The sequence below is a fragment of the Evansella halocellulosilytica genome, assembly GCF_002335745.1.
In the GTDB taxonomy this organism is placed as follows: domain Bacteria; phylum Bacillota; class Bacilli; order Bacillales; family Salisediminibacteriaceae; genus Bacillus_CA; species Bacillus_CA halocellulosilytica.
On sequence record NZ_NIST01000001.1, the window covers coordinates 1,748,395 to 1,806,065 of the forward strand.

The 57,671-nt window shown below is 35.6% G+C and carries 52 protein-coding genes (1 of these 52 running past the window's edge); 34 read left to right on the forward strand and 18 right to left on the reverse strand.

Features of this window, described 5'->3' with window-relative positions:
• The 4 genes from CD001_RS08330 to CD001_RS26350 all read right to left on the reverse strand — a co-directional run.
• Positions 1-562, reverse strand: the beginning of a protein-coding gene (locus tag CD001_RS08330) for a recombinase family protein (protein WP_096187057.1). The gene continues 962 nt to the left of window position 1, outside the view; only the first 562 of its 1,524 coding nucleotides appear in the window; it begins with the start codon at positions 560-562; the stop codon falls past the left edge of the window.
• Entirely contained in the window at positions 559-1,941 is a 1,383-nt protein-coding gene (locus tag CD001_RS08335) for a recombinase family protein (RefSeq protein WP_179298664.1), read from the reverse strand. The genes CD001_RS08330 and CD001_RS08335 overlap by 4 nt, the downstream gene beginning before the upstream one ends.
• A 2-nt stretch (positions 1,942-1,943) precedes the next feature.
• Positions 1,944-2,114: a hypothetical protein gene (locus CD001_RS26345; RefSeq protein ID WP_179298665.1), complete on the reverse strand. Its 171-nt coding sequence runs from the start codon at positions 2,112-2,114 to the stop codon at positions 1,944-1,946.
• A gap of 171 nt (positions 2,115-2,285) precedes the next feature.
• Positions 2,286-2,435 (reverse strand): hypothetical protein, encoded by a 150-nt coding sequence (locus CD001_RS26350; protein ID WP_179298666.1) that lies wholly within the window; start codon positions 2,433-2,435, stop codon positions 2,286-2,288.
• 318 nt (positions 2,436-2,753) lie between these two features.
• Here CD001_RS26350 and CD001_RS08340 point away from each other — a divergent pair, with 318 nt between their 5' ends.
• The 15 genes from CD001_RS08340 to cls all read left to right on the forward strand — a co-directional run bounded on the left by CD001_RS08340 (position 2,754) and on the right by cls (position 23,606).
• The gene (locus tag CD001_RS08340; protein WP_096187059.1) at positions 2,754-4,325 is read left to right on the forward strand and encodes a type I restriction-modification system subunit M; all 1,572 of its coding nucleotides are present in this window, start codon (positions 2,754-2,756) and stop codon (positions 4,323-4,325) included.
• Positions 4,309-5,559, forward strand: a complete 1,251-nt coding sequence (locus tag CD001_RS08345) for a restriction endonuclease subunit S (RefSeq protein ID WP_096187060.1) — start codon at positions 4,309-4,311, stop codon at positions 5,557-5,559. The genes CD001_RS08340 and CD001_RS08345 overlap by 17 nt, the downstream gene beginning before the upstream one ends.
• Complete coding sequence (locus CD001_RS08350; protein WP_096187061.1) at positions 5,556-8,702, forward strand: type I restriction endonuclease subunit R; 3,147 nt, start codon at positions 5,556-5,558, stop codon at positions 8,700-8,702. Before CD001_RS08345 ends, CD001_RS08350 begins: the two co-directional genes overlap by 4 nt.
• A gap of 312 nt (positions 8,703-9,014) precedes the next feature.
• Positions 9,015-10,619 carry an ATP-dependent nuclease gene (locus CD001_RS08355; protein ID WP_096187062.1) on the forward strand — a complete coding sequence of 535 codons (1,605 nt, stop codon included), beginning with the start codon at positions 9,015-9,017 and terminating at the stop codon, positions 10,617-10,619.
• On the forward strand, positions 10,603-11,727 hold the full coding sequence (locus tag CD001_RS08360; protein WP_096187063.1) for a UvrD-helicase domain-containing protein: 1,125 nt from the start codon (positions 10,603-10,605) through the stop codon (positions 11,725-11,727). The genes CD001_RS08355 and CD001_RS08360 overlap by 17 nt, the downstream gene beginning before the upstream one ends.
• Positions 11,728-11,776: 49 nt before the next feature.
• Complete coding sequence (locus CD001_RS08365; RefSeq protein WP_096187064.1) at positions 11,777-12,037, forward strand: hypothetical protein; 261 nt, start codon at positions 11,777-11,779, stop codon at positions 12,035-12,037.
• Positions 12,038-12,247: 210 nt separating this feature from the next.
• A complete protein-coding gene (locus CD001_RS08370) occupies positions 12,248-14,239 on the forward strand; it encodes a retron Eco8 family effector endonuclease (RefSeq protein WP_096187065.1) in 1,992 nt (663 codons plus the stop codon).
• 243 nt (positions 14,240-14,482) lie between these two features.
• Positions 14,483-15,487, forward strand: a complete 1,005-nt coding sequence (locus CD001_RS08375; RefSeq protein WP_096187066.1) for a reverse transcriptase family protein — start codon at positions 14,483-14,485, stop codon at positions 15,485-15,487.
• Between the two features lie 528 nt (positions 15,488-16,015).
• The gene (locus tag CD001_RS08380; RefSeq protein ID WP_096187067.1) at positions 16,016-16,720 is read left to right on the forward strand and encodes a DUF5986 family protein; all 705 of its coding nucleotides are present in this window, start codon (positions 16,016-16,018) and stop codon (positions 16,718-16,720) included.
• A 25-nt stretch (positions 16,721-16,745) separates the two neighbouring features.
• Positions 16,746-17,909 carry an XRE family transcriptional regulator gene (locus tag CD001_RS08385; protein ID WP_096187068.1) on the forward strand — a complete coding sequence of 388 codons (1,164 nt, stop codon included), beginning with the start codon at positions 16,746-16,748 and terminating at the stop codon, positions 17,907-17,909.
• Between the two features lie 228 nt (positions 17,910-18,137).
• A complete protein-coding gene (locus tag CD001_RS08390; RefSeq protein WP_096187069.1) occupies positions 18,138-19,319 on the forward strand; it encodes a hypothetical protein in 1,182 nt (393 codons plus the stop codon).
• Positions 19,320-19,743: 424 nt separating this feature from the next.
• Positions 19,744-20,364, forward strand: a complete 621-nt coding sequence (locus CD001_RS08395; RefSeq protein ID WP_096187070.1) for a GNAT family N-acetyltransferase — start codon at positions 19,744-19,746, stop codon at positions 20,362-20,364.
• 33 nt (positions 20,365-20,397) lie between these two features.
• On the forward strand, positions 20,398-21,009 hold the full coding sequence (locus CD001_RS08400) for a TetR/AcrR family transcriptional regulator (protein WP_096187071.1): 612 nt from the start codon (positions 20,398-20,400) through the stop codon (positions 21,007-21,009).
• Positions 21,010-21,297: 288 nt separating this feature from the next.
• Positions 21,298-21,945 (forward strand): type A chloramphenicol O-acetyltransferase, encoded by a 648-nt coding sequence (gene catA, locus CD001_RS08405; RefSeq protein ID WP_096187072.1) that lies wholly within the window; start codon positions 21,298-21,300, stop codon positions 21,943-21,945.
• A gap of 206 nt (positions 21,946-22,151) precedes the next feature.
• Positions 22,152-23,606: a cardiolipin synthase gene (cls, locus tag CD001_RS08410; RefSeq protein WP_096187073.1), complete on the forward strand. Its 1,455-nt coding sequence runs from the start codon at positions 22,152-22,154 to the stop codon at positions 23,604-23,606.
• Between the two features lie 144 nt (positions 23,607-23,750).
• Here the strand turns inward: cls and katG are convergent, their stop codons facing one another.
• Positions 23,751-25,970: a catalase/peroxidase HPI gene (katG, locus tag CD001_RS08415; RefSeq protein ID WP_096187074.1), complete on the reverse strand. Its 2,220-nt coding sequence runs from the start codon at positions 25,968-25,970 to the stop codon at positions 23,751-23,753.
• Between the two features lie 307 nt (positions 25,971-26,277).
• Between katG and CD001_RS26355 the strand changes: the two genes are divergently transcribed.
• From CD001_RS26355 to CD001_RS08450, 8 genes are all read left to right on the forward strand, one after another.
• On the forward strand, positions 26,278-26,451 hold the full coding sequence (locus CD001_RS26355; protein ID WP_179298667.1) for a hypothetical protein: 174 nt from the start codon (positions 26,278-26,280) through the stop codon (positions 26,449-26,451).
• Between the two features lie 164 nt (positions 26,452-26,615).
• A complete protein-coding gene (locus CD001_RS08420) occupies positions 26,616-27,239 on the forward strand; it encodes a TetR/AcrR family transcriptional regulator (RefSeq protein ID WP_096187075.1) in 624 nt (207 codons plus the stop codon).
• A gap of 204 nt (positions 27,240-27,443) precedes the next feature.
• Entirely contained in the window at positions 27,444-28,364 is a 921-nt protein-coding gene (locus CD001_RS08425; RefSeq protein ID WP_096187076.1) for an ABC transporter ATP-binding protein, read from the forward strand.
• 7 nt (positions 28,365-28,371) lie between these two features.
• Complete coding sequence (locus tag CD001_RS08430) at positions 28,372-29,208, forward strand: ABC transporter permease (protein WP_096187077.1); 837 nt, start codon at positions 28,372-28,374, stop codon at positions 29,206-29,208.
• A gap of 27 nt (positions 29,209-29,235) precedes the next feature.
• A complete protein-coding gene (locus CD001_RS08435; protein WP_096187078.1) occupies positions 29,236-31,575 on the forward strand; it encodes an FtsX-like permease family protein in 2,340 nt (779 codons plus the stop codon).
• 15 nt (positions 31,576-31,590) lie between these two features.
• Positions 31,591-32,346 (forward strand): ABC transporter ATP-binding protein, encoded by a 756-nt coding sequence (locus CD001_RS08440; RefSeq protein ID WP_096187079.1) that lies wholly within the window; start codon positions 31,591-31,593, stop codon positions 32,344-32,346.
• Between the two features lie 94 nt (positions 32,347-32,440).
• The gene (locus CD001_RS08445; RefSeq protein ID WP_257009750.1) at positions 32,441-32,797 is read left to right on the forward strand and encodes an MmcQ/YjbR family DNA-binding protein; all 357 of its coding nucleotides are present in this window, start codon (positions 32,441-32,443) and stop codon (positions 32,795-32,797) included.
• 284 nt (positions 32,798-33,081) lie between these two features.
• On the forward strand, positions 33,082-33,915 hold the full coding sequence (locus CD001_RS08450; protein ID WP_096187081.1) for a nucleotidyltransferase domain-containing protein: 834 nt from the start codon (positions 33,082-33,084) through the stop codon (positions 33,913-33,915).
• Between the two features lie 349 nt (positions 33,916-34,264).
• Here CD001_RS08450 and CD001_RS08455 read toward each other — a convergent pair whose 3' ends face one another.
• Together CD001_RS08455 and CD001_RS08460 are read right to left on the reverse strand one after the other, a co-directional pair.
• A complete protein-coding gene (locus CD001_RS08455; RefSeq protein ID WP_096187082.1) occupies positions 34,265-36,001 on the reverse strand; it encodes an ABC transporter ATP-binding protein in 1,737 nt (578 codons plus the stop codon).
• Positions 36,002-36,028: 27 nt separating this feature from the next.
• Complete coding sequence (locus CD001_RS08460) at positions 36,029-36,793, reverse strand: MerR family transcriptional regulator (RefSeq protein ID WP_096187083.1); 765 nt, start codon at positions 36,791-36,793, stop codon at positions 36,029-36,031.
• Positions 36,794-36,974: 181 nt separating this feature from the next.
• Here CD001_RS08460 and CD001_RS08465 point away from each other — a divergent pair, with 181 nt between their 5' ends.
• Entirely contained in the window at positions 36,975-37,499 is a 525-nt protein-coding gene (locus tag CD001_RS08465) for an RNA polymerase sigma factor (protein WP_179298668.1), read from the forward strand.
• A complete protein-coding gene (locus CD001_RS08470) occupies positions 37,486-38,061 on the forward strand; it encodes a hypothetical protein (protein WP_096187084.1) in 576 nt (191 codons plus the stop codon). The genes CD001_RS08465 and CD001_RS08470 overlap by 14 nt, the downstream gene beginning before the upstream one ends.
• Positions 38,062-38,112: 51 nt before the next feature.
• Here the strand turns inward: CD001_RS08470 and CD001_RS08475 are convergent, their stop codons facing one another.
• The 5 genes from CD001_RS08475 to CD001_RS08495 all read right to left on the reverse strand — a co-directional run bounded on the left by CD001_RS08475 (position 38,113) and on the right by CD001_RS08495 (position 41,285).
• Positions 38,113-38,601 carry a CBO0543 family protein gene (locus tag CD001_RS08475; protein ID WP_096187085.1) on the reverse strand — a complete coding sequence of 163 codons (489 nt, stop codon included), beginning with the start codon at positions 38,599-38,601 and terminating at the stop codon, positions 38,113-38,115.
• A 109-nt stretch (positions 38,602-38,710) separates the two neighbouring features.
• Positions 38,711-39,148 (reverse strand): hypothetical protein, encoded by a 438-nt coding sequence (locus CD001_RS08480; protein WP_096187086.1) that lies wholly within the window; start codon positions 39,146-39,148, stop codon positions 38,711-38,713.
• Between the two features lie 242 nt (positions 39,149-39,390).
• A complete protein-coding gene (locus tag CD001_RS08485; RefSeq protein ID WP_096187087.1) occupies positions 39,391-39,849 on the reverse strand; it encodes a hypothetical protein in 459 nt (152 codons plus the stop codon).
• 10 nt (positions 39,850-39,859) lie between these two features.
• Positions 39,860-40,639 (reverse strand): hypothetical protein, encoded by a 780-nt coding sequence (locus CD001_RS08490; RefSeq protein ID WP_096187088.1) that lies wholly within the window; start codon positions 40,637-40,639, stop codon positions 39,860-39,862.
• A 115-nt stretch (positions 40,640-40,754) separates the two neighbouring features.
• Positions 40,755-41,285 carry a CBO0543 family protein gene (locus CD001_RS08495; RefSeq protein WP_096187089.1) on the reverse strand — a complete coding sequence of 177 codons (531 nt, stop codon included), beginning with the start codon at positions 41,283-41,285 and terminating at the stop codon, positions 40,755-40,757.
• A gap of 272 nt (positions 41,286-41,557) precedes the next feature.
• Here CD001_RS08495 and CD001_RS08500 point away from each other — a divergent pair, with 272 nt between their 5' ends.
• From CD001_RS08500 to CD001_RS08515, 4 genes are read left to right on the forward strand one after another with little or no spacing between them, the layout of a single operon-like run.
• The gene (locus CD001_RS08500; RefSeq protein ID WP_096187090.1) at positions 41,558-41,785 is read left to right on the forward strand and encodes a hypothetical protein; all 228 of its coding nucleotides are present in this window, start codon (positions 41,558-41,560) and stop codon (positions 41,783-41,785) included.
• The gene (locus CD001_RS08505) at positions 41,782-42,918 is read left to right on the forward strand and encodes a GerAB/ArcD/ProY family transporter (RefSeq protein WP_096187091.1); all 1,137 of its coding nucleotides are present in this window, start codon (positions 41,782-41,784) and stop codon (positions 42,916-42,918) included. The genes CD001_RS08500 and CD001_RS08505 overlap by 4 nt, the downstream gene beginning before the upstream one ends.
• Positions 42,915-44,069, forward strand: coding sequence for a Ger(x)C family spore germination protein (locus tag CD001_RS08510; protein WP_096187092.1), 1,155 nt, complete (start codon positions 42,915-42,917; stop codon positions 44,067-44,069). The genes CD001_RS08505 and CD001_RS08510 overlap by 4 nt, the downstream gene beginning before the upstream one ends.
• Positions 44,070-44,100: 31 nt before the next feature.
• Complete coding sequence (locus CD001_RS08515; RefSeq protein ID WP_096187093.1) at positions 44,101-45,630, forward strand: spore germination protein; 1,530 nt, start codon at positions 44,101-44,103, stop codon at positions 45,628-45,630.
• A 443-nt stretch (positions 45,631-46,073) separates the two neighbouring features.
• On the opposite strand, the gene CD001_RS08520 is transcribed toward CD001_RS08515, so the two are convergent.
• Positions 46,074-47,219, reverse strand: coding sequence for a glycosyltransferase family 4 protein (locus CD001_RS08520; protein ID WP_096187094.1), 1,146 nt, complete (start codon positions 47,217-47,219; stop codon positions 46,074-46,076).
• Positions 47,220-47,494: 275 nt separating this feature from the next.
• On the opposite strand from CD001_RS08520, the gene CD001_RS08525 reads away from it, so the two are divergent.
• From CD001_RS08525 to CD001_RS08540, 4 genes are all read left to right on the forward strand, one after another.
• Entirely contained in the window at positions 47,495-48,031 is a 537-nt protein-coding gene (locus CD001_RS08525) for a phosphatase PAP2 family protein (RefSeq protein ID WP_096187095.1), read from the forward strand.
• 283 nt (positions 48,032-48,314) lie between these two features.
• Positions 48,315-49,214: a transporter substrate-binding domain-containing protein gene (locus CD001_RS08530; protein WP_096187096.1), complete on the forward strand. Its 900-nt coding sequence runs from the start codon at positions 48,315-48,317 to the stop codon at positions 49,212-49,214.
• A 125-nt stretch (positions 49,215-49,339) separates the two neighbouring features.
• The gene (locus CD001_RS08535; RefSeq protein ID WP_096187097.1) at positions 49,340-50,038 is read left to right on the forward strand and encodes an amino acid ABC transporter permease; all 699 of its coding nucleotides are present in this window, start codon (positions 49,340-49,342) and stop codon (positions 50,036-50,038) included.
• A gap of 18 nt (positions 50,039-50,056) precedes the next feature.
• On the forward strand, positions 50,057-50,797 hold the full coding sequence (locus tag CD001_RS08540) for an amino acid ABC transporter ATP-binding protein (protein WP_096187098.1): 741 nt from the start codon (positions 50,057-50,059) through the stop codon (positions 50,795-50,797).
• Positions 50,798-51,271: 474 nt separating this feature from the next.
• Here CD001_RS08540 and CD001_RS08550 read toward each other — a convergent pair whose 3' ends face one another.
• From CD001_RS08550 to CD001_RS08570, 5 genes are all read right to left on the reverse strand, one after another.
• Positions 51,272-52,699: an amidohydrolase family protein gene (locus CD001_RS08550; RefSeq protein WP_096187100.1), complete on the reverse strand. Its 1,428-nt coding sequence runs from the start codon at positions 52,697-52,699 to the stop codon at positions 51,272-51,274.
• Positions 52,700-52,727: 28 nt separating this feature from the next.
• Positions 52,728-54,278, reverse strand: a complete 1,551-nt coding sequence (locus CD001_RS08555; RefSeq protein WP_096187101.1) for a Na+/H+ antiporter NhaC family protein — start codon at positions 54,276-54,278, stop codon at positions 52,728-52,730.
• Positions 54,279-54,643: 365 nt separating this feature from the next.
• Positions 54,644-55,423 (reverse strand): FadR/GntR family transcriptional regulator, encoded by a 780-nt coding sequence (locus CD001_RS08560; protein WP_096187102.1) that lies wholly within the window; start codon positions 55,421-55,423, stop codon positions 54,644-54,646.
• Between the two features lie 381 nt (positions 55,424-55,804).
• Positions 55,805-56,677 (reverse strand): IS3 family transposase, encoded by an 873-nt coding sequence (locus CD001_RS08565; protein ID WP_096186060.1) that lies wholly within the window; start codon positions 56,675-56,677, stop codon positions 55,805-55,807.
• Positions 56,674-56,997 carry a transposase gene (locus CD001_RS08570; RefSeq protein ID WP_096186059.1) on the reverse strand — a complete coding sequence of 108 codons (324 nt, stop codon included), beginning with the start codon at positions 56,995-56,997 and terminating at the stop codon, positions 56,674-56,676. The genes CD001_RS08565 and CD001_RS08570 overlap by 4 nt, the downstream gene beginning before the upstream one ends.
• A 304-nt stretch (positions 56,998-57,301) precedes the next feature.
• On the opposite strand from CD001_RS08570, the gene CD001_RS08575 reads away from it, so the two are divergent.
• Positions 57,302-57,640 (forward strand): nuclear transport factor 2 family protein, encoded by a 339-nt coding sequence (locus CD001_RS08575; RefSeq protein WP_096187103.1) that lies wholly within the window; start codon positions 57,302-57,304, stop codon positions 57,638-57,640.
• Positions 57,641-57,671: the final 31 nt, after the last annotated feature.

Here is a 57,671-nt window from a genome sequence, read left to right on the forward strand (position 1 = left end):
ATATTAATTCTACAACTGGGGCATCTTTATTAGGATATAGAACTCCATTTTCCATATCATACCCTAGAGGGGTTTTGGAACCGGGACGTTTTGGTTGTCCATTTTGCTTTAACAAGACTTCTTGTGCATCCTTTGCACGTGTTGATTTAATTTCTGATTCTTCTGCAGCAAAAACAAGTTTAGCTTGTATTAGGGCGTTGTCAGGATCCCATTCTCCTTCATATTGTGTGCTGAAAAATTTAGTGTTGGGATATTGATATTTAATATGAAGATAGAATTCATTGTAAAAGTCGGTAATACTTCTAGTTATCCTTGATTCCTCATAAAAGCAAATAGCTTCTGCACCTGCTTCAATATCTTCAAATACTTTTTGGATACCTTTTCGTTTTAGAACATTGTTATGAAACGCACTTGTAGCCTTGTCTGTTCGCCAATTTATTATTTCAATGTTTTCTTTATCTGCTAACAATTGTATTTGTTTTTTTTGTATTTCTAAGGAGTGATTACCATCTTGTCTTTTATCCGAATAGCGAAGGTATGCAATCCCCTTTATTTTTTTCATGATCCGCTCACATCTTTCATGAATTTTGAAAGAAATAAATCAACGCTTACATAGTTTTCATGAATAGTAACCTTATCAACTAATAGCTCCACCAATTTAATAAAATCTTGTTCAGAAAAAGTAACATCCATTTTAGATAACAAACTATTAACTTCCTTAGTATCATGTTTAAGTGCTTCTAGTCTCGACTGATCATGGCTTAATTGTTTATACTTGTCTTTTAAAATTGTTATTTTATCAATAAGTGGATCCATTAATGATTTGTTGTCCAAGCCAAGGGTGCATAGTTTTAAAGAATATTTTAAATAATCTTCACTAATGTTTTCTAAATTGCGTGACAAACTATTCTCTTGTTTTTTTATGCCATCTATAATTAATCTTTTAGCTACAGTAGGGGTAATCGTTTTTGCGTTTTCCTCTACAGTCTGTTTGACAATCTGATTTACTTCTTCCACATTAATGGATACCCGTCTGTGGTTTGAGCTGCAAACATAGTAGCCAATATCAAACAACTCTTGTTTCTTATGCTTCATTTGTTTCCCGCAACTACCACAAAACGGAATAATCATACGCTGTTTACTAAGTTCTAATATTTTGATTTGGTATTTATCATAAAAAACATCTAATTGTTTTCGAGCTGCAAGAAATGTTTCCAAGGTGACTATAGGTTCAACATGTGCCAGTTCTTGAAAGCCATTTTTTGTTTCTAAATGTGCAGTATAAAAAGGATTTGATAGTATTTTAAGAATCCTTTCAGGGTTTTTTATGACTTTCTTATGTTGAACGAGTAAGTTAAAGAATCCATCTTCATTTTGAACCGAACTAAAGTCAATGAATAAGGACCTGATATGGTCCCGTTTCTGTTGATCAATTATGAATGTTACTTGATCTTGATCCTTTTTTCGTTTGTAACCATAAATATTTGTCGGGAACTGTTTTCTAGCATCAGCTGTACGTGTGCGGATATTTTCTCCTTCCATCTGACCGAATATCGCATAAAATGCTTCCAAAGCTAACTTATTACTAAATGGTGGTTCATCACTTGCCGTGAAAACAACGTTAACACCATGTTCGATAAATATTTTTGTAATATCAGCTCCCTCGTAAAAATTTCGATAGATTCGGTCTCGTTTGTAAAAAATAACACTATCAACTTTATTGGATTGAATTAAACGTATTAGTTCCATAAGCTTTTCTCTTTTAGACATATGGAGTTTAAGAGCTGATACGTCATGGTCATTTAAATAGGTGATATACTCTTCATCACCGCGGTAACCTTCAGATTTTAGATATCTCTGTGCTGCTGAATTTTGTAATTCAAGACTTTGATTTGCCGAGCTAACACGGTTATAGACAATAATTAATTTCTCTTCTTTCATTTTCATATCCTTTCATTATCTTTTTCACTAATTAATACAGACCGAAGCTTTAAATCACTTTTTGAAACATGCTCAAGAAGAGTTTTTTCAATTAAGCGTTGTAACCATATTTCTGAATCTGTTGCTAATTCTTCGGAGTAAGTTACTTTTACTACCCTACATTGTTCGTTCATTATTAATCCCTCCAGTGGAAATGATTTGTATCATCTTTGACTCGAAGGGCTTCTTTTATACTGTTAGTAAGTTACTTCACTTTTGAATTTTCATATACATCAAGGGATAATTGAATACTTTGAATTTCATTACAGTTAGCATTTTGTCTCAGCTTAACTATTGTCTTTGTTTCATGACCGGGTATTTTTAATTTCTTTATGATTTTGTTCATTTTTTCTTCCGTGTTGATGGATAAACATATTCATTACAGGCTTGGATATTCCAACGCTCTCGCATTGTTCAAGGCATTGTTTTAGCCAAGTGTTTGATTTACCCTTCACTTTGGTGTCCTCCTTTCCAATCTAATTTCAATGCTCTTGGCCTCAAGCGTTAGTCATCTTACTTTGGATATCTTAATATTCTTATAGGTATAAAGAACTATTTTGTGTAGGTTATATGAAATAGCTAAGTGATTGGACTATGTAGTTATCTCAGTAAAAACCTATGAAATTATATCTATTATTAAAGTTTTCTAAGTTATTATGATGTATAATTATTGTTGGAAATGTCATGGAAATGGCAAGGGGTATTAGGGAAGAATAATTCAATTAATTAATATAAATATATGTTAGATATAGATAACAATGGGGGCTTTATTAATGGTTAAAAAGAAACAGGATAAAGAAAAAAGTATGGAAGAAACTCTATGGGATTCCGCCAATAAATTAAGAGGTTCTGTTGAGACATCAGAGTATAAACACGTCGTATTAGGACTTATCTTTTTGAAATTTGCCAGTGACAGTTTTGAAGAAAGAAAGGCAGAACTAATAGATGAAGGAAAGGAAAGATATGTTGACATGGTAGAGTTTTATACCATGAAAAATGTCTTTTATCTACCTGAAAAATCTCGATGGAACTACTTGGTGGAAAACGCAAAACAAGAAGATATTGCATTAAAAATTGATACAGCACTTTTTACTGTAGAGAAAAATAACCCAGCTCTAAAGGGCGCATTACCTGATAACTATTATTCTCGACTAAATCTGGATGTTAATAAACTTGCATCCTTAATAGATACAATAAATAACATCAATACCCTTAAAGACAAGCAACAAGATATTGTTGGTCGTATTTATGAATATTTCCTTAGCAGGTTTGCATTGGCGGAAGGAAAAGGTAAAGGAGAATTCTATACTCCTAAAAGCATCGTAAATCTTATTGCTGAAATGCTTGAACCCTATAAAGGTAAAATTTATGATCCAGCGTGTGGCTCAGGTGGTATGTTTGTACAGTCGGTAAAATTTATTGAATCCCATCAGGGAAATACAAAAGATATCTCGATTTATGGACAGGAATACACAACTACAACTTACAAACTGGCAAAGATGAACCTTGCGATAAGAGGGATTTCAGCTAATCTTGGAGAAACAGCTGCTAATACTTTCTTTAATGATCAACATAAGGACTTGAAGGCAGATTATGTAATGGCCAACCCTCCATTTAATCAGAAACAATGGAGAGCTGAAAATGAATTAACAGAAGACCCGCGTTGGTCAGGGTACGAGGTGCCGCCTAAAGGTAATGCGAACTATGCTTGGATTTTAAATATAGTATCTAAACTATCGGAGAATGGTGTAGCTGGATTTTTATTGGCAAACGGTGCATTAAGTGGTGGTGGCGATGAATATAAAATACGTAAAAAGTTAGTTGAAAATGATTTGGTAGAGGCTATTCTTGTCTTACCTATGAATATGTTTTATACAACAGATATAAGTGTAACCCTTTGGATACTAAATAAAAACAAGAAGGCTAGAACTATTGAAGAAAATGGGGAATTAAAGAAATATAGAAGCCGTGAGAATGAAATTTTATTTATGAATTTACGGGATATCGGTGTACCGTTTGAAAAAAAATATATTCAGTTTACTGAGGAAGAAATTAAAAGCATTGCTGACACTTATCATAATTGGCAACAAGTAGGTTTTGAAGAGAAATACGAAAATGTAGCAGAATTTTGTTATAGTGCTAGTTTTGAGGAAGTAGCTAATAAAGATTTTTCATTAGTTCCAAGTAAATACATTGAGTTTAAAGATCAAGATGAAGATATTGATTTCGACAATAAAATGAAATCACTGCAAGGTGAATTTACTGAATTATTAAAGGCAGAGGAAAGTTCTAATAAAGATTTACTTGTACTTTTTAAGGAGTTAGGCTATGAGATCAAACTATAAAAGAATAGGAGATTTTATAAGAAAAGTAAATGTACGAAACACTGAACTTAATGTAACAAATTTGATGGGTATAAATATTGATAAATTTTTTATGCCTTCTGTAGCTAATACCGTTGGTACAGACATGTCGAAGTATAGAATAGTAAAAAAGGGACAATTTGCTTGTAACAGGATGCATGTTGGAAGAGATAAACGATTGCCCGTGGCGTTATCAAAGGAACAAGATATTATTGTATCTCCAGCTTACGATGTTTTTGAAATAATAGATCAAGAAGAGCTTAATCCGGATTACTTGATGATGTGGTTTTTACGTGAAGAGTTTGACAGAAATGCATGGTTTTATACTGATGCTGATGTACGAGGGGGGTTAAAGTGGGAAGATTTTTGTAATATTCCGATTCAGGTACCTACAATTACAGAGCAACAAGAAATTGTAGAGGAGTTCAGAGTATTTGATCATAGAATAAGCTTGAATAACAATCTTATACAAAAATTACAAGAAACTGTACAGGTAATCTATAAACAGTGGTTTATTGATCTTGAATTTCCTGATGTTAATGGTAACGCCTATAAATCGAGTGGAGGAGAAATGGATTTTAATGCTGAAATGGATAAGGATATACCACGGGGGTGGAAAGTTACCCCATTAAATTCCATATGCACTAAAATTGGGAGTGGAGCAACCCCGCGAGGTGGAAAGGGTAGCTATCATAATAAAGGCATTTCTCTAATAAGAAGTCAAAATGTATATGATTTTGTTTTTTCACCTAAAGATATTGCCTATATTGATGAAAATCAGGCAAAGAAACTTACAAATGTTAAGGTAGAAGAAAATGATATTTTGTTAAATATCACTGGTGTATCCGTAGCAAGGTGTTGTAAAGTACCAAAATTTACCTTACCTGCCAGAGTTAATCAACATGTCATGATAATTCGTCCCGAGGGCGATTTAAATTTGAACCACTATTTACTGTCTTTACTATGTTATTCAGAAAACAAGTCAAAGTTATTAGGAATTAGCCAGTCTGGATCAACAAGAGAAGCAATAACAAAATCAGAAGTTGAAAATTTCAAAATTCTACTCCCAACGAATGAAGTGCTTAATGATTTTGAAAAACGTATACGTTGTTTTATTGAATTGATTGACATAAAGGTTTTACAAAATGAAAAGTTACGTAATCTCATTAAACTACTTTTATCAAGACTTGCAAAAGCAAAGGAGGTGGAACAGTGAAATTCACAGAGGAATCCTTAGAGCAGGCTGTCATAGAACTTTTTGAAACTGAAGACTATCTGTACCATAATGGCACCCATATCCATAAGGAAATTAACGATGTACTGCTACGTGATGACTTAAAAGCATTTTTACTCAATCGTTATTCCAATGATGATATTACACTTAATGAGATTGATAGTATTATTCGACAAATGGAAGTGCTACCTGCATCAACTCTGTACGAAAGCAATAAAGCCATTATCAAAATGATCTCTGATGGATTTGTTCTGAAACGAGAAGACCGTAGCAAAAAAGATTTATATATACAGTTGATAGACTTTGAAAACTTAGAGAATAATCTATTTAAAATTGTTAATCAGTTAGAGATACAAGGATATGAAAAACGTATTCCTGATGCAATTGTTTATGTAAATGGATTACCTCTTGTAGTAATAGAATTCAAGAGTGCTGTTAAAGAAAATACGACAATAAAGGATGCCTTTACACAGTTGACAGTCCGTTATCAGAGAGATATCCCTGAGCTTTTTAAGTATAATGCATTTTGTGTCATTAGTGATGGAGTAAATAATAGAGCTGGTTCGTTATTTGCTCCATATGATTTCTTTTATGCATGGCGGAAAATAGAAGGCAATGAATCATTTGGAAAAGATGGCATTGATTCTCTGTATACGATGGTAAAAGGTCTATTTAACCAAAAACGTTTTCTAGAAGTGGTACGTCACTTTATTTATTTCCCTGATACAAGTACTAAAAAGGAAAAAATTGTTCCGCGTTATCCGCAATATTATGCAGCATCAAAATTACTAAAGAGTATTAAAAGGAACATGAGGCCACAGGGTTCAGGTAAGGGCGGTACGTATTTTGGTGCTACGGGGTCTGGTAAAAGTTATGCCATGCTCTATCTTACAAGGCTGTCCATGAGAGATAAAGACTTACACAGCCCTACTATTGTCTTGATATCAGATAGAACCGATTTAGATGATCAACTTTCAACTCAATTTACAAATGCCAAGAATTTTATTGGAGATGATCAAGTAATAAGTGTAGAAAGTCGGGAAGATTTAAAATCTTACTTACAAAACAGAAAAAGTGGTGGGGTATTTTTAACCACTATTCAAAAGTTTAACGAAGATATCGATTTACTAACCGATAGAAACAATGTTATTTGTATTTCGGACGAAGCACACCGTTCACAAACTAATCTTGACCAAAAAATAAAGATCACCAAAGATGGTGTCGAGAAGAAATATGGTTTTGCCAAGCATTTGCACAATTCTTTACCTAACGCGACCTATGTTGGTTTTACTGGAACGCCAGTAGATGCAACAATAGATGTATTTGGGGAAGTAGAAGACGCATATACAATGATCGAAGCAGTATACGATGAAATTACAGTACGGATTGTGTATGAAGGAAGAGCGGCCAAAGTTAATTTAAATGAATCTAAAATACAAGAAATTGAAGAGTATTATAAAGTATGTGAAACCGCTGGAGCTAACGAGTATCAGATAGATGAAAGTAAAAGAGCAGTAACCCAAATGGACATTATTCTTGGGGACCCTAAACGGTTAAAATTAGTAGCTGAAGATTTTATAGAGCATTATGAAAAGAGAATTGAAGAGGGTGCAACTGTTAAGGGTAAAGCAATGTTTGTCGCTTCTAATCGGCATATTGCTTATGATTTATATAAGGAAATTCTTGCATTACGTCCAGAATGGGCAGAAGTAAAAGCTTGTGATGAAAATGAAGAACTTACTGAGAGTGAAAGAAAAGAAATTAAACCAATGGAAAGAATTAAGATGGTTATGACGCGTAATAAAGACGATAGTAAAGAGCTATATGACCTGTTAGGTACGAAAGAATATAGAAAGGAACTAGATCGGCAATTTAAAAATGAAAAATCAAACTTCAAAATAGCAATTGTTGTTGATATGTGGCTAACGGGATTTGATGTACCTTCACTAGATACTATATATATTGATAAACCTATTCAGCGACATACATTGATTCAGACAATTTCACGAGTAAATCGAGTTTATGAGGGTAAAGAAACTGGTTTAGTCGTTGATTACTTTGGAATTAAAAATAATCTAAATTTAGCAATGAAGCAATATGGGGTAGTAGAAGGAGACAATTTTGATGGTATTGATAAGGCAGTTGTAATTGTTAAAGACCAGCTAGATTTATTAGCAAAAATCTTTTATAAGTTTGATAATACTGCTTATTTTCAGGGAACACCATTGCAACAGTTACAGTGCTTGAATCAAGCAGCAGAATTTGTACAGCAAACGGAACAATTAGAAAAACGCTTTATTGCAATAACGAAGAAACTCCGCTCTGCATACAATTTATGTGTTTCTAGTGAAGAGATAAGCCAAATAGAAAGAGATTATATTCACTATTACCTAGCTATAAGATCCATTATTCATAAACTAACAAAGGGAAATGCTCCGGACACCGCTCAAATGAATGAAAAAGTAAGGCTAATGATGGAAGAAGCATTAATAAGTGAAGGAGTAGAAGAAGTATTTAAGCTAGATAAAAACGACCCGAAAAATAGTGCGGATCTATTTAGTGGTGAGTATTTGGCTAAAATCGATAAATTAAAACTGCCAAACACTAAGATTAAGCTTCTGCAAAAGCTATTGTCAAAGGCAATAGAGGAATTTAAGAAGACTAATAAAATGCAAGGTGTTGACTTTTCTAAACGATTTAAGAAATTGGTCGATCACTATAATGAAAGAAATGACTTCCAAGCTTTACAAAGTGATGTATTGGATGATGTTGCAGAACAATTTGCCGATTTGTTTTCAGAATTAATAAAAGAACGGGATTCTTTTAAGGAGTTAGGAATTGATTATGAGGAAAAGGCCTTTTACGATATCCTCAAAGCAATTTCCGAGAAATATGAATTTGAATACCCACACGATAAACTTATTAAATTATCGCAGGAAGTTAAGGCAATTATTGACGATAAAGCAAGGTATACTGACTGGTCAAGTCGAGACGATATTAAGGCAGAGTTAAAAGTTGATCTTATTATAACACTTGCTGAAAACGATTACCCTCCTGTACCTAAAGATGAAATTTTTAAAGAGATATTTGAGCAGGCAGAGAATTTTAAGAAGTATAGGGAGTAACCATACATGCAGCTTTTAAGTCAAAGAAGAGATGCTTGTGCATCTCTTCTTTGTCAGACATACAAGTTGCACTAACAACTTATTTTAAAGTATTGCCAACACTAGGTGAATTTATAAGTGAGTCAAATACTGTTATTTCTAATTGACAATAATAGACAATAAATTCAAAATAGTAAGTATAAGCCAGCAATTCCATATAACAAACTAATATCAAAACATCATGATAAGCAGAGGATAGCGCCGTTAGGGTATTCTTCTGCTTACTTTTATGTACAGAGTTTAACATTACAGTATTTGAAAGGAGTTAATTCTTTGATAGAAAAAGTAGTTATTAAAAATTATAAATCAATTGAATATCTAGATTTAAAACTAGATGATGAAATGAATATTCTGGTTGGCAATAATGAACAAGGGAAATCTACTATATTAGAAGCCGTTAATTTAGCGCTAACAAGTACATTAAATAAACGAAATATACATAATGAGTTAAACCCCTTTCTTTTTAATAAAAAAGTTGTTGAAGACTACATAAACAATATTGCACATGGTAAACAGGAGGTCCCTCCTAACATACTTATAGAATTATATTTAAAGGAAAATGATCAGATTATATCGTGGAAAGGGTCAAACAATTTAAAAAAAGAAAATACATGCGGCATAAGTTTATCCATTGAGTTTGATGATGATTATACTGAAGAATATCAACAATATATAGAACAATCTACTAATATAAAAAACATACCAATTGAGTATTATAAAGTTAATTGGTATTCATTTGCATCTAATCCAATAACTCCGCGAAGTAATCCAGTTAAATGTGTATTAATCGATCCAACGGAAGGAAAAACATGGAGTGGTACGGATAGATATATTTCAAGCGTAATTGGTGATGTTTTAGAACCGAAACAACGTGCAACCCTTAACTTTAATTTCAGAGATATTAAAGAGAGGTTCTCTGAAATTGAATCAATATCACAGATTAATAATACACTCTCTGAAAAAACTGGAGAAATCTCAGATAAAGAACTTGCTATTTCTTTAGATATATCTCAAAAAAATGGATGGGAATCCAATTTAACTGCATATTTGGACGATATTCCTTTTGATTTTATCGGAAAGGGAGAACAAAATTCAGTAAAATTGAAATTATCTCTTGAATCAAATGCTGATGAAGCTCAGATAGTTCTAATTGAAGAACCAGAAAATCACTTATCCCATTCTAATATGTATAAATTAATTAATCAGATTACAGAAAAATGTAAGGGGAAACAGCTAATAATCACAACACATAGCACTTATGTTTTAAATAAACTAGGCTTAGACAAAGTAGTATTGATGAATAATAGCAATCACATGACATTAAGAGATCTAAACCAAGATACATATACTTATTTTAAAAAACTACCCGGTTACGATACACTTCGATTATTGCTAGCTGATAAAGCCATTTTAGTTGAAGGACCATCAGATGAGTTAATTGTTCAAAAAGCCTATTATCAGGAGTATAATAGACTTCCAATCGAAGATGGTATCGATGTCATAACAGTAAGAGGATTGTCATTTAAACGTTTTTTAGAGATTGCTGATTTATTAAAAAAGGAAGTGGCTGTTGTCACTGATAATGACGGAAATGTTGATAAAAATATTATTAAAAAATATGGTGACCATTATCTTAATCATCCTAAAATCAAAATTTGCTACAGTGAGGACACAAGATACGCAACGCTGGAACCACAGATAGTATCAGTGAATGAGTTATCTGTTTTAAATGATATTTTTGGTAAAAATTATACTTCTAAGGAAGAGCTTATTAAATATATGACAAGTTCAGGAAATAAAAGTGAGTGTGCGATGTGTATATTTGATTCAAATAAACAAATTGTTATACCGGAGTATATAAATGAAGCCATTAAATAATAAGGTAATAATTGCTGCTGCAGGTTCAGGGAAGTCGTCAGATCTAGTTGACAAAGCATTGCACTATAATGACAAGCGAATATTGATAACTACATTTACAATAGATAATACAAAAGAAATTGAGAAAAAGTTTTTTGACAAGCTTGGATATATCCCAAAAAATGTTGTTGTTCAAACATGGTATTCCTTTTTACTAAGGGAATGTGTAAGACCTTATCAAAATCTATTATATGAGAAGAAAAGAATTGAAAATATAGAATTCGTTAATGGTCAATCTACACGTTATGTAGCAAAAAAGGATATTGAAAATTACTATTTCAGAGATGGTAAGTATATTTACACCGATAAATTATGTGATTTCATACTTGAAGTTAACTCAATATCAGGTGGTTTGGTTATTGAACGATTAGAGAGTATATATGATATCGTTATGATTGATGAGGTACAGGACCTAGCGGGTACAGATTTAGATTTCCTTTATCTATTATTAAAATCTAATATACATAATATTATAGTTGGAGATAACCGTCAGGCTACCTACTTCACCAATAATTCAAGGAGAAATAAAAAATATAGAGGACAAACCATATTTGATTTGTTTAGTGAATGGCGGGAAGAAGGATTGTGTTCCATTGAATACAAGACAGACTGCTTCCGATGTAACCAGTTAATATGTGATATAGCTGATTCTCTTTATCCTGAGATGCCTAAAACCACTTCCCTAAATGGTGAACAAACCGGACATGATGGTGTTTTCTATATTCGAAGCAGTGAAGTTTTTGAATATGTAAAAAAATATTCTCCTGTTGTGCTGAGATATGATAAGAGGACAAAAAATATACCGGAAATTTATTCACCCTTAAATTTTGGCAAGTCTAAAGGACTTACGTTTGATAGAGTTCTTATTTATCCAAATGGCCCAGTAAATAAATTTTTAAAAGGCGATTATAAAGCAGTAAGTAGTCCAAAAACTAAAGCGGGCTTATATGTTGCTTTAACTAGAGCTAGGTACAGTGTGGTGTTTGTAACGGATCAAAAGATGATCTCGAATGAGTTAGTTAAAGGATATACATTGAGTGATAGTATGGACGTACCAGTTTATACGTAATATTTGTTAAGGTTCAAGATTAAATTTACTGTTTAGATAGGTGACTTAAATGAAACTTTTATTATGTTTAGAATGTAACGATATTTTTAGCCTTGATCTAAAAATGAAAAAGTGTAGCTGTGCAAAGACAAAAGGCCGATACATAGACAATCTTAATGCAATTTATGAGGGAGATAGTGCTATGCCTATAGGTTTTAGTAACCCAAGTTTAAAAGAAGCTATCCTAAATCAACCAGATAAGGGAATGGGCAAAGAGTTTACGGCATTCACAATACCAAGAAACTGTCCAACATTTATTAAGAAAGGATAGTAAAAATAAGTAAAAGTTATCTCTGTGGTTTTTCTATTTTGATATTCATATGAAGTAGAGTATATAAAATCACAAACATCTAGAAAAGGGATTGAAATGTTAATAACTAAGCGGTTATTTAGTTGATGTATAATTAATATTAGGGAAACAACTAACAGGTGAATAACCGGATAAAAGATAATTTGCAAAAAGCAACTGGGAGATTAATATATGTTAAAAAAAGTAAAATTGGCCAACTGTAAATCTATAAAGAAATTAGATATAAAATTAGATAAAAATAACTGTCTTATTGGTCAAAATGGGGTTGGCAAAACAACCTTTATTAAAGCTTTACAATATTTTTATGACTCTCTGGAAGGTAAAAAAGTTGATTTTACAATATTTGATAAAAATAACCCTTATAATGAACATACCGAAATTGAGCTAATATTTGATTTTAACTATTTTATCAAGGCTCATGAAGGTTATTCATTAAAAAGGGCCATTGGTGAGATTAAGCAAAGCGAGTTTATGAATTATCTTGGAGAATTAATTACATTTGTAGATGAAAATAATATGTTAGCTATTAAATTATATATAGACAAAGATGGTAATAAAGAATGGACACCGAGATTATCTTTTGAATTGCGTAAAGTTCTTAAAACAGTTTATCCATTCTACTATATATCTGTTAAAAATAATGAAGATACAAATTGGGAAACATTATGGGAAATGGTAGGCGATATGGCTAAACTACCTCGTTTTAACTTGGAAGAGAATCTTGAGAATTTCACACAACAACATTATGGAGCTTCATTTGGTAAAATTATAGAAATAATAAAAAATAAGTTTGACAGTAACAATATAATAATTAATCCTTTTACCAATCAAGAGAAATTCTTAAATACAATTAAACTGCAATTAGGTGGGGAAAAATTAACGTATAAATATAAAGATTTAAGTTTTTTTTCGGAAGGGACAAACTCGTTTAATTATCTTCAGTTATATTGTAGTTTAGTGGCAAAGATAGCAGAACAAAAATTAAAGATTCCTTTACTCCTACTAGATGAACCGGAAGTTGGGTTGCATCCAAAGTTTATAGATGATTTAATGGATAACTTAATAAGAGATGAAAATAAAAATCAAACTATTATAGTCACGCATGCACCTAGAGTTTTAAAAAATATAATGAAAAAAAGTCAAGGTTACAACATTCTACATGCAACTAACAAGAGGAATGACTATGCAGACATAACGATAATTAACCAGTTTCAAGATCATAGGGAAAAGAACATAATATCTGATGAAGAAGCCAGCTACTATTTTTCTGAACAAATTGTATTTGTTGAAGGTGATACAGAATTAGAGTTATTTAACAATAAATATTTATTGACTCTTTTTCCTTTTTTAAGAAAAGTAGACTTTTACTCATACGATGGAGACACTGTAAATATCTCAACGATACATCCAGAGATAAGAAATACGAAAATACCGTATTTAATTATTGTAGATAATGATTATATTTTTGAAGTCAATGATGTGGGAACACCCGTATTAAAACATGGGAAAAAGGATTTTCTTAATCCGTTGGATAATATAAAGTTTAAAAAGCAGCATGAAAAAGAAATATTTCATTTTGGGGAAAACAGAAAATTATATGATATTAGAACTAAAATAAATTTACTGAGTTCTTATAAATATAGTTTAAATAAATATTGGTGTACAGTTTATGGTGATTATTTTATAACATTTAAGGAATTGATTAAGGACTATTGTCTAAAATATAAAGTGTTTCCGGTTAACACAACGATTGAAGGTTCTTTGGTGAATTATAATAATATAAATTTATTTAAGGATTGGTTAATAGAGAAACATCCACACGATCAAAGATATATAAGTGATTTATTTAATATATCCAGTAATAACGAGACTTTAACAACAACATTTCGTCTAATTGTTAATGGAAAATACGACACCTTAAAGAATGTAATGAAAGATAAAAAAACAAATTCTTTTCCTGAAAACATTAGAAAGTCATATCTTTTAATTCATAGACTTAGAGCTAAATATGATAAAACCTCTGGTTGGGTAACTGAATGGCTAGATTATGTTTTTAATAAAGAGATAAATATTCACGAATCAAGAGAGGAACAGGTAGAACAGTTTAGTATTTACTTTCCGGAACTCTACGATATAATAAAAAATATATATAAGTTGGATTAGAGGGAGTAGCAAGGAATATTAGTATAGAATATTCCATACCTTGAGAATTATATTCCAGTTATTTCTACATAGAATGACATCGGTTGGATATAAAAAGCCAAGGGTCTAGTGTTACTATTAGAAGTGCCGGCCGCCGCTATAATTTGTTATCATGTTGTATGGGATCACTGTTATTATCGCTGCTTAGGCGCTACGCGTAATTGTGAGAAAGTACTCCCTCTTCTCTAAAAAAGAGGACACGTTATGCAAATATACATATATAAGGAAGATTTCTTTTATAATAAGATACTATCCACCTCAAAAACACAAGTTGAAGAAATTTTAAATGATAAAAATAGATATTATACAAAAAGAAAAATTCCCAAAAAAAATGGTTTTCGTACAATCAACTGCCTTGAAAAAAACTCTGCTTTATCAAAAATTCAACAAAGCATTCGTCTTAACTTCCTTAATAAAGTATCTATTCCAAATTATGTTTATGGTTTTGTATCAGGTCAATCATATAGCGATTACCTCAAACCACACGTTAGACAAAAGTATTTTTTGAGACTGGACATTAAGAACTTTTTTGAGAATATTACAAGTCAAACTATTGAATCTGTATTTAGTTATTATTTTCGACTAAATACTAATACAAATAATGATGAAGAATTACAATTTTTTATTGATTTAGTCACTTTAAATGGAAAGTTACCACAAGGTGCAATTACATCTCCTACTATATCTAATATTGTATTCAGGCAATTAGATATTAGGATAAATAAGTACTGCAAAAAATTTAATATTAACTACTCTAGATATGCCGATGATCTTTTATTTTCTTCTGATAATGATTTCTTGCACAAGGAGTTCTTTATAAAAAAAATTAAATATATCTTATCCTCAAGAGGATTCGAAATAAATAAACATAAAATCAGATATGAGCAAGATTCTATTTCTTTAAATGGATTTGTTATAGAGGAAAACATACGGCTTTCAAGGAGCAAATTAAAAGGCTTATCAAAGGTTTTATTTATAATTGATAAGCATAAGAATAACTTAGACACAACGAAAGTAATTTCTGAGATTAACGATGGTGGATTTAATAAAGAAATTAAAAATAAATATTCGCTACTAAATTATTTAGCTGGGTATAGGGCATTTTTATTACAATTTTTAGATAGAGAAAATTTAGAGGATTATAATAATAAAAAAATCAATAGGTATGTTATTAGAATACAGAATGCCATCGAACTGTTATATCAGTAACTAGATACTTAATAATGGTTAAATTGTATTGTTTGCATTAATAAGAAAAAAACATTAAATCGTAAATGAATACAGGCATTAGAGTTTACCTTCTCCGCCAAGTTTTTTACCAGCAGTTTGTCACGAAGTTCATTCTTATAATACGCATTAATTTTGGTGAAAATGTTCTCCCATAGCTTTGTTAAAATTGTGTTATGAACTTTTCGTAGATTGTAAATATATCCTCGTTCTGTAGGAAGTAAAGATAGTGTTTTTAAAAGTGTCAAATTAAAAAGTAAATCTGTTTGTAAAAAATTAAACAAATCCAGCCGACCCTGATTTCGTAAAAGCAATCTTTTTCGATTTCGGGTTTTTTTTTCATGCCATCTCTTGTCCCGGTAAGAGTATCTTCTCTTTTTTACCTCTTATTTCGCAAAATTATCTTATAATGCTAGACAATCATTCAGTATATATTTATTAGGGATATATACTTAATAGTTGACTTTTTATTAAAATAATCTAAAATAATACTTAATAGGAGGGTTGTGAATGATTAATTTAGAAAAAGAGGTTGTTAAATCAATTGTAAATACTTTGGTCGTAAAGGACCCCGAATCACGTCAATTATATTTACAATCTATTAATAATGAATCTGGACAAGGTACACAGAATAGTAGATACACCCAAAGGTGGGATTTCCGATATAACAGTATTCTGCAAATTTGTGAAAAATTTGACCTAAAGTCAATAAAATTAGGCCGAGGTAAGTTATGGGAAGCCATACTTATTCATGGACCAGAAGATGAAATTTACGTGTTCTTTAGTAAAGCAAATTTAAAAAGAATCATTAGACGTGGTAAGGATAATCATTATCTAAGGTTGCTTAATCTATTTAATCAAGAGCTTGATGAAATACAGAGTTTCGATTCACAGTTGACACTCCCTTTTTTCCATGAAGAAGAAAAGGAGAAAGCTGACTTAAAACAGCAAGCAAGAGAAATGCTACATATGATGGAAACTGATCCTAATAAGGTTATTGTTTTCGCCTTTGACACCTCGTTTATTTCAACTGTTAAAGCGTTTGCTTTTAATACTAAACATGAGACGGTATGGGAAAAAGATTTAACAGAACTTATAGATGTCAATTACAATCTAGTATTGAAAGACGATAGTATTGACCCAGATAAACGTGATAGTCGTACTACTCATAAAACAAAAAAAGAAAAGAAACGCATTGTAAAGTTAAAAAGCTAATAAATTGAGTTTGGAGATAGTTACTATGAAAAAGATATTTAATGGAACACGGTTAAAGGAAGCGAGACTTTTCAATAAGTTGACCATTACTGAATTAGCTGAGAAATTAAATGTCACAAAGCAAATGATTTCAAAATACGAAAATGGAAATAGTGATCCTAGTTTTGAAAAATCACTTCAAATAAATAATATCTTAGGATATCCAAGAGAGTTTTTTTATACAACAGACAAATATTCCATTGAAAATGAAGGTACTTTTTTTAGATCAAGATTAACTGCGACTCAGAAGTCTAAAGAGCCTGCTTCAATTGCTCTTAAATATTCAGTTATTGTACGTGATTTTTTAGAACAGTATATAGATTTTCCTGCTTTACAGGAAAGAGAAATCTATGAAGGGAAAGATGACCCCGAAGAAATTGCTTTAAGCCTCAGAAAATGTATGGATTTAGGTGTTGACCCTATACAGGATATTATCGAAGTTGCAGAATTAATGGGATTTACAGTTATAAATATGGATTATCAAGAAGATAAAGTTGATGCTTTTAGTAGTATGAATACCGTTAACGGTAACAGTTATTTTGTAATTACAACAGGCGACTCAGGTTCGTTTTACAGGCAACAATTTAGTATTGCTCATGAAATAGGTCATTGGGTGCTTCATCAAAATATAAATCCGCAAGAATTAGATAAAGATGAATATAAGATTATTGAAAATGAAGCTAATAATTTTGCTTCTATATTTTTAATGCCAAGAGAATCTTTTGGAAATGAATTAAAGTCGAAAATAGTCGATGAAATAGACACATATTATAGTCTTAAAAGAAAATGGAATGTTTCTATGGCAGCTATGATTAAGCGAGCAAGAGATTTGAATGTAATTTCAGCAGAGCAAGAAGTAAAATTATATAAGCAAATGCACTATAGAAAATGGAGAAATCCAGAACCTTTTGATTTGAAAACAAAAGTAACTTTACCTGTAGCTTTCAAACAATCTTTAGAATTGTTAATTGATGAAAATATTCTGCTAGGGCATGATATTCCATTGAAGATTGCTGAACAATATAACTTATATCTTACACCTAAGATGTTGGCAATGATTTGTGGTGTTGAACCTGCTTTATTTATGGATAACAGCCAATCAAAAGTTGTTTTGAAAATAAAAGATTTTAAAAATAAGCAAAGTAGTTAGTTATAAAAACAAATTTAAAGAGCGAGCTTGCTATTTAGAATGGAAAGTTATGCAGAACAAATTTATAGAATATAGTCATATAGAAAAGTCGCTTTGTAGAGTTTGTTGAATTCTAAAAGTGACTTTTTTTATAGCGTGAGTAACCTTTAATTTACTTCCAAATAAATAATTTCGCGCTATCATTTATTGGAATTAAATCATAGCTGTTCATAAGCAAGGAGAGATACTATGGAAACAAGAGTCTATGAGCGAGAGAACTTATATAAAGAGGTTTGGGAAGTACCTATGAATACTCTTTCTAAACGTTACGGTGTGTCAGATGTAGCGCTGCGTAAGCAATGTATAAAAATGGACATACCCTTGCCCAAAGCTGGCCATTGGGTAAAAGTTAAATCAGGCTATAAAGTTGATATTCCACCATTACCAAAATCAGATGGACCAGATAAAATAGAGGTTACGATAAATTCTAGCGATTCATTTAGTAAAAATATGGACAACTTGCTTTTGTTTTTGTCTGAGGAGCAACGTCAAAAGGTTAAAAAATATTGTTCATCATTAATAGTTCCACATAAACTAACGAAGCCTCATGATTTGATAATAGATACAAAACAATACCACCGCTCTAAGAATGTGAATACAAAACCTTCTAAGAGTAGGGTTATGTACTTGAATATATCTGACGAACAAAAAGACCGTGCATACCGGATATATAATACCCTTTTTAAAGCATTAGAATATTTAGGATATACGATAGAATTAAAAGCACCTAAGTTTCATGGATATTATCAAAATAATGAATTGCATATCCGTCTTGATGCGGATACTGTTCCTGTATTTTTAAGAGAAAAGCAGAGAAGAATTGAACATAAGCCGACTAAGGAAGAGTTGCAAAGTAGTTTTTCTACTCCAACCTATGATTATGAACGAACTGGAATGCTTCATCTCGGTATAGATTCATATCATGCAAAGCGTAAAAACTGGAATGATACTGAAACCAAAAAAATAGAAGAGAATATTGGGGAAATTGTAATATGGATAATGGAAGCAATTCATGTTGAAAAGCGTATAAGAGAAAAACGTGAATTAGAAAATAATCGACGTTTAGAAGAGGAAATTATTCAGCAAGAGATAGCGATGAAAAAAGAAGAGGAATTGAAACGTTTTGAATTATTGAATCAACATGCTAATGATTGGGATAAAGCCGTCCGGATAAGAAAATTTGCATATGAAATTGAGAAAGAAATAGCAAAAGTTGATAAGGAAGAAGATAAAGAAAAATTATTACAATGGTTAAAATGGGCAAAGGGTAAAGCTGACTGGATTGATCCTCTTACTGATGGTACTGATGAATTACTTGGAGATAGAATTAGTTTATTTAGGGAAATTTTAGAACCTGACAGTGAAGCTTAATAAAAGTTACAAGAGATCGGTAACGACTTGGTTAAAGGGTTAACAAATTGTAGTACAATATTAAAATGGAACAGGTTTGATAGAAAGCTGACAATGATTAGCGGACGAAGAAGAACGTATTACTAAAGCTGGCTATTTCGGAATAAATGTTAGTTAGTAAAATGAATTATTAAGGTAAACACCACTACATCAATATGTCTGCGATCACTACTCAAGCCATGTTGAGTGCGTGGCCCAAATTGTTAAAAAGACACCTAATTAAAAATACATTTTGCCTAACGACCCTGATTTCGTAAAAAACTTTTGCAAATTCAGGGTATTTTTGTCGTTAACTTTAGTTTACTTTGATTACTTAATTATTGACGCTGATGAAAGAAGCCTTTATAATGAAAATATATTCATTCATCAAAAAAGGAGAATACGTATGCAAGCAGAAGAATGTAAGCTTACGATTATTAAAGCAAATAAAATAGATAAACATATCGATGTAAGAAATCAAATGGCCCAAATATTTGCTGAAGGCTTTTCTCAATGGCTCGGTTATTTTTCAAAAGATAAGAACATTCTTGCGAAGGCTTTTGCACATATGTTTGTTTTAGATCAGTTCTATGTAGCTATAGTAGGTAATAAAGTTGCAGGAATGACTGCATGTACAGATGGAAACTCACTGTCAGTACGATTAAATAAAAATGAGTTGAGAAAGCACTTAGGTTTTATCAAAGGGAGTATGGCGGGGATCATTCTTAAAAAGGAATTTGAAGCTCCCTATGAAGATTTTCCAACTAATACTGGATCGATTGAGTTTGTTGGAACAGCTGTTGAATTCAGAGGGAAGCGTGTGGCCTCACAAATTTTCCAGTATATTATTCAAAACACCCCGTATAACGATTATGTAATTGAAGAGGTTGCTGATACGAATATTCCAGCAATGCGCTTGTATGAGAAGTTAGGGTTTGAAGTATACAAGCGAAAGCCTATTCCGAAAAGAATAGCGAAGAGAAACGGAATTAATAATTTATTGTCATTGAGATACGTGAAAAAATAAGGATAGAATTTCTTGTTAAAGGAGGGAGAACGATTGCCTAGAACAAAAGAACAATTTGAAGCAATGAGACTAGCTACTAAAGACAAAATACATTCTGCTGCGATTAAACTATTTGCTAAGAAAGGCTTTTCGGCAACTGGAGTTCAAGATATTGCAGACAGTGCTGGCATTAGCACCGGTCTATTATATCGCCATTACAAAACGAAAGATGAATTATTTAATGAACTTGTTTCCTATGCTACAGTTGGGATAGAAAATTTGGTTAAACGGTTTGAAAGCGACTTGTCTCCATATGACATTATCCGAGAGTTTACGCTAGAGATTTTAAATGATTTTAAGAAAGATGACGAATTCGCAAACTTTCTGATGATTATGAGCCAGGCATTTACAATGGATCATCCATCCCATCAAGTTCAACTACTTAAAAAGCAAAGTGAAGCCATGATGGAACAAACTGCGATTTTGATCGAAAAAGGCCAGAAACTTGGTCAGTTTAAAGATGGAGATGTTACAGAAATGGCGTATTACTATTTCGCCTCAATACAAGGGCTAGCTATGATGAAACTATTACTAGGTGAACAATTTATAACACCACGATTAAATATCGTGACAGCTTCTTTAGTGAAGGAAGACTATTTAGATTAAAAAGGAGAGGTATTCCAAAAATACTACATCGAACTAAAAATTAAAATTGCTAATCTCCTCCTGATTTCGTGAAATAAACATTTACGTTTTAGTTGCTCCCTTATTTGCGATTATTAGGAGAATACTACGTTAGTAGTACTAAGTATGTGGAAGAGAGAGTTTGACGATAGGAATAAGTATATCTATAATTTTAGTATCTTGTAAGGTTGCAAAGGGATGAGTGTAATGAAAAAAGCAGACAAAATGGCCTCCTAAATATAAAATCCAAAATTTTAGGAGGCGTTGAAAATGGAATTCAATATGATAGACCGAAAGAATTGGTATCGAAAAGAGTATTTTGAACACTATTTACAACAACAAACAACATTTAGCATTACAAATGAAATAAATATTACTATTCTTATGGAGAACTTGAAGAAAAAGAATTATACGTTATACCCAGCGTTTATTTATATGATTACAAAAATAGCTAATTCGTATAAAGAATTTAGAACAAGTTTCAACTCAAAAGGACAATTAGGTTATTGGACAGAGGTATTGCCTTTTTATACAATTTTTGATAAAAAGACATACACATTTTCAAGCATTTGGTCACCAAACTTTACTACGTTTTCTAAGTTTCATTCTCAATATAAGAAAGATGTAGAAAAATATAATGGGAAGAGTCGATTGTTTCCACAAACGACGATTCCAGAAAATAATATACCGATATCTATGATTCCTTGGAGTTCTTTTACTGGATTTAATTTGAATATTAATAATAAGGGTGATTACCTTTTACCGATTATTACAGGTGGTAAATATTTACAAGTAGATGGTGAATTATTTATGCCTGTCTCATTACAAGTTCATCATGCTGTGTGTGATGGTTTCCATGCAAGTCTTTTCATGAATGAATTACAAAAATTAGCTGATGAAAGTGTTGAATGGGTATAGATGTTTAGTTTATTCTGCGAAAGGAACTGTTTAATCAGTTCCTTTTTTTAGAAAAACAAGTATTTCACATGCTTTACCATCAACCAACTTGCAAAATGTTGGAACCCACAGGTAAAATAAACATTCATCATGCGGTCTATACTATTAAAATTGACTACAGTCAATCGATACTGAACGAAAACATCATACTCGTAGGAGAATTAGCAATGGAATTTCTGAATTTTAGTACGATCATGGTCGGACTTATTACAGTTTTAAACATCTTATTCGCTTTAATTGTGATATTTGTTGAACGAAGAGACGTGAGCTCTGTTTGGGCATGGCTTTTAGTCTTGTTTTTTCTTCCAATATTGGGGTTTATTGTCTACATCTTTTTTGGACGGCAACTAAAGCAAAAAAACTTTTACAAGCTGTCAAATGAAGAGAGACACTTTTTACGTGAAGCAGTAAACGAGCAGATTGATCAATTAGATCATTCGGATCTAAACGAGAAGCCTATGCTCCAAAAGTATGCCGATTTAATTAGGATGAACTTGAAATCATCGAATGCCTTTCTTTCTGACGATAATGACATCACGATTTTTCACGATGGAAAAGATAAATTTGACTCATTATTTGCAGATATTCGAGCTGCGAAAAAAGAGATTAATATTCAATATTATATTATCCAGCGGGATTCCTTGGCGGAAAAGTTACGAGACGAGCTAACAAAGACAGCGAAGGAAGGAGTAATGGTTCGAGTTCTTTATGATGAAGTTGGCTCAAGGAGGATGAGTCGTGCTTTTTTCAAAGAACTGCTGGAGAACGGAGGAGAAGTGGAAGTTTTCTTTCCTTCTTTTCTCAAATTAATTAATCTCAGAATAAATAACCGTAACCATCGAAAGCTCTGCATCATTGATGGAAAAATTGCTTATATTGGCGGTTTCAATATTGGTAATGAGTATTTGGGACTTAATAAGAGATTCGGAAATTGGCGTGATACTCATTTAAGAATCAAAGGTGAGGCAGTTAATCATATTCAGGGAAGGTTTATACTGGATTGGAAACAAGCGACGAACCAAGAGAAGATAGACTATGAAGCATATTCAATGAACCAAAGTCGCTATCATGCGAACAGTATGATTCAAATCATTTCGAGTGGCCCGAATTCCCGGACGGAGCATTTAAAAAATATGTACTTAAAGCTCATTATGTCTGCTAAGAAAAGCGTGTATATTCAATCTCCTTATTTTGTTCCAGATGGCAGCTTTATGGATGCTTGTAAGATGGCCTTACTATCTGGGATTGATGTTCGGATTATGATTCCGAGTAAACCTGACCATCCTTTTGTGTATTGGGCAAACTTGGCTTATGCTGGCGAGCTTCTATCATATGGAGCTAAAATTTTGCAATATAATAATGGCTTTTTACATGCTAAAACAATTGTCGTTGACCAAGAGGTAGCCTCTGTTGGAACGACTAACATCGATATGCGCAGCTTCAGGCTGAACTTCGAGGTAAATGCCATCATTTATGATAAAAAAATTGCTCAACATCTGTATGATTTGTTTGAAGAAGACAGTCGTGAAAGCTTGGATTTAACTCTTGAACAGTATGAAAAACGTTCAGGTTGGGTCCGGTTTAAAGAATCAATCTCCCGCCTTCTCTCGCCAATTTTGTAGGTGAGATGATCACGGATTGATTCAAGTAATGGTTCCATCTGTTAAGCATTACATTTTCGTAACATATAGCAGAGACTGTCACTTTTTTAGGCAGATCCAAAGAAAAACCGCCGTCAATAAACTGACGGCGGTTCGTTTATACTCTTAATTACTCGTTACTTGAGCTGCTTTCGTGTCAACTGGATTAAGGTCGAAACGGTCTGCATTCATTACTTTAACCCATGCATTAATAAAGTCACGGACAAATTTTTCTTTATTATCGTCTTGAGCGTAAACTTCTGCAAGGGCACGTAGAACAGAGTTAGAACCGAACACGAGGTCAACTCTCGTTGCAGTACGTACGACTTCACCTGTTTTGCGGTCGCGTCCTTCATATACGTTGTGGTCAACAGGCTTCCATTCGATTCCCATGTCAAGCAAGTTCACAAAGAAGTCGTTTGTGAGAGTACCGACACTGTTCGTGAAGACGCCGTGCTGAGTACCACCGTAATTCGTACCAAGCACACGCATGCCGCCAATAAGAGCTGTCATTTCTGGTGCAGTTAATGTTAGAAGCTGTGCTTTGTCAATAAGAAGTTCTTCTGGTCTTACTGCATATTCCTTCTTCAGATAGTTACGGAAACCATCAGCGTAAGGCTCTAGTACGTCGAAGCTTTCAGCATCCGTTTGTTCTTCGGTCGCATCACCTCGTCCAGGAGTAAACGGAACTGCTACGTCAAAGCCTGCATCTTTTGCAGCTTGTTCTACTGCGGCACTACCACCAAGTACAATTAAGTCAGCAATGCTCACTTTTTTATCAAGATGATTTTGAATGTTTTCAAGCACAGTAAGTACTTTTTCAAGTTGTTCCGGCTGGTTTACTTCCCAATCTTTTTGTGGAGCAAGTCGGATACGTGCACCATTGGCACCACCACGTTTATCTGAGCCGCGGAACGTGCTTGCAGAAGCCCACGCAGTTGTTACGAGCTCGCTAATTGTAAGTCCAGAATCAAGGATCTTCGCTTTCAGATCTTCGATTTCTGCATCTGTCAATTGATAATCAACTTTTGGAATAGGATCTTGCCAAATAAACTCTTCTTCTGGAACTTCTGGTCCAAGATAACGATCACGAGGGCCCATGTCACGGTGTAAAAGTTTAAACCAAGCACGTGCAAACGCATCAGCAAACTCGTCTGGATTTTGATGGAAACGACGAGAAATTTTTGCGAATTCAGGATCTTCACGTAATGCCATATCTGCAGTAGTCATCATCGTTTGTACACGTTTCGATGAATCTTCTGCATCAGGTGCAAGATGATCCTCTTTTGGATTAACAGGTTTCCATTGATGTGCACCAGCAGGGCTCTTCGTTAATTCCCATTCATATCCGAATAGCATATCAAAGAAGCTATTGTCCCACTGTGTCGGAGTAGGCGTCCAAGCACCTTCAATTCCACTCGTGATCGTATCAGAACCACGGCCACTGCCATATGTGTTGTTCCACCCTAGTCCTTGTGCTTCAAGTGGAGCTGCTTCTGGTTCTGGCCCAACATGCTTTTCGGCATCTCCAGCACCGTGCGCCTTCCCAAACGTATGCCCACCTGCTGTAAGAGCAACTGTTTCTTCATCGTTCATTCCCATACGACTAAAGGTTTCTCGAATATCACGGGCACTTGCAAGTGGATCTGGATTTCCGTTAGGACCTTCAGGGTTTACATAAATAAGCCCCATTTGAACAGCCGCAAGAGGATTTTCTAGATCGCGGTCGCCAGTGTAACGGTTGTCTCCGAGCCATTCTGTTTCAGTACCCCAGTAAATGTCTTCTTCTGGATGCCAAATATCTGGGCGTCCAGCTCCGAATCCAATTGTTTTACCTCCCATTGATTCGATCGCGACATTTCCTGCTAAAACAAGAAGGTCAGCCCAGGAGAGTTTGTTACCGTACTTCTGCTTAATTGGCCATAGTAATCTTCGTGCTTTATCAAGACTTGCGTTATCAGGCCAGCTGTTTAGTGGAGCAAAGCGTTGTGAACCTGTTCCGCCGCCACCGCGGCCGTCACCAGTTCGATACGTACCAGCTGCATGCCAAGACATACGGATAAAAAATGGACCGTAATGTCCGTAATCAGCTGGCCACCAATCTTGGCTGTCTGTCATTAACTCTGTAAGATCTTTCTTAAGCGCATCGTAGTCTAATTTTTTAAACTCTTCCGCATAATTAAAATCCTCATCCAAAGGATTGGATTTGGTGTCATGCTGCTGGAGAATATTCAAGTTCAGCGCATTTGGCCACCAGTCTTTATTTGTAGTACCGCTTGATTTGCTGCTCGTAGCACCACCATGGAACGGGCACTTTTCAATGTTGTTATTGTCTTTTGAATCCATACTTTTCCTCTCCTTTTATAAAAGATTGAGTAGTAAATAATTATGCTTCTAGTCGTAAGAAATTCACGAACTAGATTAGAATAATTATTTTCATGTTATTATTATAATAAACTATTATTTAAAATGAAAGAAATAAATCTTGTAAGAATAAAAAAAATATATTTGAATCATTTCCCCCTCGAAAAATCGGGTATTTTAGCCTGATTAACAGATAATCAATTTAAGAGAAAGCACGAAATATGTAACTTGGCAGAATAATAATGAAAGCTTCGATTTGATAATTTGAAATCATGGAGATGATGTCTAAATGAGAAAAGTCATTTTAAAAATGAATGTCAGTCTTGATGGATTTGTTGCAAAACCGACTGGAGACTTAGACTGGATTTCGTATTCACCGAAACCATGCTGGAAATTGGATGGAAGCCGTTTTGGGATGAATGCATTTAGTAGAAGCTTCCATAAGCGTAATGGTATGCGTTGAGCGAGTCAAAAAAATCACAAATCTCATGACGGAGAGAAAATATAAATAACTAGTTACATAAACTTTACAAAAATTAACAAAAAAAGCATTGAATAAGTAAGTGGAAAAAATTATCATATTTATAGACTGACGGTCGGTCTATCTATATAAATGGGGGAACAATCATGAAAAAATATAAAAGTCCAGAAGAGCGAAAAAATGACATTTTAAATGCCGCAGAAATGTTATTTATCACAAAAGGTTATGCAAAAACGACAATCAATGACATCTTAACAGATGTTGGAATTGCGAAAGGTACATTTTATTACTACTTCCAGTCGAAAGAACAATTAATGGATGTCATTGTTGAACGTTTTATTGATGCAGGAGTAAAAGCAGCAAAAGGAATTGCTGAAAATCCGGATTTAAAAGCACCGGAGAAAATATTCCAGATTCTTATGGCTCAAAATGCCGATACAGGGAAAAAGGAGGGGATGATTGAACAATTACATCAAGTGAACAATGCAGAAATGCATCAAAAAAGTATTGTTGAGACAATTCTTCAGTTAACGCCTATTTTAACAGAAGTCATTGAACAGGGAATTGAGGAAGGGTCGTTTCAAACGCCTTATCCTAAAGAAACGATTGAATTTTTATTAGTCTCATCCCAGTTTTTGTTCGATGAAGGGATTTTCAACTGGGAGTCTGAAGAGATCATTCAGAAAGCGAAGGCGTTCACACATATAGTTGAAATGACGTTAGGTGCGAAAAAAGGGAGCTTCGGATATATTGAGGAAATGTTCAGTTAGATGGCAAATCATTAGAACAAACGATAACAGGAATGAATATTTCAGAACAGGCAGCTGTTCGAATAACTACCTTTTGAAAGATGATAAATGACCGGCATCTATAAATCTAGAAAAATATGACGAATAAGCTTCTAAAAATCATGTTGAAATGTCCTGCTAAATGTTGGAGGCTCCGCCCCCTTCACATACAGAGAGGAGACTACAATGGAAAACATCATTGTTGTAAATGATTTTATGAAAACGTACGGAAGTTTCACCGCGGTAGACAATGTTTCGTTTGAAGTTGAAAAAGGGAGTATTTTTGGTTTTTTAGGTCCAAATGGAGCTGGAAAAAGTACGACCATTAACACACTGTGTACGATTACACATAAAACGTCTGGCACATTATTGATCGATGGGAAAGATGTTGATAGGCAAAAAGAGAAAGTTAGAAAGATTATCGGAGTCGTATTTCAAGAATCGACGCTCGATTATAACATGACAATCGAGAAAAATTTAAAGATGCATGGCCATTTTTATCAAATCCCTCGGCGGCTCATGGATGAAAGAATAATGACTGCATTACGGATCGTTGATTTACTGGAATGGAAAAAGAAACTCGTTAGTAGATTATCCGGGGGGATGAAGAGAAGAGTAGAAATAGCGAGATGTCTCTTACATGAACCAAAGGTGTTATTTTTAGATGAACCGACTACAGGGTTAGACCCACAGACGAGAGCAAATATTTGGGATTACTTGTTGAAGCTGCAAAGAGAAAAAAATGTAACGATCTTTTTAACGACTCATTATATGGATGAAGCTGAAATTTGTAACCGTGTAGCAGTGATGGATTCAGGGAAGATTATCGCATTTGATGAACCAAACGTTTTAAAAAATAAATATACAAAAGACGTTGTACACATCACAACGATGAAAGAAAACAGCTTAGAAGCATTATTAGCTAAACATGAAATGATTTATACGAAAAACAAGGAATTAGGAAGCTTCACTATCAAGGTGAATGAGTTATCACGACTGCTGAAGATTCTTCATGAACATTCATCATTTATTATCGACATCGAAATTAAAAAAGGAACATTGAATGATGTCTTTCTAGAAATAACCGGAAGAGACATTAGGGGGTAGTTTTACGATGCGGATCATCACTGCCTTATGGTTAAGAAACGTAAAGTTGTTTTTCAGAAATCGCGTTCAACTTATTTTACTCATGATTATGCCGTTCTTTTATTTGTATCTATTAAGTACGATTTTTGTAAGTGTATATATTAGTAATCCCATTCACTATATATTAGCGGGAATTGTCATTATCGTTGTATTTCAAACTTCGATGAATATAGCAACTTCTACGATCGAGGATATTGTGTCTGGCTATATGAAAGAAGTGCTAGTCAGTCCAGTTAAAAGAATTCAAATTGCCCTTGGACAAATATTCGCGTCAACAACGATTGCTACTCTTCAAGGTGTGCTCATCTTAATCATTGGCTATTTTATCGGCATGACTTATCGATCTCCCCTTACACCGATTGCGATCTTCGTCTTTATGTTTTTTGTTGGACTTGTCTTTTCTGCATTTGGCTTGTTTTTAGCAACTTCAATAAAGAATCATCAAACTTTTCAAGTTTTTTCAGTCGCGGTTACGACGCCAATTACATTTCTATGTGGTGTTTATATACCTATTAGCCTTCTACCTGATGCGTTACAGTTTGCTGCATTATTCAACCCAATGACTTATGCTGCATCGTTTTTTAGAACGCTTAGTTTAGAAAAAATGTCGCTGTCGACCGACGAATTAGTTTCAGAGCAACTAGCGTATCAAATTAACAATATAGTGATTACCCCGCAATTAAGTCTCTTCATTATTTCTTTATTTGGATTATTGTTTTTACTTCTTGCAACTGTTGCATTTTCAAAAGTCGATTTCTTAAAGATCGACCGTTCAAGTACGAAAAAAGATATTTTTCAACAATAGTCTAGTTAGAAACGAGGGGCTAGTGAAATGTTATTGAAAATGTTACTAAATGATTTACGAAGGAATAAACGGATTTCAATCATATTATTTATTTTTATGATGCTCTCAGCTCTGCTTATTGCTAGTGGTTCAAGTATGATCATCAAATTAGTTGATTCGATGGAACAATTATTTACGAAAGCGGACGCCCCTCATTATGTTCAAATGCATGCAGGTGAATTGGATCAAGTTGCAATAAATGAGTGGTCAGATGAACATCCTCTTGTCGATAAACGACAAATCGTAGAGATGGTGAATATTGACCGTACAAACCTTATGTTTGGGGCTAGCCGTGAACCTCAAGTAAGTAGTGTGATGGACATTAGTTTCGTCAAGCAAAATGAAACTTTTGATTTTTTATTAGATTTGAACAATGAAATCGTTCAAGTAGAGGATGGGGCAGTAGGTGTCCCGATCTATTATAAACAGAACGATCTTATACAGCTCGGTGATCACGTGACAGTTTCGACTGAGGAGATTGAAATGGACTTTACAGTCACTCATTTTTTACGTGATTCACTTATGAACCCTTCGATCGTTCATTCTAAACGATTTTTAGTAAGTGATGCTGACTATGAAGTACTCTCCGAAAACATCGGAACATCGGAGTATTTGATTGAATTTCAACTTTATGATCTAGATAAAATGAGTGAGTTTAGCCAATCGTATCAATCTTCGAATTTAGCGAGTCAAGGACCAGCAATTGATTATTCAATGTTTAAAGTGTTAAATGCGTTAACAAATGGTATTATTGCCCTTGTCGTTATCGTCGTTAGTTTGTTACTTATGATCATTGCAATTTTATGTTTACGCCTGACGATTATAGCTACATTGGAAGAAGAATATCGTGAGATCGGTGTAATGAAAGCAATTGGTATAAGTGAAACATTTATAAAACGAATCTATTTAATGAAGTACATCGTCATAGCTGGTGCAGCATCAATAATCGGTTATCTATTGTCAATGGTTGTCACACCGTTATTTAGTGAGAATATGTTGATTTATTTAGGATTAGCACCGAAGAGTCTTCTTGAAATGGTCGTGCCGTTCATAGCTGTTATCTTCATATTTTTAATTGTTATATTTATTTGCCGTATGACATTACGTAAGTTTGATCAAATTACGGCTATTCAAGCACTCAGGACTGCAGAATATGGTGAAATGAAAAAGAAGAGCTATGTTTTACCGCTACGAAAGTTTCATTCATTGCCTATTCATTTATCAATTGGATTAAAGGATCTTTTCAGCAGGATCAAAATGTATGCTATATTATTTATCATTTTCGTCATCGCTACTTTTGCAACGATTGTTCCTGTAAACTTTCTTAATACGATACAGTCACCTAGCTTTATTAGTTATATGGGGATTGGTCAAAGTGATATCCGAATTGACTTCCAACAATCATCAGACATTGTTACACGATTTAATGACAGTGTCGAATATTTAAAAAATGACCGTGACGTTACTAAATTTGCTCCTTTCGTTACGAGTCAGTTTAAACTGTTGAGTGATGAAGGATCTTTGGAAAATATCGATGTAGAGACAGGGGATATGTCGATCTTTCCTTTAGAATATGTAGATGGAAATGCTCCTGAAAATCCAAATGAAATAGCACTCTCGTATTTGAATAGCCGAGAACTAGATAAAGATGTAGGAGAGACGATACACTTACTCATAGAAGATGAGTTACAGGAGTTGGTCGTTACAGGAATTTATCAAGATGTGACGAACGGAGGTCGAACAGCGAAAGCAACATTCCCTTCTAATTATGAAGATGTTCTTTGGTATGTGATTAGTTTAGATGTAAACCGTCATGTAAGTGTAAGTGAGAAGGTTGAGGAATACTCAGACATTTTCTACCCGGCTAAAGTTACTCATTTAGAAGGATATTTAGCTGAGACCTTTGGGGAGACAGTTGAACAGTTAAGACTATTAACGGTTGCTACAATCGTAGTTTCAATCATCATATCGATCCTCATTACGTCATTGTTTATGAAAATGTTAATAGCAAAAGACGATTATTCTATTGCGATTTTAAAAAGTATTGGCTTTTCTAAAAAGGATTTACAAGTACAATATGTGACGAAAATATTGATTGTGCTAGGAACGGCAATTGCAGTTGGAACGGTCTTAGCAAATACAGTAGGTGAACAGTTCGTAAGTGCTTTATGGTCTTTTATGGGCACTTCAAATATTGCTTTTGTCATAGACCCTGTTCAAGCTTATATTTTGTGCCCGCTTATGCTCGTAGCAAGTGTGACAGTTACAACGATCATGAGTACTGCTTCCTTAAATAAAATTAGCATTGTACAAAGGAATGCAGAATAGATAGGAGCGGAGAAGATGGCGATACTAGATGTGAAAAATTTAACGAAAATGTACGGTGTAAAGAACATCATATTAAAAAACGTAAATTTGCAAATGGAGCAAGGTGAATTTATATCAGTTATGGGTCCTTCAGGGTCTGGGAAATCGACATTACTCTATAACATTAGCGGTATGGATAAAATGACAGAAGGAAGTGTGTTACTAGACGGACAAGATTTAGGCTCTTTATCTGAAAAGGAGCTAGCACACTTGCGGTTATTAAAGATCGGATTCATCTTTCAGCAAATGCACCTTTTAAAACATTTATCGATAATCGATAATATTATCCTATCTGCTTATTTAGCGAATAAACACCGTAGGGAGAAAATAAATGAAAAAGCGACTCAACTAATGAGAAAAACAGGCATCATTCAACTTGCTGATCGTCATGTTACACAAGCTTCTGGAGGGCAATTACAAAGGGTGGCGATCTGTCGAGCGTTAATGAATGACCCAAAAATTATTTTTGGCGATGAACCTACAGGTGCATTAAATTCAACAAGTGCAGCAGAAGTTATGAATCTTTTAGTAGAGATTAACGAGCAAGGAACAGCCATTTTATTAGTGACTCACGACGTGAAAGTTGCCGCAAAAACAGAGCGTGTCCTGTATATGGTAGATGGAACGATTGTCGGAGAAAAGAAGATTGGAAAATATGATAAGAGTAAAAAAAATGAAAGTCAATTAAGAGAAGAGAAACTTTCCCAATGGTTACTAAAAAGAGGATTTTAACTCATTGGCTGAAAGTATGTCTGATTTTTACAATGAATCGTTAAAGTTTCCATGTAAAGTTAAATTACATTCATAATCAGAAAGGATGATTGAGTTGGAACCGATTTTAAGAGACTTATGTAAGTCACAAGTTGGCTGTGAAGAAAAATTTATCGAAGATTGGCATGCATATAATTATACTGTCGGCGGAAAAATGTTTGCGATTATCGGCAAGGACAAGCATAAGAAGCCGATTATTTCATTGAAATGTGATCCCGGAAAGTCTGAGGAACTTCGAAGAGAATATGAAGCGGTTAATCCAGGCTACTATTTAAATAAAACCCATTGGAATTCGATTTACTATAATGATGATGAAATAGATGTTGATTTCATCAGTCATCTCATTGATGAATCTTACTCGTTAGTTTTTCAATCACTGTCAAAGAAAAAACAAAAGGAGTTTAAAGGCTGATCAGGTGCTGTTACTCGGGGCAGCGACCAACTTAAGCCCCGGGTTTTATCCACGTACATAATGTCCTTTTCTATTCAATTTTCCTCAACTCTTTTCAATGAATTCAATCTCTTTTCATTTTCCCAAAGCTCCACATCTACATTCTGTTTTATTCTTTCCAAAAAGAGAAAAATGAACTTATAATGGTTAAAAATGATCATTGCTAGATATTCAAGGAGGGCGAAGAAATGGATAAGTAATCGGAAAATAGGGTTAAATTTAACTGTGTAGGAGATGAAAAGGATATGACTGTTCAAAGCATATTAAATGAAATTGTGAAAGAGCTAAAAGAAGTACCTGGCATTGTCGGAGTCGTATTAGGCGGTTCTAGAGCAAGAGGAAACCACCATACAGATTCTGATATTGATATCGGGATTTATTATGATGAATCACTAGGTTTTGACGTTCACGCAGTTAACGCAGTTGCGACCAAATTGGATGATGAACAAAGGGAGAACCTAGTTACATCTTTAGGAGAGTGGGGTGACTGGATAAATGGTGGCGGTTGGCTTCTCATTCAAGGATATCATGTTGACTTCCTATTCCGAGATATTAATAGTGTGGAACAAGTCATTGATGAATGTTTATTAGGCAAGGTTTCAACTCATTACCACGCAGGTCATCCGCATGCCTATGTGAATGTTATGTATATGGGTGAAATTTCTGTATGTAAAGTATTACTTGATCGTGACGAGCAAATTACCCGATTAAAATCGAAAACGCACCCATATCCAAAGCCTTTAAAAGATGCAATAATCGGCTACTTTATGTTCGAGGCTTCGTTCTCGCTCATGTTTGCCAAGGATAATGTTAATAAAGATGATCTTTCTTATGTTTCAGGTCACTGTTTTCGATCGATCTCATGCTTAAATCAAGTCATCTTCGCAATGAATGAAAAGTATTGCATCAATGAAAAGAAAGCCGTCCGGATGATCGAAGCCTTTGATCAAAAGCCAACCGATTACAAAAGAAGGATCGATGAAATAGTTACCTCAATTTCGTCAAATGTAGACAGCACAAAACAAGGCATTGAAAAACTAGAAAGTCTGCTATCTGAAACGGAAAGGTTACTACGTTAAGCAAGACTAGGTTCTATTAGCGAAAACTAAAATAACAGGATAACAATAATCGTACAAAGGTAACCGGCTAATTATAGGTCGGTTACCTTTGTACTCGTTTAGGAAACTATAGATTTAGATCTTGTGGATAAGTTCTCGAAATAGTTGTTACGTCTAGCTCAGCGCCTACTCGCTCGAGGTCACTTCGCCCTGTCAATTGAAGTCTAAGATCGGACTTCTTCTTGCCAGGCCTCCAGTGCTTGTCGCTCGTGTGCAAGGCGCTTGCGCTTTTGTTCATTCGTTTTTCTGTTCTACATTCTTTGTATGATTTTGAGTAGTTGCCCTGCCACATCATTCGTTTTATAACGATCTACGTTAACTGCTGTTCGGCAAACTCCCGATAAAGGTCGTGAGATTGGACGAGCTCTTGATGTGTACCGATTCCAGTAATTTGTCCGGCCTCAATAAAAATGATTTTATTGGCGTTGACGATCGTTGATAGCCTGTGTGCGATGACAAAGGTTGTTCGTCCTTCCATTAGGCGTGCTAACGCTTGCTGCACGATCCCTTCTGATTGACTGTCAAGGCTAGCTGTTGCTTCATCCATCATTAATATTTTTGGGTCTCTTAAAAATGCCCGGGCAATCGCGATCCGTTGTCTTTGACCGCCGGAAAGCTTCACACCTCGCTCCCCAACTTCTGTATCGAGACCTTTCGGAAATTCTTTGATGAACTGATCAGCATAGGCCATTTTCGCAACTTCCCAAAGGCGATCATCCGTAATATCTTCACGATCTTCTAATCCATAACAAAGATTTTCGCGTATCGTACCGACCATCATAGGACTGTCTTGTGATACATAACCTATTTGGCTTCTCCAACTATTCATAGATAGTTCTATTATTGGCGTCTCTCCAATAAAAATTTCTCCAGAACTAGGTTCATAAAACCGTTCAAGTAATCCAAACATCGTCGTCTTTCCACCACCGCTCGGACCAGCAAAAGCGACCATCATTCCTGGCTCGACGTCAAAGGAGATTTGTTTTAAGACTGGTTCTTCCTCACTGTAGGAAAAAGATACGTTGTTTACATGAACGGCCTGATTAGAAATATCCATTTCTATTCCTTCTTGTCCGGCTTCAACATCAATTTTTAAAATATCAATGATTCGTTCTGTTGCACCTTTCGATTTTTGAAGCTGAGTGAAAAACATCGTAAAGGTAGTGATCGGAAAAATAATTTGGAAAAGGTAAAGTAAAAAGGCAACGAGTGAGCCTGTCGTCATCGTACCATCCGCTACTCGGATCCCCCCGTAACCAATAATGACGACAATTACGACCATGACGACTAAATACATAAGTGGTGCAATAAGAGCAAATATTCGTCCTTCTCTTAAACCATAAGAAAATAGCTTATCAATCCCAGTTATTCCTTTCGTTTCTTCCGTTCTTTCCGCATTGGAAGCTTTCATTAACCGAATTTCACTAAGTGTTTGTTGAACATTTCCTGTGAATCGGGCAGTTTCATCCTGCAGTCCGCGGGAGATCTTTGACATTCTGCTTCCGAGTGGAATCATAAAAAGGACGGTGATCGGAACAGCAATAAGCATTAACAACGTCATTTTCCAATCCATAATAAACAAAATAATGACAGCACCGATAATCGTAATGATCCCGCTAATAAATTGTGGGAAGTGCTGAGAGATTAAGTCTTTTACAATTCCAGTATCATTCACGACACGGCTGACTGTCTCTCCGCTCGTATTTTTGTCAAAGTAACGAACAGGCAAGCGTAAAAGTTTAAACCACATTTTTTCTCGCAGACGAGCAACAATTTTTTGTCCGACATAGGCGAGTGCATACATCGATATCCCGTCAGTGACTGCTTGTAAAATAAATACGATAATGATGATCACGATTAACATTGTATTTAACGATTCTAACGAAAAGCCATCGACCATTTCCCTTGTCAGTAATGGAATGGTGAGCCCTACGAGTGTCGTTACAAGACTTCCGATAAGACCGATAGCTAAAGCAAGCTTCGGAATTTTCGTAGAGAGGATAAGGGAGAAAAATGGCTTTAACGTATTTTTTTGATCAGTTTCCATTGTCATTAGCACCTACTTCTTTATATTTTATTGTCCATCCTTTGCATTTTCCTTCGCGTACATAACTGCTGCCGTGTATAAAAAATAGCTTAATCCTTCCTGCATATTTTCAAGTATGTCTCGATGGAAGTCATCGTCTACAAAAAATTGGGCTTCTGCTACAAATGCGTTCGCATCCATGTTTATCAAATTTTCATCAATGTACGAAATATGTTGTTCCAGTAATTGCTGAACTCGTTTATCATTGGGCTTTAAACGACGCCGATACGTACTTGCCAACTCTCTCATGAAAAACTCTGGCTCCCCTGCCAGTTCATTTAATTCGGTCGCATTTATCTCACTACCATCCTGTTCTAAGTCAAAATTATAATTAATTTTAAGATAAACATTATGTTCAGCTAACGCTTCCTGCCATTCGGTCTTCGATAAACCGTTAAACATTTTCAATTGATCCATCTCTTCTCCAGCTTCAGCAGCTATGATCGATTCTTCAATTGTTTCTAGAAGACCGTTTGTTCTCTCAATCCGTTGTTGTAAAAGCCTTTTCTGTTTTTGTAAACAATCGATCCTGCTTTGGTCATTGGACAAAACTTGTTTGATTTCTCCTAAAGAAATATCTAACTCACGGTAAAACAAAATTTGCTGAAGCTTTTCTAATCCTTTCATACTGTATAGCCGATAACCAGCCTCAGTCACTTCACACGGTTCGAGTAACCCGATTTTATGGTAATGATAAAGTGTTTTAATCGTAACACCTGCATATGAAGCCACTTCTCTCACTGTGTAATACATGCATGATCATCTCCTTGAATTATACGATAAACCCTTCCGTAAGGTTAGTGTCAACTACATTTCTTACATTCATCGCAGTTTAAAAATCAGTGAGTTATGATTTTCCGTGAAAAAAGTGCAACTTTTTATAGTTTTGTCCGTTGTTAAAGTAAAGGTGCAGCAGAGAGAGAGGAGAAGTCGGGTGACGAATGATCATATTAAAGCAAAGATCAATGATTGGTACCACCATTATAGCAACGATATTTATCAATATATTTTTTTTATGATCTACAATCATGACGAAGCGAAAGATTTAACCCAAGATACATTTATTCGTGCTTACAGTCATTTCAATCAATTTGACGGGGAAAATGTAAAGGGATGGCTGTTTCGTATTGCACGGAACTTAACGATTGACCATATACGGAAAGCAAAGGGACTAGGTATGTTAACAAAAATAGTAGCATCCAATGACGAGACGAGCGAATCGCCTGAACAAATAGTCATACTAAATGAAAGTGAAAGAGAGTTATATAGGGGGTTATATCATCTTAAATCGAATTATCGCGATGTGATTGTTTTAAGGAAAATTCAAGGATTTTCGATTAAAGAAACGGCGAGTATACTTGGCTGGAGTTCAAGTAAAGTGAAATCAACGTTACTTAGAGGGTTAAAAGAGTTAAAGAAGCAAATGGTTAAGGAGGGGTACATTCATGAATCGGTTTGAGGATACCCGTGAATTTGACGAGGAATTTCATTCATTAAGTAGAAAAATCACGCTTAAGGATAAGGAGAAAAAAGACATTCTTCATCAAGTGAACGAAAAGATGGATGACCACTCATTAAAGGTTAAAAGGAAGGAGCACCGAAGTTATTATCCTTATTATGCAGCCTATGCGACAGCTATTCTACTGCTAGTTATTATATTTTCGCCAACGATTATTCAACTTTCAGAGCAGACAGGGTTCAATCTAAGCCAAATTGAAAACATACGTACACCGGACGTGTCGATCACGATGCTCATACCGCTATTTATCCTTCTATTATTTAGTGTACCAGGGTTTATATGCTTTTATTATGCATTTAAACCACATCAACATGATGACGATTCTTTTCTTGATTTATTTGGCTATGAAACCATTTTAACACTCATCTTTATGTTTCTATTATGGGTTTGCAAAAAGATATTACCGAAAAACCTATATGTAACTATGTTTCGAATAATCGTAATTTGTATTGGCATCGTGATCTTTTATCTCATCTTCATTTTTTGGATGCAACTCAACTAAATTGTGCAAAGTTCGATTCATGACTTGGTTGGAACAAGGCACCATCATTTCTTAGTTCGCTTCAACTTGCTGATAATCTGATTTGTTAAAAAACCATAAATAATATTTTCGCGATAAATAAAACGTGAGGAATAGAGTAGTCCATGTCCAATACCATCGCCAATGAATGTATTTAATTAACTGTGTATTCCTTTCGAGAACGAATTCGATTGCTGTGATAATTGATGTATACAACACATAGTAGCCAAATTGAAAAACTTTCTTTGTTTGCTTAGGAAAACATAAATTAAAAATGACACATAAAGCAGGGTAAATGTAGTATTCAAACGAGAAACTTGTTTTTATCGCTTTAGAGAATTCTCGATATGGGTACTTAATAAAGCCCTTTTGGACGACGATGATTCCAAAGATCCAGGTTAGTAGTTGCTTAAAAAGAAAAACAACCGACGCTTCCCTTATTCGATTTTTTGGTACAAAAATGAGCAGAGCAATTGAACAAATGATCCATGCAATAATGAGTATTTTCTTTTCTAGTTTCAATTCGATCACCTCATTGTCGTTTTTTAGAGTGTGTTGAGGTTATCCATAATAAATGTCAGTCTTGAGCATACTTCCCCAGCAGTTAAGACTGTTTACAGTACTAGTTGTTTTACGCATGTCTTATGTAATAATAATGCCACCTCAATAAAGGAAAGATGAGCAAATAAAACATGAAGGAATATGATAACTTCCAGCCTGTATAGTGTAAATAACCGCAATAAACCGTTGTCCATTCAAAAAATGTCGAAAAAATCGCCCAAGCAACCCAATATGGAATAAAGCGAGAAAATTGATAGGGCATGTAATTTAAAAAGATAATTGCGAACAGTGGCGCTGTAAACAGTTTAATCGTTAAAGGACCGATGTCGACTTCGGTAGAGCTACCAAAGTAATATAACCCTAATAGTAGACCTAAATATAGATCAACGACAATTTCAAGAAATGACATACTAATCCAAATAATATACATGTCCCGTCTTTTATAATGTTTAGGCATGAACCAAATGATGATAATTAGAATAGAAATGACGATTATCATATATTGCACTTTGAGTAAGCACCTTTCGATAAATCATAATTGCTTATGTATTTTCCGCTGTTTGCGTTAAATTATGTATGATAGTGAACGATCTTTAAAACTAGATGTTTAAACATCATATAGAATCAATATGATTATGAGGATGCAAGCATGTTAAGAAACTCCTGCCATGAATGGGGAGGTTTGATGTATTTGAAAGGGAATATGAAATAGCACAACGTTCTTACGATCTTAATTATTTGAAGATTGGATTACTCAACTTTTGCAACACCTAATGCAAGCTGTTCCCAAAGGATTTTCTCGACTTTCTCAACTAACTCACCTTGGCATTCTATAACTAAAATGACCTCAGCTTTTTTACCCCTTACTATTCTCTTTTTTTTATGTATCACTTTATAAATGATGTAATCAATCATAAATCCGAACAGAAAACCGACGCCACCTCCTATTAGTCCCCAAAAAATTGGCCCCCATTCTAATCCAAAGCCTATTGTGGCAAATAGAATTGATAAAGCTGTTCCAATTGCTGCTCCTTTATCAAATAAACTGACTCCATCTGCACGGTGAAGAGTATCAAACAATTTTCTTTCTTCATCTCGATTATTTAATGGAACAGCAAGAATATTCTCTTTTTTTATTCCTAATTGTTCCAGTGATGTAATCACTAATTCAAGATATGTTGAATGTTCGAAGGTTGAAAAAATTTGCACGTTTTTCACCTCATTCTCTAATTGGAATTTTGACTCTGAAATGTTGAAATTTTCCCTTTAGAAATTTTCTTTGTTCACTTTCAAAGAGTTTGTTATTTTCCACTGTATTAACATAGGAGTCATAAACTGAAAATCCAATTAGTGATGGAATAAACAGAAACCATTGTGGGTTTAGCGTTTGTGTTGCTTGTTTAATATCTTTTAGAAATAGAACATGAACAGCAACAAGAATATTTGAAAAATAAACAAATAGAATCATAAAACCTAAAGCGAAGATACCGGTAATAATTCGATGAACATATAGTTGCCCTAATCCTGGCATAAGGAATGACCATACTACTGCCATCGCAGGATTCCGTTTATCTAAGTAGTTAATTTCTAATGCTCCAATACTATACGAACTAATATCCGCATTTTCTCGTTCGGCTAGGATAAATACTTTATTCATGTCAACTGTTGTTCGATAGCTATCCCAAATTGAAAAAAAATAGACAGGCAAATATAAAAGCATCCACCTCGGTTCGATAATCTCTTTAGCCATTCCGAAATTCCCAGTAAATGAATAGATGATCGCAAGATTAATTTTAGCCATATTGTTAATAAGAATTTCCCATATAAACAGAGAATAGCCTCTTAAATACTTGGATAAAAGAAGGTGACCAAAGCCAGGAAATGCAGCTGACCACCAAGCAATGACATAAGGATTTCGTAAATGTAATTGAGTCGTACCTAAAAGACTTACATGTGCTTTAAAACGCCGTTCTCTATTCGTTGGGGTGAAATTGTTCATCTTGTACTCCTTTCCTTGTACCCGAGAGTATCAAAGTATTTTGTCATGCAAATGATCACCATTTCAAATATCAAAATTCCTGTCTCCGTTTAATAATTTCCTAAAGGTGTTAGTTTTAATTGCTATGTAAATGTCTCATTTCAACTGGAATATGAACAGGGACCTCGAACCACCAAATGACAGCAGAAGCGACGATCACTGTTAAAAGATAAGTTAATAAAGGGTGTGTATGGTGTAGTCTAATAAGAGGAAACATGACAAACAAGAATGCAATTGACCACCAGAATGACCAACCATATTGATATTCAATTCTTCCAGTTACACTGAAAACGTATTCCCAGACACCGTATATGAAAATCCATTTCAAAATTCGAATAATCTGCTTGTACAATCCCTCCGGATAATCATGAAGGAACATTAAAACGGTTGCTGGAAAAACGATAAATGTATACAACAGCTCTGTTAATGTATGATTTGAAATAAAGTCTGCATCTAACCGCCATAAAAAATAATTTGCAGTTAAGAAGTTGTATAGTAAGTTCCCAAGTGCGACATATAAAACAGTCGAATGATACGTTTTCCAATATTTCCATTCCCCACGAATGATCAGAGCGATGATGGCAATTAGTGAAGTAACTACATGCATGTTTTCGTATTCCTTTCATTTGCAAATTCACAATGTTAGCATTCAGTGTCTCCAAGGTTATGGAAATATATGTATTTTGTTTTCTGCCCTTTTTCTAATAAAGCTGAATGAATCGCACTTAATCAATTTAAATTCCTCTTTCTTTATTTCAACTTCCTCCCTTTTTTACATTTTGATCTAATACACTGTACAAAAAATCTATAAAGTTTATTTCTGCATAATTTTCTCAGCTAAGAAAGAAAATACTAAAAAAGGAGCAGGGGGAGTTTAATGTGGACTGGCATAGTTTGATCGAGCGAATTATTGGGTTTCTACCTCAACGTTCTGTGTTGTTGTTTGCATTTGCGACCGGATTTACTGTTTTAATCATTCAATCTATCACGAACAAGTGTGAACGACTGTTAGAGCTTCCGTGGATGAAGCAAGAAAATATTGAACAGCGTCAGCAATTAATCGAACAATTGGACAATAATAACCAGAAAGGAGCACCACCTAAGTGAATCAAGCTCAGCAGCAATCTGCATATCAAATAGGCAATTTTGAAATGTGTGTTAGCTTGATTGCGATGATTTTAGGGACAGGAATTATAGTCCTTCCTCGAGGATTAGCGGCTGAGATGGATACAACAGACGGATGGATTTCTTTAATTATTAGTAATTTAATCATTATTTTTCTCATTTTTTTGATTGTCCGCTTACAGAAACAATATCCTGGGAGAACGATCATTCAATATTTAGCTGAAGGGAAAGTAGGCAAATGGATTAGTAAATTACTGGCGTTATCTTTTGTTCTTTACTTTGCATGTATAACAGCATATTTGTGCCGGTTTTTAACGATTGTCCTGAACATATACTTGCTACCAGAAACACCAAATGAAGTTCTCATGCTGCTGCTGCTCCTTTTATCAACGTACGGTGCTTCAAAAGGGGTTCAAGGGATCGTTCATCTTAATTTAATGTTTACACCCTTTGTTATCTTTGGGGCATTAGGAATTCTCGTATTTGAAATTCCAAATATAGATATTAATTATTTTAGACCTGTTCTTGCAGAAGGGATTAAACCGGTAGCTCTCGGTTTAAAAGAAACGACGTTTGCTTTTCTAGGCATAGAAATCTTATTTTTTTTTATGGCGTATATGAAGGCTTCTGAATTGCGTCCTGTTCCATTCATGGTTACCAATACATTTATAACGTTCCTTTATTTAATCATTCTTTTGATGACGTACGGAATTTTTGATTTAAACATGACGAAACAGGTTACCTTCCCATTAATTGAATTAGTTAAAGAGGTCAACATACCAGGGGAGTTTTTCGAGAGGGCAGAACCGTTTTTTGTGACGATATGGCTTATGACGATGTTTAATACATTTTCACTTAGTCAGATGTTAAGTACGAGACTATTAAAGAGGGAATTTTTGTTAAAAGTAAAAAAGATGTGGGTATCTTCATTTTTCGTATTCATCGTATTTATTTTGGCCTTTTTGCCGAAATCAATCGTGGAATTAGGGGTTCTTAGTGATTTGATTTCATATATGGGGGTCTTAAATATTACATTCTCATTACTATTCGGATACATAACGGTCTGGTTTAGAAGGAGAAAAAGTCGAATGAACAGAAAGGAGGTACAAGGGTGAACAAACTTGCTAGCGTATTCATCATCCTTTTTATATTCATTCAGACAGGGTGTTGGGACCAAAGAGAGATCGATGAACTTGGCTTTGTAATTGCTGTTGCGATTGACCCGACAGAAAATGGAAATGAAAACGAATTTACGACGACGTATCAATTTGCCGTTCCAGGCGCAATTGAAGAGGAAGGTGGGAATGGTGTAAGTAGCGAGAGCGCATTTTTTAATAAAGGAACTTCCAATACGACAAACCTTAAAGCAGCAAGAAATATGGCAAAACGAAGAAGCAGAATGGTGTTCTTTGAACATTTAAAAGTCATTATTATTAATGAAGATATAGCTAAGAATCCTGAATTTGAACACTTATTAGATTTCTATGTTCGTAATCATGAAATGCGCCGTAGCATCTATGTCTTGATCTCTAAAGGCTCAGCAAGGGACATCCTTGAAGGTAAACGCCCGTTAGCAGACATGCCAGCGATGTCCATAGATTTGATTCGAGAAAAAAACACAGATTTTACGTTTACGATGATTGAGCCGCGAGAGATCGGTGATATTGCATCGTTAATGATTGGAGGTCATAGTTTTTTAATGACACGAATTACGAGTAATGGAGGTGAACTTAAAATTGGTGGGGCTGCAATATTTAAAGGGGAAACAAATGAGTTAATTGGCTGGCTCGATGAAATGGAAGTCACGGGTTATAACTGGGTGATTGGCGAAACACATCATGGTGTCATGGAGGTTCCCTTCCAAGATGATGAGCTCATCGTTTTTGAAGCAGATGGAGTCCATTCTGATTTTGACTATGACCTTAAAAATAATCAGTTTCATATTGACATTCGAACTGAGGGGGTATTAGGAGAATCATGGATTCATCATATGGGGGAACTGGATGAAGAGATGATTAAGGAGATAGAAGCAGCAATTGGAGCGGAAATCGAAAAACGAGCTAATAATATAATTGAAAAAATGCAGACAGAATATTATGTAGATGTTTTTGAGTTATGGGAGGAAGTTCGTATTCATCATTACAAGTACTGGAAGGGAGTGGAAGGGAATTGGGATGGTGAAGATGGAGAGTTTGCTAAAGCGAACTTTACAGTTCATGCTGATGTCGAAATTCGGGATCACATGTTAATTGAAAGCATGGAATAAATCCGAGGATTCTGTTAGGTGGTGGTAATGGATGTTGTCGAAGCTATTTAAAAAGCTGATGAAAGACGAAGTAAGACAAGATAATGAATACGAAATGACGCTCTCTTCGGATTTAAAGACGACTATAGAGTCACTACAGAAAATCATTGGTGAAAGCAGTGACATCGTTCAGTATGACTTTATAATTGGTAAATCTATTCCTGCTGCTCTTTTTTATATCGATGGGTTAACGAACTCAGATGCGTTAGAAGAATATGTCTTAAAACCTTTACAACATTTTTTTTCACATGATATAGATAGTATTCAAGGACAAACTTTCGTAAATAAATTACTCCAAGAAGTGAGCCATTTTACTGAACTTGAGATTCATGAAACGTTCGACGAAGCTGTGCTTCCGTTTATGTCCGGTGATGCTTTGCTAGTCGTTCAAGGTATCGACCAAATTATTATTGTAGGAACACGTCAATTTAATGAACGAGGAATTGAAGAACCGGAAAGTGAAATTGTCGTACGCGGACCGCGGGACGGATTTAACGAAACATTGCAAACAAATGTCATCCTTATTCGACGAAGAATTCGCGATCCAAATTTAACCGTTCAATTTGGACAATTAGGACGACGATCAAAAACAGATTTTGCCTTGATTTATATGAAAGGAATTGCAGAAGAAAAGCTAGTGGAAGAAGTGAGGTACCGGCTTGCATGTATTAATATTGATCATGTCCCAGAATCAGGTACAGTTGAACAATTAATTGAAGACAATGTCATTTCACCGTTTCCGCAAATTTTACAGACTGAACGCCCAGATAAAAGTGCGTCAGCATTACAAAACGGACAAGTCATCATTCTCGTTGATGGAACGCCTTTTTCACTCATTACGCCCATTACATTTGAACAATTATTTAAATCATCAGAAGATTATTATGACCGGTGGCAAATTGGCACACTCATTCGCATTCTTCGTTATATAGGAGCGTTTATTGCGTTGTTTTTACCTGCTATATATATATCGATGGTGTCTTATCACCAAGGAATGATTCCGACGACAATGGCCTTATCGATAGCAGCAGGTAGAGAAGGGGTTCCTTTTCCTTCATATATTGAAGCATTATTAATGGAATTTACGTTAGAGATGTTGCGAGAAGCCGGGATTCGACTTCCACGCCCAGTCGGGTCGACAATCGGGATTGTCGGTGGACTCGTTATCGGTGATGCAGCAGTCAGGGCAGGAATCGTAAATCCTATAATGGTAATCGTTGTCGGCTTAACGGCAATTGCCTCATTTACGATTCCTGCATACAATGTCAGTATCGCAATTCGAATGTTAAGGTTCCTTCTTATGCTTTTTGCAGCGCTTTTTGGCCTTTTTGGAGTCATCGTCGGTTACATTATGATTAATATCCATCTCGTCGGTTTAAGAAGCTTTGGGAGGTATTATACATCACCATTTGCACCATATCGGATATTCGACTTGATTGATACAATCATTCGGCTTCCGCTGTCAGTAAATCAATTGAGAAATGATGCTTCAAGGTCCCAGGATGCAAAAAAACAAAGTTAAAAGAGGCGTTGCTGAGAATGGCTGCCTTTGTCGACAGCCTTAATGCTTTTCTTAAAGGTTAAGAAAGTATAAAATATCAATCTCTCGATTGTCGTCTAGCTTCAGCGAAGAGCGTTACATCACGAGCTTCCACACGGATGTATGTGACTTCGGCGTTCCCGCAGGACGCGGGGGTTTTAGCCGAAGTTCTGATCTAACGAGTTGTCTCGACGGACAGGACGTCCTAATGCCGGGCATGCCACAGAACGTGGCGTATTGCCCGGTTGACGGATACACTCCAAAGCAATTTTAGTAGAGGAAGAGACAAGCTTTCGACATTCCTTTATCTCACTCGGCCCAGTCCGACAAACACGGACGTTCTAGTGTCGGGCATGCCACAGGACGTGGCGTTTTGTCCGATCAGTTTTCTTCGTCGATAACCAAAGGCGCTTGCGCTTTTCTTATTATGCAGTAATAAGTTTTTTCTTTTCTTTTGATATTTGTGTATAACTTGAAAGCAGCCTGCTAAAAATATCATCCCATGATTGATCTTTTGCAAATTTTTGAGCTTTTGAAGCCATTTCTGCGCGAAGCAGACGACTCTCTATTAATGATTGTACGGCAGCTTTAAACGATTCAGTTTTCCCTGGTTCACATAAATAACCGTTTTGTTCATGAGTAATTAATTGTTGAACCCCTCCTGCTCTTGCGCCTACTACAGGCAATCCTGATGCCATTGCCTCCAAAACGACGTTTCCGAATGTTTCTGTTGCGGACGGGAAGAGGAATATATCACTTGACGCATAAATATTTGCGAGTTCTTCTCCTTCGATAAAACCGGTGAATGTAACGTTATCTGATGTTGATTCAGAAAGTGTTTTCAATAATGGACCGTCTCCGACGACAAGAAAGTGCGTATTGTTTTTTACTTGTTTAGGCAACGAGTGAAATGTTTCAAGGGCAAGGTTTATTTCTTTTTCAGGAGAGATTCTGCCAACGTAAAGTAAAATATGCTTTTCCCGTATACGGTATTTTTCTCGAATAGCCGTTGTTCGTTTAACTGGAGAAAAGAAAGTATGATCGACACCGCGCCCCCATATATCAATGTTGTCATGAATAGAGTGTTTGAGCAGTTTTTCTTTCGTTTCCAATGATGGGACATATACTTTTTCACAAGGACGATGAAACCATGTCATATATCGCCATATCCATTTTTCTAAAAACTGAAGGTTATAGTAATGAAGGTAGTCGTCAAAGTGTGTATGATAAGATGCAACGATCGGGATGCCATGTTTTTTGGCATAATGAAGACCGTATAGTCCGAGGTTAAACGGTGTAGCAATATGAATGAATGTTGGGTTGAATTTCTCTAACGTTAGTTTAATTTGAGCTGGATTTGGAATTGCGAGTCTGCATTCACGGTAAAGTAAAAATGGAAGACTCGTAAAGCGTTGAACTTGTGCTACGGTTGGAACTTGAGTACTGCTTTCCGGCGCAAAAACTTGAAAATCAACTTGATTTTCTTTTAAGTAACCTGTCAGTCTGTTTAATGTCCTTGCAACCCCATTTATTTCCGGAGCATACGTATCTGTAAAGATGGCAATTCTCATTATCCTTCCCCCTCTTTCAATGCTTGTAACACTCCTTATAATTAACAAAATACCAGGTAAATATAAAGTCAACGTTAAGGAATTATATAGTTTTTTAGGTGAAACTTTATAAAATTCCAACAGTAAATTTACAATGATGAACTATGATTAAATTAAGCGGAATTGTTCCAATTCTGTTTCAACATGTTACTTGTTTTTTTCGGACGATTTTCTGCATTGATGATATGAAAGTGAGTTAGGGCAATACAATTATTTACTTTAGGAGGGGGTAAGCCGTGAACCGCTTCGTCACTTGGGTAACTGTGAATGATGATCGCTTTTTCCTCATGGTAAATCAGCAGATGAAATGCAAAGTGCTCGATTTTGTCTTACCGCGAATTACACACGTAGGTGGTGCTCTTTTCACCTTATCATCTTTATTCATCTTAATCGTTTTGTTTCCTAATGATGTCAGGTATTGGGCGCTGCAAGGGCTCGCATCACTTACGATCAGTCACGTCATTGTTCATATCATTAAAAAGGCATATTGTCGTCCTCGGCCATACGCAAAATTATCTAATGTTCATTTATGTTCAAATCCGTTGAAGGATTACTCGTTTCCCTCTGGCCATACGACGGCGATTACTTCGATTGCGATTATTTTTTCTTACTATTTACCACTGCTGGCTTTATTCCTATTACCAATTGCCGCACTTGTAGGAATATCTAGAATGTATCTTGGTCTTCACTATCCGACTGATTGTATAATTGGAGCAATGCTTGGAGTTGTAAGTTCGATATTCGTTGTGCTGGCAACGAATGCCTTCTTTTAAAAAGTCTTTAATGAGAGGAAGGCCGGACAGGTTGGGAAATTAGGGAACAAATCGTGAAATGTCCAAACAAACCTGAAAGTCACAGCTGCAAAAACAGTAAAGCTTAAATATACAAAAACTCCGCACGTTCCTAAAAGCACTTGCATTGATTAATATCATGTAGGTGTTTTTTTTCGTGGTTATAAATATATTTTTGTTGAAATCCATACAATATAATGATAAGATTTCATAGATAAAGCCGATTAAACTACTCAGAATTATACGATATGAGGAGATGAACGATTTGAAAAAATTAGTAACGATTTTATCTATATCAACATTGATGTTACTCGGTGCGTGTGGTACAGCGGATGATGATGCAGATCAGCAAGACGACACGCAAGGGGATGCACCAGATACAGAAGAAACCGACATAGACGAAGGTGAAGATACATCTTGGCAAGATGTCGAAGAATCAGGCACACTCGTTGTTGGTACGTCAGGAACATATGCTCCTGTTACATACCACGATGAAAATAATGAACTCACTGGTTTTGACGTAGAAATGATGCGTGAAATTGCTGACCGACTAGAATTAGACGTCGAGTTCAGTATGATGGATTTTGACGGAATTCTTCCAGCGTTAAGAAATGGTCAAATTGATATTGCTGCACATGACTTTGCGGTTACGGAAGAACGAGAAGAGATTTTTACATTCACAAATCCATATAAATTCTCATATGGATCAGTGATTGTTCGTGCTGAGGATCTAGATGATTATGAAACTGCTCACGACTTAGAGGGTGTTCCGGTAGCACTTGGTTCTTTAACAAGTAATTATGCGGTGTTCGCAGACAATATTGGAGCTGACGGTACAGCATATGATGGCGGTGTCGATGCGATTTTACGTGATGTGTTAAATGGTAACCAAGACGCATATTTAAATGATACTCTTGTCTTGCAGCGAACGTTGGATGAGTTTGACGATGAGCGTCTTGCAGTGGCTGATCAAGTGAAGTATCATGCAACAGAAAGTGCATATCCGATGCTGCAAGGAAACTATTCCTTAAAAGAAGCGATTGATGAAGTGATTGAAGAAATGCGAGAAGATGGTACGATTGCGGAACTATCTGAAGAATTCTTCGGTGCGGATGCTTCTCAGCCTGTTGATGAAGATGAGGTTGTCAGCTTAGAAGGAAACTAAGGAAGAGGATCGGAGATACAAGGATTGTCCTTGTATCTTTTTTTCCACTTTTAAGGGTTGAAATGTAGATGATTGGGAATGGTTTAAACAAGCTGTCATTTTTCATTTTAGAAAGGAGGATCACAATGATTGAATGGTTCAGGGGCATTAATTGGGAGCACTTATACAACCCGCAATTAGCATGGGATTCATTGCCATTTTTATTGGATGCCGTGAAAATCACTCTCCTAATTGCTTTATTAAGTATGTTTTTTGCACTTATATTAGGGTTATTTTTAGCAATGGCACGAATGTCAAAACTATGGTTTTTAAGAGTGCCTGCTCGAATATATATTTCTTTTATGCGAGGAACTCCGCTACTCGTGTTTCTATTTATCCTTTATTATGGTCTTCCGGAGCTGGGAATCCAATTTCGGAGCGCAATTATAGCCGGGATTGTCGGGATCAGCTTAAATTTTGCTGCTTATAATGCAGAAGTTATCCGTTCTGCGCTCATGTCTGTTCCGAGAGGTCAATGGGAATCTGCAGCATCGTTGCAGATGGGCTACTGGCAAACGATGAGACGGATTATTATTCCACAGGCAACGAGGATCGCCCTGCCGCCAACGTTCAATATTTTTCTAGATGTCGTTAAAGGAACGTCGCTTGCTTCCGTAATTACGGTTCATGAATTGTTGTACGGAGCTCGGCTCGTCGCTGGGAGAACGTACGAGAGTATGACGATGTACATTACAGCAGCGATCATTTATTGGGTTATTTGCATTATTATCGGACACTTCCAAGAACGACTTGAGAAACGATATAACCGTTACTTAAATAATTAATAACAGGGGGATGGATTCATGATTAATGTGAAAAAACTAAAGAAATCATTTGGTACAAATACCGTCCTCGAATCGATAGATTTCAATGTAAATAAAGGCGAGGTTGTTTGTTTAATCGGTCCTTCAGGATCTGGAAAAACGACATTGCTCCGTTGTTTAAACTTATTAGAAATCCCAAACAATGGAACGATTTCGATAGGCGAAAAAACGGTTCAGTTTGACGGGAAAAAAGTAAGTAAACGGGATATTAAGGAGTTAAGAAAGTATTCAGGAATGGTCTTTCAAGGGTTTCACCTTTTTCCTCATAAAACTGTAATTGAAAACATCATTGAAGCTCCGCTCATTATCCAAAAGAGAAATAGGAAAGACCTTATTTCTGAAGGTGAGAAGCTGCTTAATAAAGTTGGAATGATTGATCATAAAGACAAATACCCTGATTCATTGTCAGGCGGACAACAGCAGCGTGCTGCAATTGCCCGTTCTCTTATGATGAATCCAGACGTTCTCCTCTTCGATGAACCGACGTCTGCGTTAGACCCTCAATTAGTTGGTGAAGTACTTCGAGTGATCGAATCGCTTGCGAAAGAAGGGCAGACGATGGTAATCGTAACGCATGAAATGAATTTTGCCCGACGTGTTGCGGATAAAGTGTTGTTTATGGATGATGGGTATATTATTGAAAGCGGCCATGCACAAGATGTGCTGGAAAATCCAGAAAAACAACGAACGAAAGAATTTTTACAGTTACTAAGCGAATAACAGAAGAGGTATGATCGTTTCATATATAAGCGTAAAGGTATTAAAGAATGGACGTGAAGCATATGAAAAGTATCATTCTCTCGATATGATGATCTCTGGTGGAATCAACGTCTTTCCAAAAGAGGTCGAGGAAGTCCTCATTCAACATCCGAGTATTTCCGAAAGCGCTGTCTTAGGGGGTCTCATGAAGATTCGGGAGAGAAGTCGTGGCTTATGTTGTTATAAAAGATGTGAATGATGACATCTAAAGTGACTGTAGAACAATTTTTATCAGCAAACTGGCACATTATAAAATCATTGATCAATTGACACGCAATCTAACGGGAAAAATATTAAAGCGTCAATTAACGACGATGATCAAGTGAAACGTGATTATGAACGGAAATTGGTAGGATAAAATGATCGTAAGCTGTACACTTGAAGAAGAAACCTGTGACTTTACTAAACGAGACACAGGTTTCTTTTGTCGGTTAATTAAAGTTCCCCTCTCTCCATCATGCTGAGAAGAGGGCTGTTCGATTTTACAATATCATCGTTAGCCCGTTCGCAAATTTGTGTAGCAGCTAATTGAGCTTTTTCAACGACGGATTTTTCGTCGACGTTTAACACTTTTCGGTCTTTCATGATGAAATTCCCATCAACGATAACCGACTCAACTTCATTTCCCTTTGCTGAATAAACTAGGTTCGGTACGATGTTTCGGATTGGGGTTGAAATGACCGGCGACATACTTGGCTGCTCCAAATCGATTACGATCATATCCGCTTTTTTCCCCTTTCTTAATGAGCCGATTTCATCGTCAAGTCCGATTACTTTTGCTGCTTCAATCGTCGCCAATCGTACAGCAAGTGGTGCAGGGAAAGTCGCTGGATTTTTCCGTTTCACTTTGTTAAGGATTGAGACAAACTTCATTTCATTAAACATATTGTTGCAGTTGTTTCCAGGTGCTTGGTCTGATCCGAGTGCGGTCGTACCACCAGCTTCAAGAAATTCGATAATTGGCGGAACGATTCCGTCGATGATCCCGATACTGCCAGAGCAATTGATCATGGCGGCATGTCGTTTTGCGACTAGCTCAGTTTCTGCCTTTGTTGCCTCCGTTAAATGGACAGCGAGCAGACGCTCGTTTAAATATCCGATTTCGTCTAAAAACGGGATCGATCGTTTTCCATAACGTTTTTCCATTTGGTTAATCTCGCGGTCCCCTTGAGCAACATGCATATGAAGCTTTGTATCGTATTTTTCCGCCAAGCTTTGCATCTCTTTCAAGAGCTCAAGGCTCATCATGTCTGGACCATGAGGACCGAGCATACAAGTGATTCGCCCATTCTCACTTTCGTGCCAATCTTCAAATAATTTTATGTTGTTTTGCAGCTTTTCCTCACCGATTGACGAATAGAACGGATAAAGTTCACCAACAGGAATATCACCGATATCATCAGGAATTTCATTAACAAGCTCTGTGACCCTCGCTCGTGCCCCGACTTTTTGATAATTTTTTACGATTTCATTCATGTTACCATCATAGTCACAAAATGTTGTCGTACCGGCTTTAATCGCTTCAACGATATTGAGCATCGAGCCTTTCACGTTATCTTCTGGTGTAACGTGCTTCATAAACGGCCATAGTCCTTCTTGCATCCAGTTTCCCATATCTTGTGCAACACCTCGAACAATCGCAAGACCAGTGTGCATATGAGCATCAATCAATCCAGGCATCACAAGCTTATTTTTTGCATCAATCAGCTCATCACATGAATAATGACGAGTGATCTCATCCGCTAGTCCGACAGCTTCGATAAGATTTCCTTTAACTGCAATTGCTCCATTTTCAATCATGCCTACTCCTTGGCCTTCCATTGTCATCACATAGGCATTTGTAATAATCGTATTAACTTTCATCAGTTTCAACTCCTATTATTCTTATTGACTAGACATTTAATTGATTATCGACTTTTGTATCATCGACTCTCCGTTTCACATGCTTATTTAATAAATATAGTGCGGCTCCTATCGCGACGGTTGTTGCGATAATACCGATCCACGGTATTCCCGTAATACCACCAGCTAGGAAGCCAATAAATGCAGCCCCGCCAACAGTGAGCGCATATGGCAGCTGAGTATTAACGTGTTCAATATGATCACAAGCTGCCCCAGTAGATGCTAGAATTGTCGTATCCGAAATAGGTGAACAGTGGTCACCGAATAGTCCGCCGCTTATGACAGCTCCGATAATGAGAGGAAGCGGAACACCTAAAGCATCAGCCATTGGTATCGCGATCGGCATCATAATTGCAAATACACCCCAAGAACTTCCGGTTGAAAAGGCGATAACTGCACCTAATGCAAAAATGATCGCAGGGATAATACTAGCATGTAAGTAACTGTCAGCAATTTGTGATAAATAATCACCTAGCCCCATTTCATTAGCGACACCGCCAATTGACCAAGCGAGTACTAGAATCATAGGTACGATAATAAGGTTTTTAATTCCTTTCGTCCATTCATCTATAGATGTCTTAAAGTCATGTAGGCGAGTCATCATAGAAATGAAAATGGCTCCGATAGATCCGACGATAAATCCGGCAGAAATCGCTAGTACGATATCTCCTTCGATAAAGGATGTTCGAAAGCCATTGTTTATAAGGTCACCTGACCAAAAGATTACCCCGAAAATCGTTGCAAATAGAAGTCCCATCGGAACTAAAAAGTTTTTCATCGTTAAGTGGTAGTCCTCTGGTAAGTCATCATTTTGGTCAACCATTAACGGTTTATCATTTTCTCCAATGAGTTTCCCTGTTTCAACAGCCCTTTTTTCGGCAACATACATCGGGCCGATATCTAAACCGGTGCGGATAACAAAGAGGACGGTGATCATGGCAAAAATACCGTATAGATTGTAAGGGATCATTGCGAGAAACAGACTCCACGGGTTATCCGAAAGACCGATGGCGACTAATTGAGTCCCGATTAACCCTGTAATGAATGGTCCATAACTACTAATCGGTGACATGGCTGCTAATGAAGCTCCCATTGAATCTAAAATATAAGCTAATTTCACTCTAGAGACATTTAATTTATCGGTTATTGGTCGCATGATCGTTCCTAAGATGAGAACAGGTTCTGTGTAGGAAAAAGCAAAGGCACTCGCCCACGTTGTTGTCTGTGCCCGTTTTCTCGTATTAATTTTTCTCGTTGCTACTTGAGCAAACGCTTGGGCAGCCCCTGACACTTTTAAAATATGGACGAATCCTCCAGCTAACGTCACTAAAATAAGAAGACCGGCATTCCAAGAATCAGCAATTGACGGAATAATGAAATCAGAGATTGTAGCAATAAATCCAACGAGTGGATTCCAGCTGTAAATGATCGTAGCACCGATCCAAACACCTGCAAACAATGAAACTAAAGTCTGCTTCGTTTTCAAAGCAATAATAATGGCTAACAATGGCGGGATAATCGCTAAAAAGCCATATTCCATAAAATTTCACCCCTTTTTTAAATGTTAGGAAAGTATAAAATATCAATCTCTCGATTGCTGTCTAAACTAGCAGGCACGAGCGTTTACTACAAGAGCTTCCACATGGATGTGATGACTTCGGCGTTCCCGCAGGAAGTGGGGGTTTTAGCCGAAGATCTTATCTTACGAGTTGTCTCGACGGACAGGACGTCCTAATGCCGGGCATGCCACAGGACGTGGCGTATTGCCCGGTTGACGGATCTAGCTTCAAAATGGTACTAGAAGAGGAAGAGGCAGCGCTTTTCTTAATGTAAGTATATAGACAAAAGCGGTAAGAACAATAAGTCTATGGATAACAGAATGACACCACCACCTTTATGGAAAAATTAGTACTCATTGCTTTGTTCCTGAATGGCATTGATTAGCACATCCATATGACGTTTCATATGATGGACGGCTAATTTAGGATCGCCTTTAGAGATTGCGTCGGCAATGAGCGTATGGTGTTCGCCGTACTCTTCACCTCGCTCTCTCGTAATTAAATCTGATATTTTTGCTTCAAGTTTTAGTTCTTCATAAATGAGAATATTAAGTGATGCAATTAAAAACCTGTTCTGAGAGGCTTCAGCAACCTTTTCATGAAAATGACAGGCTGTGGGGTTTGGGTCGTGATGGTTGGTCACTTCATGTTCATGCTCATGAATTGAATGATATAACGCTTCAATATGGTGAGGCTCTGCACGTAAAGCTGCTAATCGCGCTGTTTCACATTCAATCGTTTTTCTCGCAATAAGCAGGTCGAGCAATTCGTTCAAGTCATGAGGTTTTGATGCATCCATTAAATGATGCTGGAGTTTCTTTCGTTCGACTTCTTCAGTTAATTGCTTAATATAGGCTGCACCTTGTTCAGTTAACACTCGGCCTTGATTTTCAATGAGCCGGCTATGTTTTTTTGCATCTAGCGCTTTTAAGATCCTCCCTACTGTTGCAATGCTCACATTTAGTCCGTTTTCTTCTAAAATACTTTTTAAAACCCAAGAACCTAGTGGACTATCTGCATCTTTCATCGTTTTTAGCAATAGAAATTCCGTTAATTCTCCTTTAGTAGAAAAGAAGTGATAATCAGTAATATATGACTTATAATCGGGTAACTTTTGATTTTTCATTGTTTCAACTCCTATATTTAGCACCTCCTCATCAATGAGGAGGCATAATTATGTCTATTCTTGATTGTATGTTAAATTCCCTTCTTTTTTTGTAAATCATGTTTTGTTTTTTTAGATCATGTTTTTGCGGACACTGGATTCGTTATTGTGATTGAAACGGTTTACTTTGGTAGTTGATCGGCCATCCTGGACCTATGTCAAGAAAGTAGACACCTAAATAACGAATTTTTGGATTTATAGTTGCTTTAACTAGTTGGCCTTTGTTCACCTTTCGAAAAGTATAGATAATTCAGCGGAAGCGTCAAGCCCAAACCGCTTGACCCCTCCACTTCATCATCTGTTTGATGGTTAGGTGAAGTAAGGGCCAAACTACTACTCGTATTAAGCAGCTTTCCTATCAAACTGCTTTGCATATTGCATTGGTGACAGGTATCCAATAGAACTGTGTATTCTTTTGCGATTATAGAAAAACTCAATGTATTGGAACATACTAGTATAAGCCTGCTCCTTGGTTTTAAACCGACGACCTTTTAATAATTCTTTTTTCAAAACACTAAAAAATGATTCTACACAAGCATTGTCATAACAATTGCCAGTACGACTCATACTAGCTTCCATACCATAACTTTCGAGTCGTTGACGATATTCTTTTGATGCGTATTGAGTACCTCGGTCTGAATGATGGATTAAGTCTTTGTTTGGATTTTTTGATTCATAAGCATTTTCCAGAGCTTCTAACACGATTTCATTTGCCATGTGACCTTTAAGACTCCAGCCAACAATTTCACGAGTACAAAGATCAAGGATGACCGCCAAGTATAATTTCCCCTGGCGACAAGGAATATAGGTAATATCAGCACCCCAAACCTTGTTAGGAGCTGCTATACGAAAGTTTTGATCCAATTTATTAGGAGCGATAGGATTTGCATGATTAGAATCTGTTGTAACGACCTTGAACTTCTTTGACACACAAGAGCGTAACCCTAGCTCATTCATATATTTACTAACTGTTCTTTGACTAACTTGATAGTTTTCTTTCCACAACATTTGGGTGATTTTCGGACTACCATAAATCCCATGACTATCTTTAAAATGGTACTCGATTCGGTCTTGAATTTCTCTTTTTCGAAGCTCTTGTTGACTAACCTCACGTTTTTTCCACTTGAAATAGCCACTCCGCGATACTTGCAGTACTTTACACATCTTCTTCACTGAAAATTCGGAGCTATGCTTTTCAATGAATTCGAACCTCATGGCCGTGGTTTGCTGAAGATGTGCACCGCCTTTTTTACAATTGCCAACTCTTCTTGAGTGTCTGCTAGTTTGCGGTCTTTTTCTCTTAATTGACGTTCTTGATCTCGTAACTGTTGTTCTAATTTACGAATACGTTCCTCACTTGCCAGTGGTTCATTATCAAATTCTCGATATTGAGTCATCCACTGATGTAGGCAACTTAATGGAATATCTAATTCTTGTGCTATGTCTCTCATCGTTTTCTTTTGCTTTTGCTCTTGAGCAAATTTAACTGTTTGACGTTTAAATTCTTCACTATACCTTTGCCGACGTTCACCCATGGGAACCCCTCCTTGTATTATCATCTCATCATGTCCAATTATAATGTTCGTTAAAGGGGTGTCCACTTTTTATTCTATATTCATCCATTCCGCTAATAGGAGATTGCGCAACACTTTTTGCTCTTTTTTCACGACGTAACGGATCTTTCATGTCCTTAACCACAATGAACATGGCTTATTTTGTGAATATAAGAGATCTGATGTCCGCATAAGCATAAGAGAATGCTAGACGAATGAATGTGTAGCCCCTTTTATGATAAAGTAAAAAAATAGTAGTAATATGCATGTAAGGGAGGATTTACATATGAACCGAGCTGAACAAGCAGCACAAAAACAGCTGGATGCTTATAACAAAGGAGATATCGACGCATTTATCGACGTCTATCATGACGATGTCAAAGTCTATGATTTTCCGTCAAATGAGTTGAAGCTTTCCGGGGTAAAGGAAATGAAAAAACGATATGGAAAACTATTTGAAGACAATCCGAATCAGCATGCAGCATTGCTCTCAAGAATGACGCATGGAAACATCGCCATCGATCATGAACATGTGACAGGTCGTGCCAATGGGGAAGACGTATATGCAATTGCGATGTATGAAGTAATCGATGACAAAATCACAAAAGTATGGTTTGTAAAGTAAAACCATATTAACAAATTCCAATCTATTACCA

Excerpts from the sequence above, each read along its gene's own strand:
- CD001_RS08335 (WP_179298664.1), bottom strand. The coding sequence starts at position 1,941 with ATGAAAGAAGAGAAATTAATTATTGTCTATAACCGTGTTAGCTCGGCA.
- CD001_RS26345 (WP_179298665.1), bottom strand. The coding sequence starts at position 2,114 with ATGAACGAACAATGTAGGGTAGTAAAAGTAACTTACTCCGAAGAATTA.
- CD001_RS08340 (WP_096187059.1), top strand. The coding sequence starts at position 2,754 with ATGGTTAAAAAGAAACAGGATAAAGAAAAAAGTATGGAAGAAACTCTA.
- CD001_RS08345 (WP_096187060.1), top strand. The coding sequence starts at position 4,309 with ATGAGATCAAACTATAAAAGAATAGGAGATTTTATAAGAAAAGTAAAT.
- CD001_RS08360 (WP_096187063.1), top strand. The coding sequence starts at position 10,603 with ATGAAGCCATTAAATAATAAGGTAATAATTGCTGCTGCAGGTTCAGGG.
- CD001_RS08365 (WP_096187064.1), top strand. The coding sequence starts at position 11,777 with ATGAAACTTTTATTATGTTTAGAATGTAACGATATTTTTAGCCTTGAT.
- CD001_RS08370 (WP_096187065.1), top strand. The coding sequence starts at position 12,248 with ATGTTAAAAAAAGTAAAATTGGCCAACTGTAAATCTATAAAGAAATTA.
- CD001_RS08375 (WP_096187066.1), top strand. The coding sequence starts at position 14,483 with ATGCAAATATACATATATAAGGAAGATTTCTTTTATAATAAGATACTA.
- CD001_RS08380 (WP_096187067.1), top strand. The coding sequence starts at position 16,016 with ATGATTAATTTAGAAAAAGAGGTTGTTAAATCAATTGTAAATACTTTG.
- CD001_RS08385 (WP_096187068.1), top strand. The coding sequence starts at position 16,746 with ATGAAAAAGATATTTAATGGAACACGGTTAAAGGAAGCGAGACTTTTC.
- CD001_RS08390 (WP_096187069.1), top strand. The coding sequence starts at position 18,138 with ATGGAAACAAGAGTCTATGAGCGAGAGAACTTATATAAAGAGGTTTGG.
- CD001_RS08395 (WP_096187070.1), top strand. The coding sequence starts at position 19,744 with ATGCAAGCAGAAGAATGTAAGCTTACGATTATTAAAGCAAATAAAATA.
- catA (WP_096187072.1), top strand. The coding sequence starts at position 21,298 with ATGGAATTCAATATGATAGACCGAAAGAATTGGTATCGAAAAGAGTAT.
- cls (WP_096187073.1), top strand. The coding sequence starts at position 22,152 with ATGGAATTTCTGAATTTTAGTACGATCATGGTCGGACTTATTACAGTT.
- katG (WP_096187074.1), bottom strand. The coding sequence starts at position 25,970 with ATGGATTCAAAAGACAATAACAACATTGAAAAGTGCCCGTTCCATGGT.
- CD001_RS26355 (WP_179298667.1), top strand. The coding sequence starts at position 26,278 with ATGAGAAAAGTCATTTTAAAAATGAATGTCAGTCTTGATGGATTTGTT.
- CD001_RS08420 (WP_096187075.1), top strand. The coding sequence starts at position 26,616 with ATGAAAAAATATAAAAGTCCAGAAGAGCGAAAAAATGACATTTTAAAT.
- CD001_RS08425 (WP_096187076.1), top strand. The coding sequence starts at position 27,444 with ATGGAAAACATCATTGTTGTAAATGATTTTATGAAAACGTACGGAAGT.
- CD001_RS08430 (WP_096187077.1), top strand. The coding sequence starts at position 28,372 with ATGCGGATCATCACTGCCTTATGGTTAAGAAACGTAAAGTTGTTTTTC.
- CD001_RS08435 (WP_096187078.1), top strand. The coding sequence starts at position 29,236 with ATGTTATTGAAAATGTTACTAAATGATTTACGAAGGAATAAACGGATT.
- CD001_RS08440 (WP_096187079.1), top strand. The coding sequence starts at position 31,591 with ATGGCGATACTAGATGTGAAAAATTTAACGAAAATGTACGGTGTAAAG.
- CD001_RS08450 (WP_096187081.1), top strand. The coding sequence starts at position 33,082 with ATGACTGTTCAAAGCATATTAAATGAAATTGTGAAAGAGCTAAAAGAA.
- CD001_RS08455 (WP_096187082.1), bottom strand. The coding sequence starts at position 36,001 with ATGGAAACTGATCAAAAAAATACGTTAAAGCCATTTTTCTCCCTTATC.
- CD001_RS08460 (WP_096187083.1), bottom strand. The coding sequence starts at position 36,793 with ATGTATTACACAGTGAGAGAAGTGGCTTCATATGCAGGTGTTACGATT.
- CD001_RS08470 (WP_096187084.1), top strand. The coding sequence starts at position 37,486 with ATGAATCGGTTTGAGGATACCCGTGAATTTGACGAGGAATTTCATTCA.
- CD001_RS08490 (WP_096187088.1), bottom strand. The coding sequence starts at position 40,639 with ATGAACAATTTCACCCCAACGAATAGAGAACGGCGTTTTAAAGCACAT.
- CD001_RS08495 (WP_096187089.1), bottom strand. The coding sequence starts at position 41,285 with ATGCATGTAGTTACTTCACTAATTGCCATCATCGCTCTGATCATTCGT.
- CD001_RS08515 (WP_096187093.1), top strand. The coding sequence starts at position 44,101 with ATGTTGTCGAAGCTATTTAAAAAGCTGATGAAAGACGAAGTAAGACAA.
- CD001_RS08520 (WP_096187094.1), bottom strand. The coding sequence starts at position 47,219 with ATGAGAATTGCCATCTTTACAGATACGTATGCTCCGGAAATAAATGGG.
- CD001_RS08535 (WP_096187097.1), top strand. The coding sequence starts at position 49,340 with ATGATTGAATGGTTCAGGGGCATTAATTGGGAGCACTTATACAACCCG.
- CD001_RS08540 (WP_096187098.1), top strand. The coding sequence starts at position 50,057 with ATGATTAATGTGAAAAAACTAAAGAAATCATTTGGTACAAATACCGTC.
- CD001_RS08550 (WP_096187100.1), bottom strand. The coding sequence starts at position 52,699 with ATGAAAGTTAATACGATTATTACAAATGCCTATGTGATGACAATGGAA.
- CD001_RS08555 (WP_096187101.1), bottom strand. The coding sequence starts at position 54,278 with ATGGAATATGGCTTTTTAGCGATTATCCCGCCATTGTTAGCCATTATT.
- CD001_RS08560 (WP_096187102.1), bottom strand. The coding sequence starts at position 55,423 with ATGAAAAATCAAAAGTTACCCGATTATAAGTCATATATTACTGATTAT.
- CD001_RS08565 (WP_096186060.1), bottom strand. The coding sequence starts at position 56,677 with ATGAGGTTCGAATTCATTGAAAAGCATAGCTCCGAATTTTCAGTGAAG.
- CD001_RS08570 (WP_096186059.1), bottom strand. The coding sequence starts at position 56,997 with ATGGGTGAACGTCGGCAAAGGTATAGTGAAGAATTTAAACGTCAAACA.
- CD001_RS08575 (WP_096187103.1), top strand. The coding sequence starts at position 57,302 with ATGAACCGAGCTGAACAAGCAGCACAAAAACAGCTGGATGCTTATAAC.